Here is a 56,640-nt window from a genome sequence, read left to right as displayed (position 1 = left end):
GATCAAGCGGTCGAGACGACGTTCGGCAATCGAGCCGATTTCCGCCATGGCAATCGCCAGCAGGTCCGCAGCCAACGCCACCGACTGGCCGTGCGGGTTAGCCTGGGACATCACCCGGAAGTTGTCCGGAGTGCCCAGCAGCATCGGGTTATCGGTGACGGAATTAAGTTCGGTTTCGATCTGCCGGGTTGCATGCGCAAGTTGATCGCGGGCCGCGCCGTGAACCTGTGGAATCGAACGGATGCTCAGCGCGTCTTGCGTACGAATGCCCTTGCTACTGGCAATCACTTCACTGCCGTCTAACAGGCTGCGCAGGTTGATACCGACCTGCTGCATGCCCGGATGCGGCTTGAGCGCGATGATTTCGGCATCGAAAGCGGCGATCTGCCCCCGCTGGGCCTCGAAGCTCATCGCACCGATCACGTCGGCCCACTGCAGCAGTCGGCTGGCGTCGGCAATCGCCAGGCAGCTCAGGCCGGTCATGCACGGTGTGCCGTTAACCAGGCACAGACCGTCCTTGGCACCCAGTTGCACAGGTTTCAGACCTTCTTCGGCCAAGGCCTGCTGCGCGGATACGATCTGCCCGCGATAACTGACCTGGCCGACACCCAGCAGCGCGATGCCGATGTGGGCCATGTGGGTCAGGTAGCCCACCGAACCCTGGGACGGTACTTGCGGAGTAATGCCGCGGTTGAGCAAAGCCAGCAGCGCTTCGACCACTTGCCGGTGCACGCCGGATTTGCCGTGGCTGTAGTTGATGATCGCCGCGCACATGATCGCCCGTGTCTGCTCGTCGGCCAGTGGCGCGCCGACGCCACAGGCGTGGCTGAGCAAGGTGTTGCGCGACAATTGGCTCAGTTGCTCGCCTTGCAGGGACACGTTGCACAACGCCCCCAGCCCGGTGTTGACGCCATACGCACGCTCGCAGCTAGCGACGATGCGCTGGACGATGGCCTGAGCGTTGTTGATCCGCGCCCAGGTGGCAGGCGACAGCTCAAGCTCCGCGCCACCGCGTGCGACCGCAACCACATCCTGCCAACGCAACGGAGCATCGGTGATAACGATTTTTTCAGCCTGGGACATCTTCAACCTCATCCGTATAACCTGAATATTGATGCAGCTTCACTGACGCTATCGCGAGCAAGCTCGCTCCCACATTGAAACGCGTACCCCTGTGGGAGCGAGCTTGCTCCGGGCGGCGTTCCGACGATGAGGCCAGCCCAGTCACCACAAAATCTTCAAACCACCGCCGCACGCCGCTGAACGAAACGATCGACGTATTCGTCGGCTGGCGAATGCAGAATCTCTTTCGGCGTGCCGACCTGAATCAACCGGCCATCCTTGAGGATCGCGATGCGGTTGCCGATGCGCACGGCTTCATCGAGGTCATGGGTGATGAACACGATGGTCTTGTGCAAAGTCTTTTGCAGTTCGAGCAACTGGTCCTGCATCTCGGCACGGATCAATGGATCGAGGGCACTGAAGGCTTCGTCCATCAAAATAATGTCAGTGTCCGCCGCCAAGGCTCGGGCCAGGCCCACACGCTGACGCATACCGCCGGACAGCTGATGCGGGTATTTGTTTTCGTAGCCTTGAAGGCCCACGGTGTTGATCCAGTGCTGCGCGCGCTCGGTGCACACTTGCTTGGTTTCACCGCGCACTTTCAGGCCGTAGGCAACGTTATCCAGCACGCTTTTGTGTGGCAGCAGGCCGAAGCTCTGGAACACCATGCTGATCTTGTGCCGACGAAATTCGCGCAGGGCTTCCATGTCGTATTGCAGGATGTCCACGCCGTCCACCAGGATCGCGCCGCTGGTCGGGTCGATCAGGCGGTTGATGTGACGCACCAGTGTCGATTTGCCGGAACCCGACAAGCCCATGATCACGAAGATTTCGCCGGTAGCGATGCTCAACGATAGATCGTTCACGCCGACCACGCAGCCAGTCTCGGCCAATACCTGATCCTTGCTCATGTTCTGTCGGATCATGTTCAGCGCTTCGGCCGAACGGTCACCGAAAATCTTGAAAACGTTTTTGACTTCGATCTTGGCCGCGCTGGTCATTGGCTCACCTCATGCCGTGGACGACCGTAGGCCTGGGTAATGCGGTCAATGACCACCGCCAGAATCACGATTGCCAGACCGGCTTCAAGACCACGTCCAACGTTGAGGGTCTGAATACCCACCAGCACGTCCTCACCCAGACCACGGGCACCGATCATCGAGGCGATCACCACCATCGACAGGGCCATCATGGTGGTCTGGTTGATCCCGGCCATGATGCTCGGCAGGGCCAACGGCAGTTGCACGCCGAACAGTTGCTGCCAACGGTTGGCGCCGAAGGCGTTGATGGCTTCCATCACTTCGCGATCGACCTGGCGAATGCCCAGATCGGTCAGGCGAATCAGCGGCGGTACGGCGTAGATCACCGTGGCGAAAATCGCCGGGACCTTGCCAAGACCGAAGAGCATCAGCACTGGAATCAGGTACACGAAACTGGGCATGGTTTGCATGATGTCGAGCAGCGGCATCAGCACCGAACGCAGGCGGTTGCTGCGCGCCGAGAGAATGCCCAACGGAATGCCGATCAGCACCGAAATAATCGTCGCCACCAGCATCAGTGCCAACGTTTGCATGAGTTTGTCCCAGAGGCCGACAGCGCCCACCAGGAACAACAGACCCACAATCACCGCCGTCGTCACCCACTTACGGGTCGCGTGCCAGGCAACACCCGCCACGATTGCCAGCATCAGCCACCACGGCGCCGCACGCAGCAGGCCTTCGAGGTTGACGATGGCCCAGAGCAGGGTGTCGGAGATGTGCCGGAACACATCACCGTAGTTGGTCACCAGCGAATCGACCCAACCGTTGACCCAGTCGGCGATGGAAAAGGTAAAGCTTTCGGGAAACATAGGAGACTCTCAATCAAGTGGATGTGGTGAACGTCCCGGCCAGCCTCTCGGTTAGCCGGGAGGTATCTGCCTACAGTTCCGCGTTGATTTTCCTGGCAGCGTCGGTGGTGACCCACAACTGCCAGATCTCAGGATGTGCCTTCAGGAAGATCTTCGCCAGTTTCGTCCAATCAGATTGCTGCAACGCTATCCGCCCCACTTGTTTTCACTTTTACAGCCTCGCCCTGCTCTACCGGGAGTATCAGGCGATCAGGTACTGCGCTATGCCATTTCTTGGCGGCGAAGTAGTACATCGCCGCCGGCACCACCAGGCCGATGATCCACGAGATGTCGGTATCACCGAGGCTCGCGACCAGAGGGCCGGTGTAGAAGTGGGTGGAAATGAACGGCATTTGAATCAACACGCCGAACACGTAAATGCTGATGCCCATGATGTTCCAGCGACCGTAGCGACCCTCAGGGTTGGACAGTGCCGGAATGTCATAGCGCTCTTTGGTGATGCAGTAGAAGTCCACCAGGTTGATCGCGCTCCACGGCGTGAAGAACGCCAGCAGGAACAGGATGAACGCGGAGAATTCCTTGAGGAACGAGTCTTTGCCGAGCAATGCCAGTGCAGCGGCAAGCGACACCATGATGAAGATGTACAGCAGGCGCACGCCGCTTCCGATATGCCGGCTGCCACGGAAGCCGCTGATGATCGTCGCGATCGACATGAAGCTGCCGTAGGCGTTCAACGTGGTCACGGTGACTTTGCCGAAGGCCACGGCGAAGTACAGCAGCGCCGCGACAATCCCGGTACCGCCCAGGCTGACGATGAACGACACCTCGTGGTGAGCGAACTGCGAACCGGCCAGGGCTGCGGCGAACACGCCGAAAACCATCGACGCCTGTGCACCGATCACCGAACCCAGGCCGACGGCCCAGAAGGTTTTCGACGCAGAGGTGCTGCGCGGCAGGTAACGCGAATAGTCCGCCACATAAGGGCCGAACGCGATCTGCCAGGACGCCGACAGCGACACCGCCAACAGGAAACTCGCCACCGAGAAGTGCTTGTTGCCTAGCAATGCGCCGATGTCGTTACCGGCCAGCAGTTTGTAGAACAGGTAGATGAACGCCACCACGCCCAGCACACTGGCGACCCGGCCGATGCCGTGGATCACCCGATAGCCAAACATGGTGAAGACCATGATCGAGCCTGCGAACAGCGCGATGCCGACCCAGTCTTCGACGTGCAGCAACTGCGCGACCGCCTGCCCCGCCAGCAAGGATCCGCTGGCCGAGAAGCCGATGTACATCAGGCACACCAGCACCAGCGGAATCACCGCCCCATACACGCCAAACTGCACGCGGCTGGAGATCATTTGCGGCAAGCCGAGTTGCGGGCCCTGGGCGGCGTGCAGCGCCATGACGCCACCGCCGAGCAATTGGCCGATCAGCAAACCGATCAACGACCAGAACACATCCCCGCCCAGCACCACTGCCAAAGCACCCGTCACAATCGCGGTGATTTGCAGGTTGGCACCCAACCACAGGGTGAACTGACTCAATAGACGACCGTGTCTTTCCGCTTCCGGGATGTAGTCGATCGAACGTTTCTCGATCAACGGTTTACTGCGTGCACGATCATCATTAGCCATGGTTCAACCTCTGTGGATTGTTTTTCCGGATCATCCGTAGGAGCTGCCGCAGGCTGCGATCTTTTGATTTTCAGCGTCTGTCATGACGCTAAAAGATCGCAGCCTGCGGCAGCTCCTACGGGTTTTGCATCGGGCCACCCATACAGGCGGCCCATTCGTTTATTTACCGGTGATCATCGGCAGGTTCAGACCCTGCTCCTTGGCACAGTCGATGGCGATCTGGTAACCGGCGTCGGCGTGACGCATAACGCCGGTCGCCGGGTCGTTGTGCAGAACGCGAGCGATACGCTCGGCCGCTTCGTCAGTACCGTCGCAGACAATCACCATGCCCGAGTGCTGGGAGAAGCCCATGCCGACGCCGCCGCCGTGGTGCAGGGAAACCCAGGTCGCGCCGCTCGCGGTGTTGAGCAGTGCGTTGAGCAGTGGCCAGTCGGACACGGCATCGGAACCGTCCTGCATGGATTCGGTTTCGCGGTTAGGGCTGGCCACCGAACCGGAGTCCAGGTGGTCACGACCGATCACGATCGGTGCCGACAGCTCGCCGCTGCGGACCATTTCGTTGAACGCCAGACCCAGCTTGGCGCGCAGACCCAGACCCACCCAGCAGATACGTGCCGGCAGACCCTGGAAGCTGATGCGCTCGCGCGCCATGTCCAGCCAGTTGTGCAGGTGGGCGTCGTCCGGGATCAGTTCTTTGACCTTGGCGTCGGTTTTGTAGATATCTTCAGCGTTGCCCGACAGCGCAGCCCAACGGAATGGACCGATTCCACGGCAGAACAGCGGACGGATGTAGGCTGGTACGAAGCCTGGGAAGTCGAAGGCGTTTTCGACGCCTTCTTCTTGCGCCATCTGACGGATGTTGTTGCCGTAGTCGAAGGTCGGAATGCCCATTTTCTGGAAGTCGAGCATGGCTTTGACGTGCACGGCCATCGATTGCTTGGCGGCTTTGATCACAGCAGCCGGCTCGGTCTTGGCGCGAGCGCGGTACTCTTCCCAGGTCCAACCGGCTGGCAGGTAACCGTTGAGCGGATCGTGGGCGCTGGTCTGGTCGGTAACCATGTCCGGACGCACACCGCGACGGACCAACTCCGGCAGGATTTCTGCCGCGTTACCCAGCAGGGCGATGGAAATCGCTTTGCCTTCTTTGGTGTATTTGGCGATGCGCGCCAGCGCGTCGTCGAGGTCTTTGGCCTGCTCGTCGACATAACGGCTTTTCAGGCGGAAATCGATGCTCACTTGTTGGCATTCGATGTTCAGCGAGCACGCGCCGGCCAGGGTAGCGGCCAGTGGTTGAGCGCCGCCCATGCCGCCCAGACCTGCGGTCAGGACCCAGCGACCGGTGAGGTTGTCGTTGTAGTGTTGGCGACCGGCTTCAACGAAGGTTTCGTAGGTACCCTGAACGATGCCCTGGCTGCCGATGTAGATCCAGCTGCCGGCGGTCATCTGGCCGTACATGGCCAAGCCTTTGGCGTCCAGTTCGTTGAAGTGTTCCCAGCTCGCCCAGTGTGGCACCAGGTTGGAGTTGGCGATCAGCACGCGTGGCGCGTTGCTGTGAGTTTTGAATACGCCGACCGGCTTGCCGGATTGCACCAGCAGGGTTTCGTCGTCATTCAGGTTGGTCAGGCTCTCGACGATCTTGTCGTAGCATTCCCAGTTACGTGCCGCGCGACCGATACCACCGTAAACCACCAGTTCTTTAGGGTTCTCGGCAACTTCCGGGTCGAGGTTGTTCATCAACATGCGCAGCGGCGCTTCGGTCAGCCAGCTCTTGGCGGTCAGCTTGTTGCCGCGGGCAGCACGGATTTCAACGTCACGGTATTTCGTTGGTTTCTGGGTATTGTCAGTCACGAAAAAAACTCCTCAGCAATCAATCCAAACCAGCCCAGGCAGTGGGCGAGCAAGCCAATGTGCAAACGGTGCACACCGGCGAATCAGTGGACGATGGTCGAGTCTTCGTGACTCATACGCATACGTCTTTACTTGTACATACAAGCATATGCAATCAAGCGGCCAACTTTCTGGCTGGCGGTTCAATAAAGTGCTGAATCTGGCTGAAAAGCCCTTGGGTCAAGGGTTTGGCGGGGATCGTTTTTTTTGGGCGGGATTTTTTCGAAGAGTGACAATTGTTACCTGAGCACGGTTTTGCGCCACGCTGGGGCGTTCGGTAACAAATTGGTGCGCACAGGGAAACGGGTTTCGAAGGGACGAAAAGCAAAAGATCGCAGCCTGCGGCAGCTCCTACACAGGGATGACCCGTTCCGTAGGAGCTGCCGCAGGCTGCGATCTTTTTAGAGCTGCTGAATCAGAGCGCTGTCAGTTCAATCACACAGCACTGGCCGCTGACGGAAACATCCAGCAGCCCGGTGTTACCGTTCAGTTGCAGGCAATCATGACGACCCAGAGCATGGGCCGCATGGCCATCGATCCTGACTTCAAGTGCGTCAGCCATGCTGAAAACCAGCAGCGTTCCGGTCGAACTGAAAAACCGTTGCTCGCCCTTCAGCCACTGCAACCGTGCCTGGTATCGATTCGGCGCATAAATCAGGTTGAAGTCGCGAATCGCACCGCCGAGCAGCGTGCAGGAAACGTGGCTTTCGCCGCTGAACGCAAACGGGTCCAGCGGTAACAGTGGCCGCGTGTTCTGGCCGTCGACCGTCAAGGTCATGCCTTCGCCTTGCAGCACCGTGATGACCCGCTCATAGCCGGCAAAGGTGGAGAACCCGCCCGACTCACCAATATCGGCAATCGACAGGCGCCAGCCAAATCCATCCAGGCCAGTGCCTGTATCGCGAGTGATTTCTTCAGTGCTACCGCCGCCGTTTTTCCACGGCATGCGCGGATAATTCGCCGCGCGAAAAACGTTCAACTGACTCATTCATGCCTCTTATTATTTATGGCTCTTTATTTATGGAACCGCCCTTCCAGACGATGACGGGAACCGGGGTGGATCAGACGAGCAGCCGTCACTGGCTGACGCCCGGACCAGGTCCGACGGCGAATCAGCAGGCACGGCTCGCCTTTTTCGATTTGCAGCAATTTGCATTCAGAAGGCTCGGCAAGAATCGCTTCAACCACGTGCTCGCCTTCGGTCAACGGAGCGACCTGATTCAGATAGGCGTAAGGCGTTTGCAGGGTGAAATCCTGCTTGAGGTATTCCGGCGCGACCAGCGCATTGACGAAACGGTCCTCGATTTGCACGGGAATATCGTTCTCGAAATGCACGATCAGCGAATGGAAGACTTTCTGGCCTTCACGCATGTCCAGCGCCAGAGCGCGTTCGGAGCCGGCGGCCTCTTCTTCCAGAGTGATCACCTTGCACGTGTGGCGATGGCCACGGGAGGCGATTTCGTCAGCAATGTTATGCACTTCGAACAATGCGGACTGGCTTTTGGGTTCGGCGACGAAGGTGCCGACGCCCTGCATGCGCACCAACAGGCCGTCAGCCGTCATCTCGCGCAGGGCGCGGTTGATGGTCATACGGCTGAAACCCAGCTGGCTGACCAGTTCGCTTTCCGACGGCACACGGTAGTGCGGCGGCCAGTTACCACTGTCGATTTGCTGGGTGATCATCTGTTTGACGCGAGCGTACAAGGGCGCCGGACTGTCGCCCAGATTGGCACTCAGCGGGGAGACTGCAGGCGGAGTCGGCACAGGAAATCCTTGTTCGTTGATAGAAGTGACTAGCTTGCCGGAGTTTACCGAGCAGGCAAACGTCTGTATATGTATATACAAATAACACACGATGGGGTGCTGAACCATGTCCGCCTTCTTTGCCGAACGCGCGCTACTGCCTAGTGGATGGGCCAACAATGTACGTCTTGAGGTCAGCGCCGATGGCCTGCTGACCCACATCCAGGCCGATGCCAGCGCTGAAGGCGCCGAACGGTTGAACGGTCCACTGCTGCCGGGCATGCCGAATTTACATTCCCACGCCTTCCAGCGGGCGATGGCGGGATTGGCCGAAGTGGCGGGTAATCCGAACGACAGTTTCTGGACCTGGCGCGACCTGATGTATCGCCTCGTCGGAAAAATCAGCCCGGAACAACTCGGGATTATCGCCCGCCAGTTGTACATCGAAATGCTCAAGGCCGGTTACACCTCGGTCGCCGAATTCCATTACGTGCACCACGACCACAACGGCCACCCTTATGCGGACCCGGCCGAGCTGTCGTTGCAAATCAGCCAGGCGGCCAGCGCTTCAGGTATCGGCCTGACCTTGCTGCCCGTACTTTACAGCCACTCCGGTTTCGGTGGGCTGGCGCCTAATGAAGGCCAGCGACGCTTCATCAACAGCACTGAAAACTACCTGAAGCTACAAGCACGTTTGCAGCCACTGCTGGCGCAGCAACCGGCGCAACAACTGGGCCTGTGCTTCCACTCGTTGCGTGCGGTCACGCCGCAGCAAATCAGCGAAGTGCTGGCAGCCAGCGACAAACACTGCCCGGTGCACATCCACATCGCCGAACAGCAAAAAGAAGTCGACGACTGCCTGACCTGGAGCGGTCGCCGTCCGTTGCAATGGCTGTATGAAAATACCGACGTCGATCAGCGCTGGTGCCTGGTCCACGCGACCCACGCCAACCCGGAAGAAGTCAGCTTGATGGCCAAGAGTCGCGCTATCGCCGGTCTGTGCCTGACCACCGAAGCCAACCTGGGCGACGGGATTTTCCCGGCCGTGGACTTCCTCGCTCAAGGCGGGCGCATGGGCATTGGCTCCGATAGCCATGTGTCGCTGAGTGTGGTGGAAGAATTGCGTTGGCTGGAATACGGCCAGCGTCTGCGCGATCAGCGACGCAACCGCTTGTATGGCGCCGATCAGCCGATGGTCGGTCGCACCCTGTACGACGCCGCACTCGACGGTGGCGCACAGGCACTGGGCCAGCCGATTGGCGCACTGCAAGTCGGCAAACGCGCCGACTGGCTGGTGCTCGACGGCAACGACCCTTACCTGGCAACCGCCAATGGCGACGGGATTCTGAACCGTTGGTTATTTGCCGGTGGCGACCGCCAGGTGCGCGACGTGCTGGTCAACGGCAAGTGGGTGGTGCGCGACGGGCATCACGCGGGCGAAGAAGACAGTAACCGCGCGTTCACCAAGGTGCTGCGCGACCTGTTGGGCTGACCACCTGTCTTTTCTGTAATTATTTTTAGAGGGATAAGAGCCACATCATTCCCCTCAACAGCCCTGCAAAAGACTGGTCTGCGGTTACTACCGCAGGCCAGCCATGGCATACCACAGCCGCCCCACCATCGATTGACTAATGCAAACTCTCTTGACTGCCAATCTTGTCAGAACACACCCGAACTTAAAGTCTAACATACGTAAACACCTGCCTCTGCTCATCCACATATTCAAGCCCCTTCACCTGCGTTAAAAGATCTTTAACCGCACAAGCCAGCCACCACACAGCAACAAATATGAACAACATCTAGCTGGACTTCAGCCTGCCAAAGCAGCAACACTCTAAAGCCACAAAGTCAAACACCGAACGCGTTACTTTCACGTCATCACCCAGATTACTACACAAAACCCCAACTCAATCACAACATCAATAAAAGCCTGTCAAAATACTGACGACGCCTTGTTTATCGCCAAAGGAATGGAGCCACATGCTTATACTAAACAGACTAAGCAAGGCCACTTACAAAAAAGCACTGGAATTTTATAGCGACATCATTACCCAATCAGGAGCGAACTCAAATAAACCACGAGTGCTCCTTGTATGTCCGGGCTATGAATCAACATTCCCCATGATAGAAAGTATTGCCCGCCATTTCGACCTATGCGGAATAATCATTAAAAACTCAACTGAGAAGGCAAACATTTCGCTCAAGAGGCTATTGAAAGAAGAAGGTTATCCTGTTCTAGACATTTCCAAAAGCGAAATACAAAACGCCTCAAACAAAACCATACAAACAATAAGAGAGGCCATAGGCAAGAAAAGCTGCGTACTGCTGGATCATGGCGGGTACTTCGCACTAAATGCTCAGCTTCTAAAAATCCTTGATCCTCATATCATTTCAGGCGTTGCGGAGTATGCCTTGAATGGTGAGCGCAGATACGCTTCATTGGCGATAGATGACAGACCTGTTATCTCCATTGGCAAACTGAAGTTAAAACGGAAAAGTGATTTCGCATCGGCCGATAGCATATTACTAGCTGCTGAAATGTATTTGCAGAATGGCGGAGTCATGCTATTCGAAGAAAATATCAGGGTAGGCATCATCGGGCATGGCACTCTCGGCGGGCGAATCAGGTATAGACTTCAAACCAAAAACTCAAAAAACTTTCTGATCCATGATATGGACATCAAAAAATTAACCGAACTCCCTGAAAAAAACATTGCAAAAAATATCGAAGAAATTTACAAAACCTGCAATATTATATTTTGCGCCACTGGAAACCACGCGATAAAACCAATCGAATTCAAGAGCATTGAAGACGGCACAATTATATTTACTGTCACTTCCCCTGACGACGAACTAAATCTTGAACACCTGATAAACGAAGGCATTATTTCCCTTCAAAAAAGCAGTAAGCATAGCCAAACTTACATTTACACTGTCAGATCAACTGGTCACAAAATCATTCTCCCATTCAATGGAGAGTCCGCCAATACTTTGATCGACTTTGGTATCGCCGATCCGTCCATCCATCAACCGTGTGCCGCTCACATTATCGCAGGAAAAAGGTTAGCTCAAAAAAACACCCATTACAGTTGTGGGGTACAAAGTTTGAACACGGCAGATGAGGCACTTACTTTCAATATCTGGCAACATCATTATGACTCGCCTCTCAGTGCTGCACGGTAATGCGTGAGTCACCTTACGGGGCGTCGTTATAAGGTCGCCCACAAGAAAATAACAACGCCCCAAAAAAGGGGCGTTGGAAAATTTCATCCAAGATCAGCTTAGTTATTTCGAAGTCTGGGCCATTTTTGAGTCCGACACCCGCCAGATCAGGCGTGTGGTGTCATAACCCTGCTGACGCGCCCTGCTCAGCAGTTCCTCACGGGTATCGGCGTTGACTTCCGGCTTGCGTGACAGCAGCCACAGGTTGCGCCGATTGGGGCTACCGACGATCGCGGTCTGGTAGTCATCGCTGACATACAGCACCCAGTAATTACCCTTGCTCATGCCTGGCAACAGCCGGGTAAACCAGTTATCGAAGCTCACCCACAGTTTGTCGTTCTTGCCGGGGATCTGCGGTGTTGCCGTGCCCTTGGCCTCTTCCCATGTCCACTCAGGGGTCAGGCAACGGTTCAACACGTCCATGTCACCGTCGGCCTTGAGGGTGTAATGGGCTTCGGATTGCGCGCAGTTACGCTGGAAGTACATGGGCATGCGCGCCAACTCGTACCATTTACCCTGGTAACGCTTGAGGTTGACGCTATGGACCGTTTTCGGCGCCAGCGCATCGTCGCCAGAAGTGGCGCAGCCGGCCAACAACAGACCGGCCAAAAGAACTATTACTAACCGCATCATTATTTTTCTCCCGTGGGCGTTTGGCCCCGGTTTACTTCAGGCCTTGCCCGGAAAACATCAGCACTTTGTCACCGGCGTACTGCACGCTGATAAAGCTGTTCTTGTCGCCCCAGGTGCAGCTGGACATACCCAGTGCGCCAGCACAATCAGCCGGTTTACCCAGCAACGTTTCGACCTCGGCCTTGGGCATGCCTGTCGACAGTTTCGAATAGTTTTCCTGGTTGATCTTGCTGCACGCGGCCAACAGCACGCAAAACGACAGCAAGGCGATAGATCGCAGCGACATGGTGTAACTCCTGGAAAGAGGGGAAGGCATGGCTGCCAACCAGAAGCTTAGAAGAGAAAACCCCCTTCTGGTTCCCACCGGCACCGGGTATTTCTTGAATGGCAAAATCGGCAATTCGCCCCAAATTCAGGCATTTTTTTGCACTGATCGGTATTTCGTCGGTTTTTGTAAAAACTGCCTAATCTTTGGCGCTGGCCTGTCGACATAGAAGCAGCGCCAAGCCCTCTCCTGTGGCAATTTGACGCTCCTCGTTGATCAGTCCTCCCGCGGTAGCGCCTTTAATGACCAGAAACATGAAGTTCAGCCACAAGATCCTGCTCGCTGCTGCCCTTGTGGTCGCGGTAGCGTTCGCCTGTTTTATTCTGTTCAACGACTACCGTCAGCGCCAAACCCTGCGCAGCAGCACCGAATCCTCGATGCAGGAACTCGGCAGCCTGACCACCAGCAATATCCAGACCTGGCTGGAAAGCCGCATTCAGTTGCTGCAATCGCTGGCCCAGCAGGTGGCCGTCGACGGCCCTGCGTTGGACAGCCTGAAACGCGCCGTCGGCCTGCCGGCCTACACCAGCAACTTTCAGTTGAGCTATTTCGGCGGCGCCGACGGCGTAATGTTCTCGGTACCGGCCGGCAATCGCGCGGCGGACTACGACCCACGCGCCCGTGGCTGGTACAAAGCCGCCAATAGTGCGCAGCAGACCATCGTCACCGAACCCTACATCGCTGCGTCCTCGGGCAAGCTGGTGATCACCGTGGCCACCCCGGTGCAGCATCAGAACCAGATGATTGGTGTGGCCGGTGCAGACATCGACCTGAGCAGCGTCAGCGCCATCATCAACTCGCTGAACTTTGGCGGACACGGCCACGCGTTCATTGTCAGCAGCGAGGGCAAGATCCTGATTCACCCGGACAGCAAACTGGTGCTTAAAAGCCTCGCCGAGGCCTATCCCGCTGGCGCGCCGAAGGTCAGCCCCGGCATGAAGGAGGTCGAGGTGGACGGCAAGACGCAGTTCATCTCGTTCACCCACGTCAACGGCGTGCCGTCGGCTGACTGGTACGTGGCCCTGGTGCTCGACCAGGACACCGCGTTCTCGATGCTCAGCGAATTCCGCACCTCGGCGATCATCGCCATGGTGATTGCCGTGGTGATCATCATCGCACTGCTGGGCATGCTGATCCGCGTCTTGATGCAGCCATTGCTGACCATGGGCCGCGCCATGCATGACATCGCCGAAGGTGAAGGCGACCTGACCAAACGCCTGACCATTCACGGCCAGGACGAATTCGGGGCGCTGGGCACCTCGTTCAACCGCTTCGTCGAGCGTATTCACACCTCAATCCGCGAAGTGTCGTCGGCCACGGGTCAAGTCAACGAAGTCGCCCTGCGAGTCGTCAGCGCCTCCAACTCATCGATGTTCAATTCCGACCAGCAAGCCTCGCGCACCAGTAGCGTGGCCGCGGCGATCAACCAGCTCGGCGCCGCCGCCCAGGAAATCGCCCAGAACGCCGCCCTTGCCTCGCAACACTCCAGTGACGCCCGCAGCCTGGCCGAAGACGGTCAGCAAGTGGTGGATAAAACCATCGCGGCGATGCAGCAGTTATCGGCAAAAATCAGCGACTCGTGCGGCAACATCGAAACGCTGAACAGCAACACGGTGAACATCGGCCAGATCCTCGAAGTGATCACCAGCATCTCGCAACAGACCAACCTGCTGGCCCTCAACGCCGCGATCGAAGCCGCTCGCGCGGGCGAGGCCGGACGTGGTTTCGCGGTGGTTGCCGACGAAGTACGCAACCTCGCTCATCGCACCCAGGATTCGGCGCAGCAAGTGCAGAAGATGATCGAAGAGCTGCAAGTCGGCGCCCGTGAGGCCGTCGCCATCATGACCGACAGTCAGCGTCAGAGTGAAAGCAGCGTCGGCATTGCCAACCAGGCCGGCGAACGCCTGGGCAGCGTGACTCAGCGCATCGGCGAAATCGACGGCATGAACCAGTCGGTGGCCACCGCCACCGAGGAGCAAACCGCCGTGGTCGAATCGATCAACGTCGACATCACCGAGATCAACACACTGAACCAGGAAGGCGTTGAGAACCTGCAATCGACCCTGCGCGCGTGCGCCGATCTTGAGCAGCAAGCGGCGCGGTTGAAGCAGTTGGTGGGGAGTTTCAGGATCTGACGCGCCCTTGAAGGCCCCATCGCGAGCAAGCTCGCTCCCACATGGATCTTTGTCGCGCTGGAGATCTACTGTGGGAGCGAGCTTGCTCGCGATGGCGGAATCAGCAACAACGAATAGCTAGAACCGTGATCCAGGCCCAGAAAGAAACGCCAACTCTTCAGGCGTGCTCTCACGTCCAAGAATCTCGTTGCGATGGGGAAACCGTCCAAACAGGGCAATGATTTTCTGATGCCGTTCGGCGTAATCGAGGTTATCGGCAAACACCGCGCGATCAGCTTCGGATTGCTGATTCATCAGCTCTGTAAACCGCGAGATGGCTTCGTTTTGCACCGCCAGATTTTCGCAATGCTCGAACACCAGATAGATGAACGCGCGCTGGATGGGCAGCAACTGCCGATCGAAATCCGCAGCAATGCCTTGCGCCACCAGAGCCTGAGCTCTCAGGTCGCCTGCAAAGCATTTGGGGGTATCGCGAAAGATCATTCGCGGTAACTGATCGAGCAATAACACCAGGGCCAGCCAACCTTCGGGACATTGCGTCCACTCGGTCAATCCGCCGGCCAGTGCCTGTTCCACCAGATCCCCGAAACGCGTTCGCGCTTCGAGGTCCTGGCTGTCACGCTTACCGAACCACAACTTGCCCTGTCGCGCCGCCACTTCGTTCGGGTCGTCGGCTGAACCGAACCACCATTCGAGCAACGGCTGCCAGGGCGCGGTCATGGCTTATTCCTTGTGGTAAGCCGTAACGCGTTCAACTTCTTCTTTCGAGCCCAGGAACACCGCTACACGCTGGTGCAGGCCTTCAGACTTGATGTCGAGAATACGCTGGTGACCGTTGGTGGACGCGCCGCCAGCCTGTTCAACCAGGAACGACATCGGGTTGGCTTCGTACATCAAACGCAGTTTGCCCGGCTTGGACGGCTCGCGGCTGTCACGTGGGTACATGAACAGGCCACCACGGGTCAGGATGCGGTGCACGTCGGCCACCATCGCGGCGACCCAGCGCATGTTGTAGTTCTTTTTCAACGGGCCTTCTTCGCCAGCCAGCAATTCTCCGACGTAGCGTTGTACCGGCGCTTCCCAGTGACGCTGGTTGGACATGTTGATCGCGAATTCCTGAGTGGAGGACGGGATCTTGATGTCTTCATGGGTCAGCACGAAGCTGCCCATTTCACGGTCCAGGGTAAAGCCTTTCACGCCATCACCCAGAGTCAGCACCAGCATGGTTTGCGGGCCGTAGATGGCATAACCGGCGGCTACCTGTTCGGTGCCTGGCTGCAGGAAAGCCTTTTCGTTCAAGGGTTCGTTCTGGCTCAGGTATTCGTTCGGGCAACGCAGCACCGAGAAGATCGTACCAACCGGCGCATTGATATCGATGTTCGACGAACCGTCCAGTGGGTCGAATACCAGCAGGTACGCGCCTTTCGGGTATTTGCCCGGGATCTGGTAGGCATTGTCCATTTCTTCGGACGCCATGCCGGCCAGGTGACCGCCCCATTCGTTGGCTTCGAGCAGGATATCGTTAGACAGCACGTCGAGTTTCTTCTGGACTTCGCCTTGCACGTTTTCAGTGCCCATGCTGCCCAGAACACCACCCAGGGCGCCTTTGGAGACGGCGTGGCTGATTTCCTTGCAGGCACGCGCCACGACTTCGATCAGAAAGCGCAGATCGGCAGGCGTGTTGTTGCTACGGGTCTGCTCAATCAAATAGCGACTCAGGGTAACGCGGGACATGGAAGGCTCCGGAGGAATGGGGACTAAAAACCCGCGCAGTTTAACGCGAGTCGATGCGCAATTCCTCTTATCAGACGAGATTCACTCAATAGAGTTCGTGCGCGGGGTTGAGCGTAGTTGGAATCGGGAGGGTTGTGGCGTGAGGGACAGTGGCAGATTAAGAGTTTTTGGCGGCAAACAGGCCGCCATCGCGAGCAAGCTCGCTCCCACAAGAGCGCCTCTATACCTGTGGGAGCGAGCTTGCTCGCGATTGGGTGCAAAGCACCCACGCTCAATTCTCGGCAGGTGGCTTACGCAGCAAACTGAACGCCATACCCGCCAATCCCGCCACACCGAGCAAGAGCACCGCCCACAAACCGATCTTCTTCCAGTTCGTGCCGGTCGCAATCGGTGTCACCGCCGTGACAGGCGAAGTCACCACCGCGCCGCCATCGACCTTGGCCTGCCCCAAGGTCGCCAGACGCTTGGGACTGTAATCGGGAATCAGCGTCGACAGCGGCAAGCCCGCCGCTTTGACCGTCGCGCTGCCCAGCGCCAGTGTGTACGGCCCCGCCCCACGAGCGAGGAACACCACCTGCGTCGAGCGCACGGCAAAGCGCACTGCCGGAGCTTGTGCGCCCAAGCCACCGCCGCGCTCATCGACCGTCAGTTTCAACTGCTGCACCACGTGGCCAGGCAGCTGCAATTGGTTCTGCACCACGTCCTGACCATTTTGCGTCAGCCGGTAGAGCAAACCGCTGCTCAAGGTCTGCCATGGCAAGCTGCTTTCGCGCCGCCCCGACAGGGTCACCGGCGCCAGGCTGTTGGCCTGACTCAACTCGACCTGCAGCCGCTCGACGCTCAAGCCCATCGGCAACTGCCAGGTGTATTCACCCGCCTTGGTGCTGCTGCCGGCCAACGGTTCAGACCAGACCAACGGCTGCGGCAGATAGCTGGAACTGGCGCTTTGCAGTTGCGCCGAAGTCAGCACCGGCGCTGCCTGTGGGGTTTTCCACAACAAGCGCAGATAACGCGCGCTCTGCCCCGGCAAGTTGACTTCATGCTGCTCGACCCGCTCATCGGCAAACGACAGTCGCGCCACCTGGCCTTCGCCCCACGACTGCCAATGCTGCAAGTCGTCACTGGCCTCGATGCTGAAACGCTGGAAGCCGTCGCTTTCACTGGTCCAGTCGAGAATCAACTGCTGCAACGGCGCCTTGATCACGCTGGCGTCCAGTAACCAGCCGCGCAGCACTTCTTCGCCGGCTTCGAGCTGACTCGATGGCTGAACTTCCACCAGCGTGCCGTTGGCGTTCGACTGCACGCGCACGCTCGGCACCGCTTCGCGGGCAGAGGCCGAGTCGTAAAGCGGGAACCACTTGACGTCATTCACCACACGATTTTCGCGGCTCTGCGCCTGCTCTCGCGCCAGCGAATAGGCCTGCACCTCACCGGCAGCGTTGAACACCCGCACGTCGCTGAGATCGGTCTGGCGTGCATTCAATTGCACCGCCAGCGGCAATTCGAGGCGATACCACGGCCCCTCGCCGTTCAGACTCAGGGGCACCTGCGTGGTGAAGTCCGCCGGGGCTTCCTGGGCATTAGCCGACAACGCCACACAGAGTCCAACAGCGCCCAGCGACAACTTCAGATTCAAGACGACACTCCTTCAGATTCATTGGCCGGTTTTTCAGGCTCAAGTGCGGCTTCGGCACGTTTGGGTGGTAGCGGCGCGAAATAACCGACCACCAGCAGCAACACACCCACGCCGATAAACGACACGATCCGCGCCAGCCCGCCACGGTTGCTCAATTCGACAAAAATCAGTTTGGCGACCACCAGCGCGATCAGCGCCGCACCGACCAGCCAGACTTCCCGACGATGGCGCAAATGGCCGCCGATCATCAGGCTCAGGGCAATCAGGGTCCAGACGATCGACAAACCCGCCTGCACCCGCATCGACTCCAGCAAGGCATCCAGCTCAAACGGCACGCCGCCCCAATGGTGAGCGCTGCGCATCACCAGCGCGGTGAAGAAGGCGAACAGCGAAACCCCGGCCACCACTTGCGTGGCGCGCTCGGCGTAATCGGCGCGAACCGCCAGTTGGCTGACCGCACTGCGTGACCACACATAAACGCCGAACAAGGCAAACAGCAGGCCGATTTCCAGCGGGTTGAGCAACGGCAAGTAAGGCAGCGGTTCGGCGGTGCCGTCGCTGGCGATGTTCGCCAGCCAGAACCAGCCGAGCATCAGCGCGGCCAGCGGCAGTGCGGCGTACACGCGGTATTCGCGGACGTACGCCGAGATCGGCCACGGCCAAGCGCGGGGCGCAGCCATCAGCACCAGATACAGGCTCGGCAGGATCGCCCAACCCAACCAGCGCCAGGCGTTGTACTGCTCGGACAACACCAGCAAGCCGTAACGCAGCTCCAGCGCCAACACGCCGATCAACAGCCAGCAACCCAACACGTGAGCAGCACTCAATACTCGCACCGGGAGCATCGGCGCCAAGCGTCGCAGCGAGATGAAATGCACCCCAAACACCGCCGCCCACGCCAACCAACCGAGATTCGCCGCCGGGTGATAACGCGAATGCCAGGCCGCCACCGACACCAGCGCCGCTGCCGGAATCAGCAAGGTGCAGAGCACGCCCAGCGCCGGCCATTTCAGCCGCAAGGCCAGCAACGTCCACAACGCGACACTCAGCGCCGCGATGCCCAGCAGCAGCGGGGCTTGCAGGTTCAGCGGCGCAAACCGCAGCACTTCGCTGACCAACGCCAGCGCCCACCAGGCCGCGCCCCACACCAGCAACAACTCGGACAAACGCCGCAAGCTCAAGGCGTCGAACGCGCTGGCATGATGACCGAGCTGCAAGCGCCAGGCACCGACCATCGCCGCCAGCCCGAGCACCATGGGCGTCCAGAAACCGCTGTGGCCCAATGGCCGTAAACCTTCGCTGCCGAGCGGCCCAAGCAGTTCGGGACCGGCGATCAAGAACGCCGCGCCGCCGATCACCTGCAACAATAGTCCGAAGACAAAACTCACCCGCTGCTGCAAGTACAGGCTCAGCCAGATGATCAACAGGCCGCTGGCGGCCCACACCGCGCTCGCCGTTTGCCATGGCAAGACAAACAGCACCGCCAGATTGATCAGCACCAATCCCGCCAGCAACACCACCGACAACCCACGCAGCAACCGCACGTCACTGCGCATTATGTCGTCGCGGGCGGCGAACAGCATCCCGCCGATCAATGCCAGACCTATCAAGGACGCAGTGAGCAAACCACTCCAGCCAGCACTGAACACCGCCGTTGCCTCACCACTGGCGCCATGCAGCCGCAGCAGGAACAACACGCCGCCGAGCAGTTGCACCGCGAACGCAGTAAACAGGAAGGTCCGCGATTGCAGGCGCAGGCCGATAAACAACGTCGCCAAACCGGCTAACGCCCAGCTGATCGCGGTGCCGTGGGTGAAGAAGAACAACGGCGCCAGCAGATAGAGGAACGTCAGGCCAGCGCAGGCCAACATCGGTAAACCTTTACGCTCCCAGGCCGAGGTTTGCTCAGGGGAAGCGTTGCGCAAGTGGTAGAAACTGAACAGCAACGCCACCCCGAGCATCAGCGCCCCGAGCGGTGAACCCTCCAGCAGGCTGCTGTCGCCCAGGTTCAATTTGCTGAGGAATGCCAGCGCCGAACCCAGTTGCAGCAGCAAGGCAAACGCACGGGCCAATGGCCGATGTTGACGCAGACCGAGCCAGAAGATCCCCGCGCCCTCCACGGCCCAGGCAGCCGCCGTCCAGCGCGCATCCAGGCCTAAGGGAATCGCCAGGCTGGCGAAAATCACCCCCAGCGCCAGGCAGGTTTCCGCTAGCAGCAGGGCTCGACCGCCGCTGAGAAAACGCGCCAGGCCCATGTAAATAACGCCCAACGCCAGCGAGCTGAATGCCGCCGCGAACTCAAAATGATGGATCAGCGCAAACTGCAAGCCGAAGCCCACCAGCGGCGGACCGAACAGCATCGTGCCATCGACGTAGTCACCCTTGCGCGCCGACCAGCGCAGCAACGCCTCACGGCTGTCATCCTCCGGCGCGTCACTCATATCGAGCAATTTGCGCCGGGCGAACAACAAGCCGATCGCCAGGTACATCAGGAAGAACAGAATCAGGAACGGCTCGGTGCTCCACAGCAGTTCCGGCGTGTAGGAACGCAGGCCCCAGGCGAAACCGATGCCGAAGGTGCCGGCAAAGCCGATCAGGTTCAGCGGCCGCCAGGCCTTGAACCAGGCAATGGCGAGGATGCCGGCGTTGAGCAAGGCGAAGTAGCTGAACAGCGCGACATGGTTGCCGGCGCCGGTGGAGGTCAGGATCGGCGCGGCAAACCCGCCAAGCGCTGCAACGCAGGCCAGGGCCAGCGAGTCCTGAGTGATTGCCAGAATCGCCGAGAACACCGTCACAGCCACCAACAGGCTTAATGCCGCCGTCGGATCGAGCAACGGGTGCAGGCGCATGGCGGCGAACACCGTCAGGTACAACACGGCAATGCCGGTGCCCTGCAGGATCAACGCATAGCTGGTGTTGCGCAGCCGCAGCCACCAACCGAGCCCCAGCAATGCCAACGCCGCCACAGCGACCCCGGCGTAACGCAATTCAATCGGCACCACCATGCCTTCGGTGGCGTAACGCAGCAGGAACGCCAGACCAAAGAACAGCAGCACCACGCCGACCCGCAGCACGGTGTTGCCGCCAAACAGCCAGTTACGTGCGGCGGCGATGGCGCGCTCGATCAGATTCGGGCCACGAGGTTCGGCAGGTGGTTGCGGTTCGCTGGCTTGGGTCCAGAGATCTGTGGGCCCAGACGCGATGCTCGCTTGTGCCGGTTCGAAATCGGGCGGCAACTCCCAGACCAGTTCCTGTGCGGCCGGCAATGGCGCTTGATCAAAGACGACTTCAGGAGAGGGCGTTGGTTCGGGGGCCGTTGATAGCACGGGGGTCGGGGCGGCATTGATGCCATGGGTTTCCAGCAACGCCAGCCGCTGCTCGACCGCGCCGAGGGCAACCTGCGCCCGCTCCAGCTGACCACGCTGCTCGTGCGCTTGAGAACTCAGGCGCCTCAGCACCATCGCCTGGCCTGCACCCAGGCCAATCAATGCGCCGATCAGCGCATCGATGAAAGACTCATCGAGCACCCAGCCCAGCACCAGCCCAATCAGCATGAAAATCCATTGCATGGTCGATATCCCTAAGCCCGCTCAAAAAGATCGCAGCCTTCGGCAGCTCCTACAACGGCCGCGTTCACCTCAATGTTAGGTGAACACGAACCGTAGGAGCTGCCGAAGGCTGCGATCTTGTCAGGCCAACGAATAATTTACAAAATATTACTCCAGCGCTTTCCAGATATCCGTGGCGTACTCGCGAATGGTCCGGTCGGATGAGAACCAGCCCATGCGCGCACTGTTGAGCACCGCCGAGCGCCACCATTCCTTCGAGTCGTGCCAGTGCTCTTCAACCCGCGCCTGGGCATTCCAGTAGGCATCGAAGTCGGCGCAGACCAGGAAGCGGTCATATTCGATCAACGAATCGATCAACCCGGTATAACGCGACGGTTCATCGGGCGAGAACACCCCGCCACGAATCGCTTGCAGCACATCCCCCAGTCGACGGGAGGCGGCGATGTCCGGCGCGGCGTGGAACTCGTGATTCTGCTTGCGCGCCTCAACCTGCTGCGCAGTCAGACCGAAGATGAACATGTGTTCGACGCCAATGCGCTCACTCATTTCCACGTTGGCACCGTCCAGGGTGCCGATGGTCAGCGCGCCGTTGAGGCCGAACTTCATGTTGCTGGTACCGGAAGCCTCAAAACCGGCCGTAGAAATCTGCTCCGACAGGTCGGCTGCCGGAATGATGCTCTCCGCCAGGCTGACGTTGTAGTTAGGCAAAAACACCACTTTCAGCAAACCACGCACCGTCGGGTCGTTGTTGACCACTCGAGCGATGTCGTTAGTCAGTTTGATGATCAGCTTGGCCTGGTGATAACTGGCCGCCGCCTTGCCGGCGAAGATTTTCACCCGCGGCACCCAATCGACTTCCGGCTCGGCGCGGATCGCCTGATACAGCGCTACGGTGTGCATCAGGTTGAGCAACTGGCGTTTGTACTCGTGAATCCGTTTGACCTGCACGTCGAACATCGCCGCCGGGTTGACCGCGATCCCCAACCGTTCATGAATCAGATAGGCCAAAGCCTTTTTACTGTGCAGGCGCTGCTCGGCGAACTTGTTGCGGAACGCCGCTTTCTCGGCAAACGGCTCCAGGCCGATCAGTTTCTGTTCCGGGTTATCCAACAAGTCCGGGCCCAGCGCATCGACCATCATCGAGGTCAGTTCCGGGTTGGCCTGATAGAGCCAGCGGCGGAAGGTAATGCCGTTGGTCTTGTTGTTGATTCGCTCCGGGTACAGCTTGTGCAGCTCGGAAAACACCGTGCTGCGCATCAGTTGAGTGTGCAGGCCGGACACCCCGTTAACACTGTGGGAACCCAGAAACGCCAGATTACCCATGCGCACCCGGCGACCGTTGTCTTCCTCGATCAGCGACACCGCGCGCAGCACGTCGAAGTCGTGGATGCCTTTGGCCCGCAGCGAATCGATGTGCTGGGCGTTGATCAGGTAAATGATCTGCATGTGCCGCGGCAACATCCGCTCCATCAGGCCCACCGGCCAGGTTTCCAGCGCTTCCGGCAATAGTGTGTGGTTGGTGTAGGAAAGCGTATCGACCGTGATCTGCCAGGCCGCGTCCCACGCCACGTCGTACACATCGACCAGTTGACGCATCAACTCGGCCACGGCGATCGAGGGGTGAGTGTCGTTGAGCTGGATCGCCGCGTGATCGCCCAGGGTCAGCACCGAGGTGTGCATATTGCGGTGACGGCGCAGCAGGTCCTGCAAGGACGCGGCGACGAAGAAATATTCCTGGCGCAGCCGCAGTTCCTGACCGGCCTCGGTGCTGTCGGCCGGATAGAGCACGCGGGAGATGCTTTCAGCCCGGGCCACTTCAGCCACCGCGCCCAAGTGGTCACCGGCGTTGAAACGCTCCAGGTGCAAATCTTCCATCGCCCGCGCGCGCCACAGGCGCAAGGTGTTGACGCTAGCGCCCCGCCAGCCGACCACCGGCGTGTCATAGGCCACCGCCCGCACGGTTTCCGAAGGCGACCAGACCTGTTTGGACTTGCCGCTGGAATCGACCACGGTCTCGACGCTACCGCCGAAGCCGATCGGGTAGATCACTTCCGGCCGCTCGAACTCCCAGGGGTTGCCGAAATCCAGCCAGTGCTCGGTCTGCTCCTGCTGCCAGCCATCGACAATCGCCTGGCGGAACAAGCCGTGCTCATAACGAATACCGTAGCCATGGCCAGCAATGCCTAGCGTCGACATGCTTTCCATGAAACACGCCGCCAGGCGCCCGAGGCCACCGTTGCCCAGCGCGGCGTCCGGCTCCAGCAAACGGATGCGTTCAAGATCTACGCCCAACTCGGTCAACGCTTCGCGGGCCACGTCGAGCAGGCCGAGATTGCTCAGGCTGTCGTAGAGCAGGCGACCGATGAGGAATTCCAGCGAGAGGTAGTAAACGCGTTTCTGGCCTTTGCGGTAGATCTGCCGGGTGTGGTCCATCCAGTGTTCGACCATGTGATCACGTGCCGCCAGGGCAATGGCTTCAAACCAGTCATGGTCAAAGGCGTGATCCGGGTCCTTGCCCACTGCATAGGTAAGTTTGGTCAATACGGCGTCGCGAAATGCGGCCACCTCAGCTTCGCGAACAAGCGGTTCTTGAGTCATCGATAGGACCTCGGGCGAGCATGGAATTGACTGAGCCTAGTCGGTCTGACACGAGACAAATGCACTGGTTCGGCGATTTTTGCAATAGCCTGAATCAAGCCTCGGTCCTTGCCGTTACAGGTTGAAAAGATGCAGAAGCCATGCCGATCGTTCGAAAAAATCAGCGTAGCCATAAAAAACCGGCAAATGGTCGTTCAAAAAATCACCAGTCCCGGTATGATCGCGCGCCCTGATGCACGCTGGTAATTCCACATGATGAAGCCGAACCTGATCGCCGCCGCGGAGATCGACCGTCTCGATACCTGGGCCAAGTACTCTGCCCCGATGTGCGGCTCGTGCGTGTCCAGCTGCTGCACGCTGCCGGTCGAGGTGAAGATCAAGGATCTGATCCGCATCGGCATCGTCGACGAATTCGAACTCGGCGAACCACCAAAAAACATCGCCAAGCGCCTGCAAAAGGAAGGGATCGTCGAGCGCTACAATCAGAAGTCCGAGATCTTCACCCTCCAGCGCATGAGCAACAACGATTGCCTGTATCTGGATCGTAAGAGCCGTCTGTGCACTATTTATGAAAAGCGCCCGGATACTTGCCGTAATCACCCGAAAATCGGCCCACGGCCTGGGTATTGCGCGTACAAGCCTAAAGAAGTCGTGCGCGAGAGCAATCCGCGGACACTGGACAAGTTTTAATCAAGAATCTCGCTGCCTGACAGGGCCCTATTGCGAGCAAGCTCGCTCCCACAGGGTTTTGTACTGAATTCAAAATCTTCGGCCAATGGAGATCAACTGTGGGAGCGAGCTTGCTCGCGATGGCGTCAGCCCAGGCAACACCAAACTCCAGACATACAAAAACGCCCCCGACCTTGCGGTCGGGGGCGTTTTTTTGTCAGCTAACTAAATGACTTAGTTACCGGACTTCTTGGCAGCGCGGGTACGCTCGCTTTCGCCCAGGATCTTCTTGCGAAGACGGATGGACTTAGGAGTGACTTCACACAGTTCGTCTTCTTGTACGAACTCCAGAGCCTGCTCCAGGGTGAAGCGGATAGGCGGAACCAGTGCGATGGTTTCGTCTTTACCCGAAGCACGCATGTTGTCGAGCTTCTTGCCTTTGGTTGGGTTGACGCCCAGGTCGTTGTCGCGGCTGTTGATGCCGACGATTTGACCTTCGTACACGTCTTCACCGTGACCCAGGAACAGTTTGCCGCGAGCTTGCAGGGTTTCCAGCGAGTAAGTCAGAGCCTTACCGGTAGCCACCGACACCAGCACGCCGTTCTGACGGCCGGACATGTCGCCGGACTTCATCACGTCGTAACGGTCGAAGATCGAGGTCAGGATGCCTGCACCGGAGGTCAGGGTCAGGAACTCGTTACGGAAACCGATCAAGCCACGAGCCGGGATGTTGTACTCAAGGCGCACACGGCCCTTGCCATCCGGAACCATGTTGGTCAGGTCGCCTTTACGGATACCGATCTGTTCCATGATCGAGCCCTGGGACTCTTCCGGCAGGTCGATGGTCACGTTTTCGTACGGTTCGTGCTTGACGCCGTCAACCATACGGATAATCACTTCTGGACGACCAACACCCATTTCGAAGCCTTCGCGACGCATGGTTTCGATCAGTACCGAGAGGTGCAGCTCACCACGGCCGGAAACCTTGAACTTGTCAGCCGAGTCGCCTTCTTCAACGCGCAGTGCAACGTTGTACAGCAGCTCTTTGTCCAGACGTTCCTTGATGTTACGGCTGGTCACGAACTTGCCTTCTTTACCGCAGAAAGGCGAGTCGTTTACCTGGAAGGTCATGGAAACGGTTGGTTCGTCAACGGTCAGCGGCTTCATCGCTTCGACGTTCAGTGGGTCGCACAGAGTGTCGGAGATGAACAGCTGGTCGAAGCCGCTGATGCAGACGATGTCGCCGGCAGCTGCTTCTTCAACGTCGATGCGGTGCAGACCGTGGTGACCCATCAGCTTCAGGATACGACCGTTACGCTTCTTGCCGTCGGCGTCGATAGCCACAACCGGAGTGTTCGGCTTGATGCGACCACGAGCGATACGGCCAACACCGATAACACCCAGGAAGCTGTTGTAGTCCAGAGCGGAGATTTGCATCTGGAACGGGCCGTCACGGTCGACTTTCGGCGCAGGTACGTTGTCGACGATCGACTGGTACAGCGGGGTCATGTCTTCAGCCATGTCGGTGTGTTCCAGACCGGCAATACCGTTCAGGGCCGAGGCGTAGACGACTTTGAAGTCCAGCTGTTCTTCGGTAGCACCGAGGTTATCGAACAGGTCGAAGATCTGGTCCAGAACCCAGTCCGGACGCGCGCCTGGACGGTCAACCTTGTTGATTACCACGATTGGACGCAGGCCGGCTTCGAACGCCTTCTTGGTCACGAAACGGGTTTGCGGCATAGGGCCGTCTTGGGCGTCAACCAGCAGCAGAACGGAGTCAACCATCGACATTACACGTTCAACTTCGCCGCCGAAGTCGGCGTGGCCCGGGGTGTCCACGATGTTGATGTGGAAGCCGTTCCAGTTGATGGCGGTGTTTTTCGCCAGAATGGTAATACCGCGCTCTTTCTCCTGGTCGTTGGAGTCCATCACGCGCTCGTCGTTGAGCTCGTTGCGCTCCAGGGTGCCGGATTGACGCAAGAGTTTGTCTACCAGGGTGGTCTTACCATGGTCAACGTGAGCAATGATGGCGATGTTGCGTAGATTTTCGATCACTTGTGTATCTCGATCAGAGGATTCGGTGTGCTGACAAGTCTTGGCAGCGATTTACAGTAGAGTCAGGCCTTGCCGTTACAGCTTGACGGCGGCGTCGGGGGGCCGGTGACGCAGGCCACAGGCAAACAGCCCCGGGCTCTTAGCTCGGTCGATAAACGCGCACATTGGCATGCCCCTCACTGAGCAAATGGTGAGCATGCAGGCGACTCATCACGCCTTTGTCGCAATACAGCAGGTACTGGCGAGTAGGGTCCAGTTCCTTGAAACGAGCGTTCAGAGCATAAAACGGCATCGCTTGTACCTCGATGCCAGCAAGCTCGAGCGGGTCGTCTTCGGCGGCATCCGGGTGACGGATATCGATGATGATCTGACCAGCCAGCGCTTCACTGACTTCTTCAACCTGCACATCCTGGCCCAATTCGTCGATCACCCGATCGATCGGCACCAGTTTGGCGTTCTCGAGCGCACGCTCGAGCACTGCCATATCGAATTCTTTCTCTTCATGCTCCACACGCGGACGCTTGGCGTGGGTCTTGGGGTTCACCGAAATGACCCCGCAGTACTCTGGCATGTGCTTGGCGAAATCGGCGGTGCCGATTTCGTTTGCCAGGTCGATGATGTCCTGCTTGTGACTGGCGATCAGCGGGCGCAATACCAGCTTGTCGGTCACGCAGTCGATCACGGACAGGTTCGGCAGCGTCTGGCTGGAAACCTGGGAAATCGCCTCGCCGGTGACCAGCGCTTCGATGTCCAGCCGATCAGCGATCCGCGACGCAGCGCGCAACATCATACGCTTCAATACTACGCCCATATGACTGTTATCGACTTTGCCGAGAATTTCTCCCAGCACTTCCTCGAACGGCACACTGACAAATAACACGCGTTGGGAGCTGCCGTACTTCTTCCAGATGAAGTGCGCGACTTCCATCACGCCCAATTCGTGGGCACGCCCGCCGAGATTGAAGAAGCAGAAGTGCGCCATCAGCCCGCGGCGCATGATCTGGTAAGCCGCGACGGTAGAATCGAAACCGCCGGACATCAGCACCAGGGTCTGTTCCAGCGCGCCCAGCGGGTAACCGCCGATGCTGTTGTGCTGGCTGTGGATCACGAACAACCGTTTGTCGCGAATTTCGATGCGAACTTCGATTGCAGGTGTTTTCAGCGAGATTCCGGCGGCGCCGCACTGACGGCGCAGCTGGCTGCCGACGTATTTCTCGACATCCATCGAGCTGAATTCGTGCTTGCCGGCACGCTTGCAGCGCACCGAAAAAATCTTCCCGGCCAGCGACTCACCGAAGTGCTGCTTGCACTTGGCGACTATGTCGTCGAAGTCGCCCAACGGGTACTCGTCAACCTGCAGGAAGTGCGCGATGCCCGGCATGCAGCTCAGGCGCTCGGTCATGTCCTTCAAGGCTTTGGGGTCAGTGACGTGCGTTTCCAGCTCGAGGTTGTCCCACACGCCGTTCACCACCACGGCCGGGTCCAGATCGCGGAGCACGGCACGGATGTTTTTGGCCAATTGACGGATGAAACGCATCCGTACCGGGCGGCTCTTGATGGTGATCTCGGGGAAGACTTTTACGATTAGTTTCATGAAAACAGCGCGCGCAGGGCCAGCCGAAAAAGGGGGGCGCGGATTATAGCGGAAATTGCTCAAGGTTTAACCAGTTAATGTGCAGAAGGTTTTCAGCGCACCAAAACGGGTCATTTGTGGAATTGAGCGCTACATTAAGGGGCGAGATTTCCCGCTCTAAGGCGCTTTGCACCTTTATAAGCGTGATATTGGGGCAGAAAACCCAAGTCAGGGCACTGGCATGCAATTTGCTCCCTTGTGAGGCAGGTTGCCATGGCAGAGTATTCGCGCCGGCATCACCCACATTCTAAGGGCACTCCACTACCCGCCCGAAGCCACCCGGAGGACACTATGTCGAAGTCGGTTCAACTCATCAAAGATCATGACGTCAAGTGGATTGATCTGCGCTTCACTGATACCAAAGGCACTCAGCACCACGTGACCATGCCGGCCCGTGATGCGCTGGATGAAGCCTTCTTCGAAGAAGGCAAAATGTTCGACGGCTCCTCCATCGCTGGCTGGAAAGGCATCGAAGCTTCCGACATGATCCTGATGCCGGACGACACCACTGCCGTCCTCGACCCGTTCACCGAAGAGCCGACCCTGATCCTGGTTTGCGACGTGATCGAGCCTTCGACCATGCAAGGTTATGACCGTGACCCACGTGCCATCGCCAAGCGCGCCGAGGAATACCTGAAGTCCACCGGTATCGGCGACACCGTTTTCGTCGGTCCAGAGCCTGAGTTCTTCATCTTCGACGAAGTGAAGTTCAAGTCCGACATCTCCGGTTCGATGTTCAAGATCTACTCCGAACAAGGCTCGTGGATGTCCGACCAGGACGTGGAAGGCGGCAACAAAGGCCACCGTCCAGGCGTCAAAGGCGGCTACTTCCCGGTTCCGCCGTTCGACCACGACCACGAAATCCGTACCTCCATGTGCAACGCCATGGAAGAAATGGGCCTGGTCATCGAAGTTCACCACCACGAAGTGGCGACTGCCGGCCAAAACGAAATCGGTGTGAAGTTCAACACACTGGTCGCCAAGGCTGACGAAGTTCAGACCCTGAAGTACTGCGTGCACAACGTGGCTGATGCTTACGGCCGCACCGCGACCTTCATGCCTAAGCCACTGTACGGCGACAACGGTTCGGGGATGCACGTTCACCTGTCCATCGCCAAAGATGGCAAGAACACCTTCGCTGGCGAAGGTTATGCCGGCCTGTCCGACACCGCCCTGTACTTCATCGGCGGCATCATCAAGCACGGTAAGGCCCTGAACGGCTTCACCAACCCGTCGACCAACTCCTACAAGCGTCTGGTCCCAGGCTTCGAAGCTCCAGTCATGCTGGCCTACTCGGCTCGCAACCGTTCCGCTTCGATCCGTATTCCTTACGTGTCGAGCCCTCGCGCTCGCCGTATCGAAGCACGCTTCCCGGATCCAGCAGCCAACCCGTACCTGGGCTTCGCTGCACTGTTGATGGCTGGCCTGGACGGCATCCAGAACAAGATCCACCCTGGCGACGCCGCTGACAAAAACCTGTACGACCTGCCGCCTGAAGAGGCGAAAGAGATCCCACAAGTGTGCGGCAGCCTGAAAGAAGCCCTGGAAGAGCTGGACAAAGGTCGTGCGTTCCTGACCAAAGGCGGCGTTTTCAGCGACGACTTCATCGACGCTTACATCGCCCTGAAAAGCGAAGAAGAAATCAAAGTACGCACCTTCGTACACCCACTGGAATACGAGCTGTACTACAGCTGCTGATCCAGTAACGCCGCGGCACGCGGCGTAACGTGAAAAGGCCTCCTTCGGGAGGCCTTTTTTGTGGGCGAACACTTGTCATCGGGCCTACTGTTATAGACATCATGCCCCTCCACGGAATGAAGACGAGACACCCCATGCGCCTACGCCTGAGCCTTGCACTGTTCACCGCCCTGCTCGCCAACACCGCCTGCGCTGCCGCCCCGGCCCCAGCCCCGGCACCGGCCGCCCTCGCCCCGCTGCTCAGCACCATCCAGGAACGCCTGGCGATTGCCGACAAGGTCGCACTGAGCAAGTGGGACAGCGGCAAGCCTGTCGAGGATCGCCAACGGGAACGGGAAGTCATTGCCGGCGCCATCGCCGAGGCACCCGACTATAAATTGAACAATGAAGCCGTCGAGCAGTTCTTCTCGGCGCAGATCGAAGCCAACAAACTGGTGCAGTACGCGCACCTGTCCGACTGGCGCGCACAAGGCAAAGCGCCCAACGACCCTCGCCCTGATCTCGATGGCCTGATCCGCCCGCAACTCGACCTGTTACAAAAACGCCTGTTGCAACAACTGGCCGACTTCACCCCGTATCGTAACGACCCACACTGCCCGTTATGGCTGGCCAAGGCCAATAAAGCCGCGGCCCAAGTGCCGCTGCGTGAGCTTGCGCTGATACGCGCTACCGCAGAGTTGTGCAGCGCCCATCCGTAGGAGCTGGCGAAGCCTGCGATCTTTGCGGTTTTATCGCCTCTGAAGATCAAAAGATCGCAGCCTGCGGCAGCTCCTACGCGAGATTGATCGCTCTTTCGTGTCAGGGTGTTAGTGAATTGGGCCAACACGTAACCCTGACCTATGCTGCAACCCAACGCTTTTATTTATCGGTCGTTTTTATGGGTCGTGGTTTTCTGTTTATCTTGTTGCTGATCACCCTGCCCGCCACCGCGCAGATCTACCGGTACACCGACGCCAGCGGCAATACCGCCTACAGCAATCAGCCGCCCGATGACGTGAAGAACCAGGCCGTCGAGTTGCCGCCACTCAACAGTGTCGAACACCAACCGCCGATAGCGCCCGAACAACCGGCCCCGCCAGCGGACAAAATCTCTGCCTATTCGGTACTGGAACTGACCGGCCTGCCCAGCGATGGAGCCCTGCGCGCCAACAACGGCACCTTCACCGTCGGCGTGCAAATTCAGCCGCGCCTGCAAGGGCCGCATCTGTTTCGATTGCTGCTGGACGGTCAACCTTATGGCCAGCCAAGCAACGTGCCGCGCCTGCAACTGGTGAACATCGATCGCGGCGAACACAGTCTCGCGGTGCAGGTGCTCGCCGGAGAGAGCCTCGTGCAGCAGAGCCCCACGGTTACCTTCACCGTGCAGCGGGTTCACACCCCGTGAAGCGCTGGATGTTCGCCACGTGCCTGTGGCTGTTCGCTCTGCCGGCGCTGGCCGAGGTCTACACCTACGTCGATGCTCAGGGCAATCGGGTGTTCACCGACCAGCCGCGCGCCGGCAACACCAAGCGCGTGCCGCTGGTATCGGGCAATCGCATGCCGGCCAATCCCACCGACGCTGCACCGCAAGCAGCCACAAAGAAACCTGAGGAAAAACCATTGTTTCGCTACGACATGCTTCGCGTGCTCGTACCGGAGCCGGACGCTTCGGTGCGCAGCAGCGCAGGCGAGCTGATTGTCAGTGTCACCAACGAACCCACCCTGCAACGCGGTCATCACTACCGGTTGTTACTGGACGGCCAACCGACCGCCGATCCTGGCCCGAGCCCGGTGTTCGCCTTAAGCAATATTGATCGCGGCACCCATCAACTGGCGGTGGAAATCCTCGACGAACACGGGCGGATCGTCGAACGCACAGCTAATCAACCCTTCCACATGCTGCGTATCTCTCTGGCGCAGAAGCGTCAGGTCAAACCCTGCACCCTGACCGATTTCGGCCAACGCCCGGAATGTCCACTCGCGGACAAGCCTGAAGAAGAAAAAGTCGGGATTTTTTCTTTCTTCTAAACGCCGTTCAGGTTTGCGCACTATATTGGTGCAATGTACTGCACCCTACCCATATTCCAACCCATTTTGGTTCGAAAGTACCCGCGAACGCTGGCAGAACGCCGTGCAATCGAGCGTTAAACGCCTGTTTCAGGGCCTGAACGCTTCTTTTCGGAGCCTTGGTTTGGTTTTTGCATTTTCCTCCGCATCAGCGCTTTACCCGCGCGCGCAATCCGGGATCGGCCCTGAGTTGCCCCGCTCCAAAAGAGGTCCTAATGACCATCAGTGACGCACTGCACCGCTTGCTACTCGACAACCTGACCACCGCCACCATTCTGCTCGACGCCGATCTGCGCCTTGAGTACATGAATCCCGCGGCGGAAATGCTCCTGGCCATCAGCGGCCAGCGCAGCCATGGGCAATTCATCAGCGAGCTGTTTACCGAGTCGACCGAAGCCCTGAACTCCTTGCGCCAGGCCGTCGAGCAAGCGCACCCGTTCACCAAGCGCGAAGCGATGCTCACCGCCCTGACCGGCCAGACCCTGACCGTCGACTACGCGGTGACGCCGATCCTGAGCAATGGCAACACGATGCTGCTGCTCGAAGTGCACCCACGCGACCGCTTGCTGCGCATCACCAAAGAAGAAGCGCAGCTGTCCAAGCAGGAAACCAGCAAGATGCTGGTGCGCGGCCTCGCTCACGAAATCAAGAACCCGCTCGGCGGGATTCGCGGCGCCGCTCAGTTGCTGGCCCGCGAGCTGCCGGAAGAAAGCCTCAAGGACTACACCAACGTCATCATCGAGGAAGCGGATCGCCTGCGTAACCTTGTCGATCGCATGCTCGGCTCGAACAAGCTGCCGTCGCTTGTCCTGTGCAACGTCCACGAAGTGCTGGAGCGCGTCTGTCATCTGGTGGAAGCCGAAAGCCAAGGCTGCATCACTTTGGTGCGCGATTACGACCCAAGCATTCCCGATGTATTGATCGACCGCGAACAGATGATTCAGGCGGTGCTGAACATCGTGCGCAACGCGATGCAGGCCATCAGCAGCCAGAACGAACTGCGCCTGGGCCGCATCACGTTGCGTTCGCGCGCCATGCGCCAGTTCACCATCGGCCACGTGCGCCATCGCCTGGTGACCAAACTCGAAATCATCGACAACGGCCCGGGGATTCCTGCGGACCTGCAAGAAACCATCTTCTTCCCCATGGTCAGCGGCCGCCCGGACGGTACCGGGCTCGGCCTGGCCATTACCCAGAACATCATCAGCCAGCACCAGGGCCTGATCGAATGTGACAGCCATCCAGGCCACACCACGTTCTCGATCTTTCTGCCACTGGAACAAGGAGCCACATCGACATGAGCCGTAGTGAAACCGTGTGGATCGTCGATGACGACCGTTCTATCCGTTGGGTCCTGGAAAAAGCCTTGCAACAGGAAGGCATGACCACACAAAGCTTCGACAGCGCCGATGGCGTGATGAGCCGCCTGGCGCGCCAGCAGCCGGACGTGATCATCTCCGACATCCGCATGCCCGGCACCAGCGGTCTGGACCTGCTGGCACGGATTCGCGAGCAACACCCTCGGCTGCCAGTCATCATCATGACCGCGCACTCCGATCTGGACAGCGCTGTCGCGTCCTATCAGGGCGGCGCGTTCGAGTATCTGCCCAAGCCATTCGACGTCGATGAAGCGGTATCGCTGGTCAAACGCGCCAACCAGCACGCCCAGGAACAGCAAGGTCTGGAGGTCGCACCCACCCTGACCCGCACCCCGGAAATCATCGGTGAAGCGCCGGCGATGCAAGAAGTGTTTCGCGCCATCGGCCGCTTGAGCCACTCCAACATCACCGTGCTGATCAACGGCGAATCGGGTACCGGTAAAGAACTGGTAGCCCACGCCCTGCACCGCCACAGCCCGCGAGCGGCCTCGCCGTTCATCGCGCTGAACATGGCGGCGATCCCCAAGGACCTGATGGAGTCCGAGCTGTTCGGTCATGAGAAAGGCGCGTTCACCGGCGCGGCCAACCTGCGGCGCGGACGGTTTGAACAGGCTGACGGCGGCACACTGTTCCTCGATGAAATCGGCGACATGCCGGCCGACACTCAAACACGCTTGCTGCGGGTATTGGCCGATGGCGAGTTTTATCGCGTCGGCGGTCATGTGCCGGTCAAGGTCGATGTGCGAATCATCGCCGCGACTCACCAGAACCTGGAAACCCTGGTGCACGCCGGGAAATTCCGTGAAGACCTGTTCCACCGTCTGAACGTGATCCGCATCCACATTCCGCGCCTGTCGGACCGTCGCGAAGACATTCCGACCCTGGCCAAGCACTTCCTCGCCCGCGCCGCGCAAGAACTGGCGGTGGAGCCGAAGCTGCTGAAAAGCGAAACCGAGGAATACCTGAAGAACCTGCCGTGGCCAGGCAACGTGCGTCAGCTGGAAAACACCTGCCGCTGGATCACGGTGATGGCTTCGGGTCGCGAAGTGCACATCAGCGACCTGCCGCCAGAGCTACTGAGCCTGCCGCAAGACTCCGCACCAGTGACCAACTGGGAGCAAGCGCTGCGCCAGTGGGCCGACCAGGCACTGGCGCGCGGTCAGTCGAGCCTGCTCGACAGCGCGGTGCCGAGCTTCGAGCGGATCATGATCGAAACCGCCCTCAAGCACACTGCCGGCCGCCGCCGCGACGCCGCCGTGCTGCTGGGCTGGGGCCGCAACACCTTGACCCGCAAGATCAAGGAATTGGGGATGAAGGTCGATGGCGGGGATGATGATGAAGGGGAAGAGGGTTAAGCAGCCTTTAGCTCTTCACTGATCTCCAGATCCAATCGCGAGCAAGCTCGCTCCCACAGTGGATTTTCAGTGTTTCACTATCGTGTGAACACCATTGAACCCTTGTGGGAGCGAGCTTGCTCCGGACGGCGATCCGACGATGCTTTTAGGGTCAGCATGCACCGCGCCAATGCACCGTGACCCGCAATCGCGCACGGCAATTGACCCGAAATCCCGCCAGCAACCGCAATAAAACTCAAACCACAGAAACACAAAAGCCCCGAATCACGGGGCTTTCAGCGCTGCACGCGGGCTTTTCGTTTCAACTTATTAAAACCTGGCACGCCCCCTGCAATAGTCCAATCACTACCCAGTTTCGGGGACCTTGGTACAGGCAGGCCGGGGATTCCCCTCTTTACATCCGGGGTTCATCACGCAGACCGCGACGAACCCCTTCCCGTTTTGGGGTCCCTGGTACAGGCAGGCCGGGGATTCCCTCTTTACACCGGGGCTTGCGACGCAACGCGCAACCCCCTCCCGTTTTGGGAACCCTGGTACAGGCAGGCCGGGAATTCCCTCTTTTATTGCTCGTGGAGATGGATCTCCAACCGCCAGCGGTCATTGACCTCGCTGCCGGCCCACTCACCCCTCAGGGGCCGGGCCGCCACCAGCGTCAGCAACAACCCCTTATCACTCAAACGCACCCGCCAGTTCACGTCTTTGTCGTTGAGCTTCAACTGGCCCTTCTGCGCCTTGCCTTCGGCCTCGAACAGCAACGCGACACTGCCGTCGATGAATTCACCGTGAGTCTTGGGTTCGTTGTTGAACCACACCACCAAACCATCCGGTTCGACCTCAATCTGCTGCAACTCGGTGGGGTCGGGCGTGGTCAATCGACCGATCATCATCCCGACCATGACACCGACGATCGCCAATGAGGCCATCACCCGAGGGAATAGCTTCGGTCGCGGGTCCACTTCAGGCGTAGAATGCCGCCCATCTTTACCTTCGGAGCCGTGCATGTTTCACGTCATCCTTTTTCAACCAGAAATTCCGCCGAATACCGGCAACGTTATCAGGCTGTGCGCCAACAGTGGCTGCCACCTGCATTTGATCGAGCCGCTGGGTTTCGAGATGGACGACAAGCGCCTGCGCCGGGCGGGCCTCGACTATCATGAGTATGCCACTCTGCAGCGCCATGCCGACCTTGCCAGCTGTCTGGAAAGCCTTGGTCATCCGCGGTTGTTCGCCTTCACCACCAAGGGCTCGCGGCCGTTCCACGACGCCAGCTTTGCCGAGGGTGATGCCTTCCTGTTCGGTCCGGAAAGCCGTGGCCTGCCAGCCGAGGTGCTGGACGCCTTGCCCGCCGAACAGCGCCTGCGCCTGCCGATGCGCGAAGGCTGCCGCAGCCTGAACCTGTCCAACACCGTGGCGGTGGCCGTGTACGAAGGCTGGCGCCAGCTCGGCTTCAAGTAGTCCGACAATACCGACACCCGACGTAGGAGCTGCCGAAGGCTGCGATCTTTTGATCTTGAAAAACGAAAAGATCGCAGCCTTCGGCAGCTCCTACGGGGGTAGGTTTCCAGCCCCATGAAAAAAGCGCCGTTGAAGGCGCTTTTTTCGTTGCTGCATCGAACGCTTACTGAACGGTCTGTACGCCGTCTTGCTGCATGCGTTGCACTTCTTGCGCATACAGGGCGTCGAAGTTCACCGGAGCCAGCATCAGGGCCGGGAACGAACCGCGGGTCACCAGGCTGTCCAACGCTTCACGAGCGTACGGGAACAGGATGTTCGGGCAGAACGCACCGAGGGTGTGGCTCATCGAGGCTTCGTCGAGGTTCTTGATCAGGAAGATACCGGCCTGCTGAACTTCAGCGATGAACGCCACTTCGTCGCCGTTCTTCACGGTCACCGACAGGGTCAGCACGACTTCGTGGAAGTCACTTTCCAGTGCTTTCTGGCGGGTGTTCAGATCCAGACCAACGCTCGGCTCCCACTGCTGGCGGAAGATCGCCGGGCTTTTCGGGGCTTCGAAGGACAGGTCACGCACGTAAATGCGCTGCAAGGAGAATTGCGGTGCAGTTTCTTCTTCGTTCGCAGCAGTGTTCTGTTCGTCAGTCATCTCAGATCCTTTCTGATCTTGGGGTCTTGTAGGGTTTGCTGATCTTAAGGGTTTAGTCAGGCCGTGAGCAGCGCGTCGAGCTTGCCGGCGCGGTCCAGGGCAAACAAATCATCACAACCACCGACGTGGGTGCTGCCGATCCAGATCTGCGGCACGGACGTACGCCCGGCCTTCTGGGCCATTTCGGCACGCACCTGCGGCTTGCCATCGACCTTGATCTCTTCGAAGGCTACGCCCTTGTTCTCGAGCAGGTACTTGGCTCGCGAGCAGTAGGGGCAGTAATCGCTGGAATAGACGACGACGTTTTTCATATCACTTCACCAGCGGCAAATTGTCGGCTTTCCAGCTGGAGATCCCGCCGGACAGCTTGGCTGCAGTAAAGCCGGACTTCAGCAGCTCGCGAGCGTGAGTGCCGGAGTGCTGGCCCAGGGCATCGACCAGGATGATGGTCTTGGCCTTGTGCTTTTCCAGTTCGCCAACGCGAGCGGTCAGTTTGTCCTGCGGAATGTTCAGCGCGCCAACGATGTGACCGGCGGCGAAATCCTTGGTGGTACGGATATCGACGACTACGCCCTCGTCCTTGTTGACCAGTGCGGTCAGCTCAGCGGTGCTGAGGCTGCGGCCGCCGCGGCTCATCTCGCGGGCGATCAACAACGCCAGCAATACGACGAAGATACCGACGAGCAGATAGTGGTTAGTGGCAAATTCAATCAGGTGAGCAACCATCAAGGAGGTTCCAGGGCGTTAAAATGTCGGCCAGTATACACAGCCACTATGGTGGGCCAAACCCCGTCCGGCGGTGACGCGGTCGGAACTTCGCTTTAAACTGCCACTCCCTTTTTCCATCGCCCCTTTAACTTAAGCCAGAGTGGAATCCATGACTACCACGCCTAAACCTTTGGTCCTGATTATTCTCGACGGCTTCGGTCACAGTGAAAGCCAGGAATCCAACGCCGTGTTCGCGGCCAAAAAGCCGGTCCTCGACCGTTTGTACGCCACCGTACCGAACGGCCTGATCTCGGGCTCGGGCATGGACGTCGGCCTGCCGGACGGGCAAATGGGCAACTCGGAAGTCGGCCACATGAACCTCGGCGCCGGCCGCGTGGTGTATCAAGACTTCACCCGCGTGACCAAAGCGATCCGCGATGGCGAGTTCTTCGAGAACCCGACGATCTGCGCCGCGGTAGATAAAGCCGTTGCTGCCGGTAAAGCCGTGCACTTCATGGGCCTGCTGTCCGAAGGCGGCGTGCACAGCCACCAGGATCACCTGATCGCCATGGCCGAACTGGCCTTCAAGCGCGGCGCCGAGAAGATCTACCTGCACGCCTTCCTCGACGGCCGCGACACGCCGCCAAAAAGCGCACAGTCGTCGATTGAATTGCTGGATGAAGCCTTCAAGACGCTGGGCAAAGGCCGGATCGCCAGCATCATTGGCCGCTACTTCGCCATGGACCGCGATAACCGCTGGGATCGCGTGTCCCAGGCTTACAACCTGATCGTCGACGGTAACGGCGAATTCAACGCCGCCACCGCCCAGCAAGGCCTGCAAGCGGCTTACGAGCGTGGCGAGAGCGACGAATTCGTCAAAGCCACCACCATTGGCGAGCCAGTCAAAGTCGAAGACGGCGACGCCGTGGTGTTCATGAATTTCCGCGCCGACCGAGCCCGCGAGCTGACTCGGGTATTCGTTGAAGACGACTTCAAGGACTTCGAGCGCGCTCGCCAGCCGAAACTGGCCGGTTTTGTCATGCTGACCCAATATGCGGGCAGCATTCCTGCACCGTCGGCCTTTGCGCCGGGCAGCCTGGAAAACGTGCTGGGCGACTATTTGGCGAAAAACGGCAAAACCCAACTGCGCATCGCCGAAACCGAAAAATACGCCCACGTGACCTTTTTCTTCTCCGGTGGTCGCGAAGAACCGTTCCCGGGCGAAGAACGCATCCTGATCCCGTCGCCGCATGTTGCAACGTACGACCTGCAGCCAGAAATGAGCGCACCGCAAGTCACCGACAAGATCGTCGACGCTATCGAAAACCAGCGCTATGACGTGATCGTGGTCAACTACGCCAACGGCGACATGGTCGGCCACAGCGGCGTGTTCGATGCCGCGGTGAAAGCCGTTGAGTGCCTGGACCTGTGCGTCGGCCGCATCGTTGGCGCACTGGAAAAAGTCGGTGGCGAAGCACTGATCACTGCCGACCATGGCAACGTCGAGCAAATGTCCGACGAATCCACCGGTCAGGCGCACACCGCCCACACCACTGAACCCGTACCGTTCATCTACTTCGGTAAACGCGACCTCAAGGTTCGTGAAGGCGGTGTACTGGCAGACGTGGCACCGACCATGCTCAAGCTGCTGGGGCTGGAGAAGCCTGCGGAAATGACGGGTACATCGATCCTGGTTTGATCGTTCCGACCCAGCTAAACCCTGTGGGAGCGAGCTTGCTCGCGATGGCAATCTGACAGTCAACATCCAGGTTGAATGTGCTGACGCCATCGCGAGCAAGCTCGCTCCCACAATGGTTTTGCAGTGTTCTGACTGCTGGCGCCACTCCAGTTATCACACAGCCCGAAATGGACGTTTTTTTTGCAGCCTTGGCCGGGCATACTAGGCTGTCTTTTTTCCCCTGGTGTCGCCCGCCTCTATGCTCCGCGCCCTGATTGCCCTTGCCCTGACCTGCCTGCTCCATCCGGCGTTTGCCGACGAGCGCGCGCAAACCCAACAACAGTTGGACGCCACGCGTCAGGATATTGCCGAGCTGAAAAAGCTGCTGGGCAAGTTGCAGGAAGAAAAGTCCGGTGTACAAAAGGAGCTCAAAGGCACCGAGACCGAGATGGGCAAGCTCGAGAAGCAGGTCGATGCACTGCAAAAAGAGCTGAAGAAAAGCGAATCCGAGATACAGCGGCTCGATGGTGAGAAAAAAAAACTCCAGAGCGCGCGCATTGAACAGCAACGACTGATCGCCATTCAGGCCCGCGCGGCCTATCAGAACGGCCGTCAGGAGTACCTCAAGCTGCTGCTCAACCAGCAGAACCCGGAAAAATTCGCCCGCACCCTCACCTATTACGACTACCTGAGCCAGGCACGCCTGGAGCAGTTAAAGAACTTCAACGAAACCCTGCGCCAGCTAGCCAACGTCGAGCAGGACATCGCCCTGCAACAAGCCCAGTTGCTGGTACAGAAAAGCAGCCTCGACAGCCAGCGCGACGAACTCGACAACGTCCGCAAGGAGCGTCAGCAAGTCCTGGCCAAGCTCAACGACGACGTGAAAGCCCGCGACCAGAAGCTGCAAGCCCGCGAGCAGGATCAGGCCGACCTGTCTAAAGTACTCAAAACCATCGAAGAAACCCTGGCCCGCCAGGCACGTGAGGCGGAAGAAGCGCGACAAAAAGCGCTGATCGCCCAGCAGGAAGCCGAAAAAAAGCGTTTACGTGAGGCTCAGGCCCAGGCTGAAGCCACTGACGCCCCACGCAAACCCGCCAAATCGATACCCGGCGCACTGGTTTCAAGTGCAGGCGAGTCCTTCGGCGGTCCCTTTGCTTCAGCCCGCGGAAAACTTCCGTGGCCGGTTGATGGTCGATTGCTTGCGCGTTTTGGTGAAACCCGTGGTGACGATGCTCGAACCAAATGGGACGGCGTGATGATCAGCGCTTCCGCTGGCAGCCAGGTACATGCTGTACACGGCGGTCGCGTGGTGTTCGCCGACTGGTTGCGTGGCGCCGGTTTGCTGGTGATCCTCGACCATGGCAATGGTTTTTTGAGTTTGTACGGCCACAACCAGACGCTGCTTAAAGCGGCCGGTGACGTGGTCAAGGCCGGTGAGTCCATCTCCACTGTCGGTAACAGTGGTGGTCAGGACACACCTGCGCTGTATTTCGCTATTCGTCAGCAGGGTCACCCGAGTGATCCCGCACAATGGTGCCGCGCGCAAGGATAGGCGTTGAGTCACCTACATTAGGAGTTCGTTCGACATGCTGCATTTGTCCCGCCTCAATTCGCTGGCCCTGACGATCGCGCTGGTGATCGGCGCGCCGTTGGCGTTTGCCGCTGAACCGGCCCCGCTGGCCCCGGCCGCGACCACCAAGGCGCCATTGCCGCTGGAAGAGTTGCGCACCTTTGCCGAGGTCATGGACCGGATCAAGGCAGCCTATGTCGAACCGGTTGACGACAAGACCCTGCTGGAAAATGCCATCAAGGGCATGCTCAGCAACCTCGACCCACACTCCGCCTACCTGGGGCCGGAAGACTTTGCCGAGTTGCAGGAAAGCACCAGCGGCGAGTTCGGCGGCCTGGGCATCGAAGTCGGTGCCGAAGACGGTTTCATCAAAGTCGTTTCGCCGATCGATGACACGCCAGCCTCCAAGGCCGGCATCCAGGCCGGCGACTTCATCGTCAAGATCAACGGCCAGCCAACCCGCGGCCAGAGCATGACCGAAGCCGTGGACAAGATGCGCGGCAAGATCGGCGAGAAGATTACCCTGACGCTGGTGCGCGATGGCGGCGCACCGTTCGACGTGACGCTGACCCGCGCGACCATCCAGGTCAAGAGCGTGAAGAGCCAGTTGCTGGATTCGGGCTACGCTTATATCCGCATCACCCAGTTCCAGGTCAAGACCGGCGAAGAGGTCTCCAAGGCCCTGGCCAAGTTGCGCAAGGACAACGGCAAGAAGCTCAGCGGCATCGTGCTTGATCTGCGTAACAACCCTGGCGGCGTGCTGCAAGCGGCGGTAGAAGTGGTCGATCACTTCATCACCAAAGGCCTGATCGTTTACACCAAGGGCCGTATCGCCAACTCCGAACTGCGCTTCTCTGCCACCGGCAAGGACCAAAGCGAAGCGGTGCCAATGGTCGTGCTGATCAACGGCGGCAGCGCCTCGGCTTCGGAAATTGTCGCCGGCGCCCTGCAGGATCAAAAACGCGCAGTGGTCATGGGCACCACCAGTTTCGGTAAAGGCTCGGTGCAAACCGTGCTGCCACTGAACAACGACCGCGCACTGAAAATCACCACCGCGCTGTACTTCACGCCGAACGGGCGCTCGATCCAGGCCCAGGGCATCGTGCCGGACATCGAAGTGCGCAAGGCCAAGATCACCAACGAGCAAGACGGCGAATACTTCAAGGAAGCCGACCTTCAAGGTCACCTGGGCAATGGCAACGGCGGCGCCGACAAGCCAACCAAGTCCAGTGGCAAAGCCAAACCGATGCCACAGGACGACGACTACCAGTTGGCCCAGGCCCTGAGCCTGCTCAAAGGTCTGAGCATTACCCGCGGCCACTGAGATGCGCTTGCGGTTGATCCTCAGTCTGCTGTGCTGTCTGACGGGCGCTGCTCACGCGGCGTCCGCCGAGACGGCAGCACCCTCACACAAGGCTTACCTGAGCCTGATCATCGATGACCTGGGACAAAACCTGCCACGCGACCGCCGCGTGCTGGCGCTGCCCGGGCCGGTGACCACGGCAATCATGCCCGATACTCCCCACGCCGCCGAATTTGCCCGCGAGGCCCACCGCGCCGGCAAGATCGTCATGCTGCACATGCCCATGGACCCGGCCACCGGCCCGTTCGCCTGGCATCCCGAGCTTCCCATCGAAGAACTGCAAAAGCGCCTGGATGCGGCGTTCAAGGCCGTGCCCTATACCAGCGGCATCAACAACCACATGGGCAGCCGCATGACCGCCCAGCAACCGGCCATGGCCTGGTTGATGGGCGAGTTGCAGCGTCGACACAAGTTTTTCGTCGACAGCCGTACCAGCGCTCAGACAGTCGCCGCTGCCGAGGCGCAAAAGATTGGTCTGGCCAGCGTCTCGCGGGATGTGTTTCTCGATGATGAGCGCACCGAGGCGGCGATCTTCACTCAGCTACAGACGGCGATTAGCCTGGCACGCAAACAGGGTTCGGCAGTGATGATCGGTCACCCTTACCCGCAAACCCTGGCGGTACTGGAGCACGAGCTGCCCAAGCTCAAGGCTCAGGGCATTGAGTGGATCGATATCAAGTTGATGATCAGCATTCGCAGCAACAAGGCGATGGTTGGGCACGGGAAGGATGGGGTGTACCGCTGACCGCAAAACACCATAAATATAATGTGGGAGCGAGCTTGCTCGCGATGAGGCCATCACAGTCAACGCTTTTGTTGACTATCGGACCGCTATCGCGAGCAAGCTCGCTCCCACATTTTTTTGTGTATGTCACAGGATCCAGTGCCGGCCTTTAGAGATACCGCGCCATGATGTCGTCCACCACGCCTTCCTTGCGCAACTGATCCAGCGCGGCCTGAAGCTTGGCGACGATTTCGTCGGACACGTCTTTGTTCAGCGCCAGGTACAACTGAGCACTGTTGAAACGCAGCACGGTCTTGAGGCCAGTCACACCATCCTGCCGAGCGAGGTAACGGCCGGCAGGATCACCCGTCGCCCAAAGGTCGATCTGGCCGTTGACCAGTTTCTTCGCGTTGTCCTGATCGCGCAGCACCACGATGGGCTTGAGCCCCTGTTTGGCCAGTGTCTCGGCAATCGCATCACCTTTGTAGGCGCCGATCTTGTATTTGCGCGCCTGCTGCAACGACTCCAGGGTGATCTTGCTGTCAGCCTTGGCCAGCATGATCCAGTCATCCGGGCCGATGGGGCCGACCCATTTGAAGAGTTTTTCCCGATCCGGCAGTCGCGCCATGACGAACACGCCGTAACCGGGTTTTTCCAGGGCGAGTTTGTAGATTCGCTCCCAAGGGAAACGCAGCGTCAGGCTGTAGGTGATTTCGGCACGCTTGAACATCTCGCGGACGATGTCCACGGCGATCCCGTTGATGTTGTCTTCTTGAGCGAAATTCTTGCCATTCTTCGCCATGTTGTAAGGCGGGAAGTTTTCCGTCAGCAGCACCAGATCGGGGTCGGTTTTTTCTGCAGCACCCACAGCGCCAGCCAGTAATAACGAGGTGCTGGCGAGTACGAGAAGACGACGCTTGAACATGACGGTCTACCGGAATCCATGGCGTGCCCAAGCTTGCCCTGAGCCCGCCATGCTGTCCACTGGCCTTTATCGGACGCAGATACCGCGATGCGCCATGTAAGCCTTGGCTTCCGGCACGGTGTATTCGCCGAAGTGGAAAATACTCGCCGCCAGCACCGCGCTGGCGTGGCCTTCGATAATACCGTCAGCCAGATGCTGCAAATTGCCGACACCGCCAGAGGCGATCACCGGAATCCCCAATGCATCGCTAATGGCCCGGGTGACACCCAGGTCGAAGCCGTTTTTCATGCCGTCCTGGTCCATGCTGGTCAGCAGGATTTCGCCGGCCCCCAGACCTTCCATCTTCTTCGCCCACTCCACCGCATCCAGCCCGGTAGGTTTGCGACCGCCGTGGGTGAAGATCTCCCAACGCGGGGTTTCGCCCGGCAGTGAAACCTTCTTGGCATCGATGGCGACAACGATGCATTGCGAGCCGAAATGCTGCGCCGCTTCGCCGACGAACTCAGGGTTGAACACCGCAGCGGTGTTGATCGAGACCTTGTCCGCACCGGCATTGAGCAAGTTGCGGATGTCTTGCACGGTACGCACGCCACCACCGACGGTCAGCGGGATGAACACCTGGCTGGCCATGCGCTCGACGGTATGCAGCGTGGTATCGCGGCCATCGACGCTGGCAGTGATGTCGAGAAAGGTAATCTCGTCGGCACCTTGCTCGTCGTAGCGACGGGCGATTTCCACCGGGTCGCCGGCGTCACGGATGTTCTCGAACTTCACACCTTTGACGACCCGGCCGTTATCCACGTCCAGACAAGGAATGATGCGTTTGGCCAGTGCCATGGTGAGTCCTCAGCCTTTGTACGAATCGCAGAAAGCTTGCGCTTCAGCGACGTCGAGGGTGCCTTCGTAAATCGCCCGGCCGGTGATGGCGCCGATGATCCCCGGCGCCTTGGCGTCGAGCAGCGACTTGATGTCACCCAGGTTGTGAATGCCGCCGGACGCAATCACCGGAATCCGCGTGGCGGCGGCCAGTGCTGCGGTGTACGACACGTTGCAGCCCTGCATCATGCCGTCTTTGGCGATGTCGGTATAAACAATGGCAGATACGCCGTCGGCTTCAAACTGCTTGGCCAGGTCGATGACCTGAACGGTGCTGATTTCAGCCCAGCCGTCGGTGGCGACGAAGCCGTCTTTGGCGTCCAGACCAACGATCACCTTGCCCGGGAAGGCGCGGCAAGCCTCGGCAACGAACGCCGGATCTTTCACAGCTTTGGTGCCGATGATCACGTAGCTCACGCCCGCTTTCACGTAGTGTTCAATGGTTTCCAGCGAACGGATACCGCCGCCGATCTGAATCGGCAGGTTCGGGTAGCGCTTGGCGATCGCGGTGACCACTTCGCCGTTGACTGGCTGGCCTTCGAAGGCGCCGTTCAGGTCGACCAGATGCAGACGACGGCAACCGCCCTCCACCCACTTGGCAGCCATGCTCACCGGGTCATCGGAGAACACTGTGGAATCTTCCATGCGGCCCTGGCGCAGACGTACACAGGCACCGTCTTTAAGATCGATAGCGGGAATAATCAGCATCTGGCAAACCTTTGAATTCGATTTTTCAGCGTTGCTCGGAAATCAGTTTTTCTCGAGCGCCCACAAGTCGCTTTCGATACTTTCGAACCTCTCTTTGAGGTGCGTCTGCACATCGAAAATCGCCCTGTTGTAATAGTGCGGAGCAATTTCGCGGGTAAACAGCTCAAGAATTTCAGCCGCCTCGAACGAGCCGAGGTCGAGTTCGAAGCGGTCTTCCATGAAGCGCTTGATCTTGCTGTTGGCCTCGTTCTCTTGCTCGGGTGTGAGCGTCAAGATTGGCGGCTTCTTCTTGGCCATTACCAGCGACCGTCCCACGCAGCGAAGTTCTGCAGCAATTGCAGGCCATGGGTATGGCTCTTCTCCGGGTGGAACTGCACGGCGAAACGCGAGCCTTCGGCCAGCGCTGCGGCGAAGTCGACGCCGTAGTGACCGCCGCCCACCACCTGACGCGGGTTACCGGCGGCGATGTAGTAGCTGTGCACGAAGTAGAAACGCGCCAGGTCCGGAATGTTGTGCCACAGCGGGTGATCCACCGTCTGCTTCACTTCGTTCCAGCCCATGTGCGGGACTTTCAGGTGTTCGCCGTCCTCAACCAGACCTTTGCCGAAGAACTTCACCTGGCCTGGAAACAGACCAATGCAATCGACGCCGTCATTTTCTTCACTGCGTTCAAGCAAGGCTTGCATGCCCACGCAGATGCCGAGGAATGGACGGTCCTGACTGACTTCACGCACCAGCGAGTCGAAACCGAGGCGACGGATCTCCGCCATGCAATCGCGAATCGCGCCCACACCGGGAAAAACCACCCGGTCGGCTTCGCGAATCACATCGGCATCGCTGGTGATCAGCACCTTGCCGGCACCGACGTGCTCGAGGGCCTTGGCCACCGAGTGCAGGTTGCCCATGCCGTAATCGATAACCGCGACCGTCTGCATTACAGAACGCCCTTGGTCGAAGGCATTTGCCCGGCCATGCGCTCATCCAGCTCGACAGCCATGCGCAATGCGCGGCCGAAGGCCTTGAACACGGTTTCGATCTGGTGGTGGGTGTTGTGCCCACGCAGATTGTCGATGTGCAAGCTGACGTTGGCGTGGTTGACGAAGCCCTGGAAGAACTCCTGGAACAAGTCGACATCGAAGCCGCCAACGGTGGCGCGGGTATAGGGAACGTGCATCTGCAGGCCTGGGCGGCCGGAGAAGTCGATGACCACACGCGACAGCGCTTCATCGAGCGGCACATAGGCGTGGCCGTAACGACGGATGCCTTTTTTGTCGCCGATCGCTTTGGTGAAGGCTTGACCCAGCGTGATACCGACGTCTTCCACCGTGTGGTGGTCGTCGATATGCAGGTCACCCTTGCACTCGATATCCAGGTCGATCAGCCCGTGACGGGCGATCTGGTCCAGCATGTGCTCAAGGAAGGGAACACCGATATTGAATCGGGCCTTTCCGGTGCCATCCAGGTTGATCGAGGCTTTGATCTGGGTTTCCAGAGTGTCGCGCTCGACAGACGCCTTACGTTCGGCCATCACCAGCTCCGCAAAATCATTGGGCGAAAAAGGCAACCATTATAGGGGCGCGGACGCCAAACAGAAACACACGAGGTGATATCCCTGACGGGCTGAACCCAATGCCGCCGGGGATATACATGTCAGTACAAGCCAGAATTCGTTGCGAAGCATGGCTGTTGACCTCCTGTGGGAGCGAGCTTGCTCGCGATAGCGGACTGACATTCAACATCAATGTTGAATGTGAAGTCGTCATCGCGAGCAAGCTCGCTCCCACAGGAGTAATGCGTTTATTAGTGGAAGAGGACAGCAGTCTTCTGCAACGTCACCCAAACACCCCACGCCAGCGGAATACCCACCACCAGCCATGCAGCAATGGCCAATGGCACGCTGCCCGAGGAGGCTTTCCACTCCAGCACGGTGGTGCTGTTCGCGCCTTTGTCGTGACCCAGCGCCTGTTCGGTGGCCAGTTCGGCATCGGTCATGAAGTATTTGTCCGCCACCGGACGCACCAGCAGGTTGCAGAGGAAACCCAGCACCAGCAGGCCAGCGAGGATGTACAGGGTGATGTCATACGCAGCAGCGCGCTCGACGCCGATGCTCAACTGATATTCACGCAAGTAGTTGACCAACACCGGACCGAGCACGCCAGCCGCAGCCCAGGCAGTCAGCAGACGACCGTGGATCGCACCGACCATCTGCGTACCGAACAGGTCCGCCAGGTACGCCGGAACCGTCGCGAAACCACCGCCGTACATCGACAGAATGATGCAGAACGCCGCAACGAATAGTGCGATGTTGCCTAAATGGCCGAGGTTCGGGATCAACGCATACAGGGAAAAACCCAGGGCGAAGAACACGAAGTAGGTGTTTTTGCGGCCCAGGTAGTCGGAGAACGATGCCCAGAAAAACCGGCCACCGATGTTGAACAGGCTCAGCAAACCGGTGAAACCCGCTGCGATTGCCGCGATCGACGCCAATTGCGAAGCATCCAGCTGACCGAAGGTCAGATCGTTGCCGAGCAATTTACCGGCGAATACTTCCTGCAACAGCGGCGACGCCATACCGAGAATGCCAATACCCGCCGACACGTTCAGGCACAGTACCAGCCACACCAGACGGAACTGCGGAGTTTTCCACGCAACGTTCACGTGCACGTGACGGTGAGTGATCATCGCGTTCGCGGCTTTTTTCGCCGGGGCGGTCCAGCCTTCAGGCTTCCAGCCGGTCGGCGGAACGCGGTACGACAGCGCACCACCGATCATGAACACGAAGTAGATCGCGGCCATCACCAGGAAGCTCTGCCACACGCCCACGCCGGTCGGCGAAGCGAAATGGCCCATCAACGCAGCGGCCAGCGGAGCACCGACCATCGCGCCACCGCCGAAGCCCATGATCGCCATGCCGGTGGCCATGCCGCGCTTGTCCGGGAACCACTTGATCAGGGTCGAAACCGGCGAGATATAACCCAACCCCAGGCCAATACCGCCAATGACCCCAGAGCCAATCCACATCAGCCAGATCTGGTGGGTATAAACCCCCAACGCGGAAATCAGCAGACCGCCGCACCAGCACAGTGCCGAAACGACACCGGCCTTGCGTGGCCCGGCATGTTCCAGCCAGCCGCCCCAGATCGCTGCCGAGCAGCCGAGGAAAATGAAAAACAGCGTGTAAATCCAGCCGAGCATAGAGATCGGCCAGTCACACTGGGACGAGAAAATCTGTGCGATGAAGCTCATGCCTGGCGCGCAAGCCACCGGCGCGGTCACGCCCAGGGCTTTGGACAGCGGCAACCAAAACACCGAAAAGCCGTAGGCCATGCCAATGCACAGGTGGATGGCCAACGCGGCCGGTGGAACCAGCCAGCGGTTGAAACCGGGCCTGGCGATGATCCGCTCCTTGGACAGGAACGCTGACTGGGCGGGAATAATGCCCGCCTCGGTACTCGTGCTCATTTGTGTTTCCCCCAATTATTAGTATGGTTCGCCAGACACTCTTCACTCACGGCCTTGTTGCACGCAGGCATGACCGTTTTATTGAGTAGAGCGTCGTATTGGCGCGACATCAGGTCGCAGAAGAACCGACGAACGGGCAAAGGTTACCATTTGCCTGTGACAGAAAAACCAGACTGACATCACCTTTTATGTGACATCTGTTCCGATCACGCACTAAAAAAGCCGTTTCACCCGTTGCCGGGTAATGCCCGGACAACCCTTTCACAGGAAACCTTATGCCCATCGTTGTCGAATCGCTGAACGAACCCAGCTATCAGGATCAGCAGGACCTGCAGAAGATCTACCACGACGCCCCACAGTGGCTGCTTGCTCCGTTCAACGATGAGCTGCAACTGATTGAAAACAGCCTGCGCGACGGCTCGCTGATCGCCGGACGCTTCAATGACCGACTGCTCGGTGCGGCACGCTTGCATCGGCAACAGGACATCTGGCAGTTGTCCCATTTGTGCGTGCGAAAAATTACCCGCCGCCGTGGTGTGGCCGAGCGTCTGGTCAGCGAAGCGAAAAAAATGGCTGGACTCGCGGGAGCAACGTTGCACCTGCTGGCCCCGGCCGGACACCTCGAAGCCCAGGCACTGGCCGCCAAGCTCAAATTGCCGCTGGACGCGCTCTAGCGCGATCACCGACCAGTCGTCGGTTTCGGGGCGCTATACTCCCTGGCTAAATTTCGACATTGACTCACTACAAGGACTCGCCCATGAAAGCGTTCGGCAAAATCCTGGGTCTGGTGCTTCTCGGGCTGTTGCTGATCATTGTGGCGCTGGGCTTTGCCCTGACCCACTTCTTCGATCCCAACGACTACAAAGACGAGATTCGCCAAATTGCCCGCGACAAGGCCCACATCGAGCTGACGCTCAATGGCGATATCGGCTGGAGCCTGTTCCCTTGGCTCGGCCTTGAACTGCACGAAGCCAGCGTCGCGACCCTGGCCAATCCGACCCAGCCGTTTGCCGACCTGCAAATGCTTGGCCTGTCCGTGCGGGTGCTACCGTTGCTGCGCCGTGAAGTGCAGATGAGCGATGTCCGTGTCGAAGGCCTGAACCTGCGCCTCAACCGCGACAAGGATGGCCACGGCAACTGGGAAGACATCGGCAAGGTCCCACCTGTCGCCGCCAAGGCTGGTGTGCCGGCCAGCGGCACCAGCGAACCGACCGCCGAAACACCCGCCACCCCGGAAAAACCGGCCCAACCGATTCGCCTCGACATCGACAGCCTGACCGTGAACAACGCTCGGGTTGAATACAACGATGAGCGCACCGGCAAGCAGTTCAGCGCCGAAAGCATCCAGCTGAGCACCGGCCCGGTGCACGACGCGACCAATATTCAGGTCAAGTTGACGGCGTTCCTGGCCAGCAACCAGCCGGACGTGCGGGTGCGCAGCGAACTCAATGGCGAGCTGCGTTTCGAACGCGCCCTCCAGCGCTACCAGTTCGAAGACATGAAGCTTTCCGGCGAAATCACCGGTGAACCGCTGCAAGGCAAGGCCGTCACCTTTGCCGCACAAGGCCAGCTGCTGCTGGATAAAGCGGCGAATGTCGCCGAGTGGACCGGAATCAAGATCTCCGCCAACCAGTTGCGCGCCTTGGGCGAACTGAAGGTCAATGACCTGGACAAAACCCCGCAGATCAGCGGCGGCGTGTCGATTGCCCAATTCGATCTGGCGAAGTTTGTCGACAGCATCGGCCAGAAACTCCCGGCCATGGCCGAGGGCAGCCTGAGCAAGGTAGAACTGGTCAGCCGTCTCGCGGGCACCCCGACCAGCGTGACGCTGGACAATATCAACCTGAAAGTCGACGACAGCAGCTTCAGCGGGCGTATCGCCGTCGAGGATTTCGCCAAGCAATCGTTGCGCTTGCAGCTCAAGGGCGACACCTTCGACGCAGATCGCTACCTGCCGCCAACATCCGCCGAAGCCAACAGCGCCGCAGTGGCACGTCAGTCTGAAGTCAGCAGCACCGAGGCCGACGCGTTGGCCGGTGCCGGCAGCACGCCGCTACCAAACGCCCCCACCAAAGGCGCCTGGAGCAGCGACAAACTGATTCCAACAGAACGCCTGAGCAAACTGGATCTGAATGCCGACCTGACCTTCGGCCAACTGACCCTCGACAAGCTGCCGATCCAGAATGCCGCGCTGAAGGCCACAGGCCAGGGTGGCCTGCTGACGCTGGAAAACCTGCGTGGCGATCTCTACAACGGCAACTTCGACGCCAAGGGCACACTGGATGTACGTCAACCCGTGCCGTTGCTGAGCCTGCAAACGCAGATCAGCAAAGTCCCGGCGGAAAAGATTCTCGAAAGCCAAGGGAAAACCCCGCCGGTCAAAGGCCTGGTCACGCTCAACAGCAACCTGACCGCCAGCGGCAATAGCCAGAAAGCGCTGATCGACAGCCTCAACGGCACGGCCAGTTTCGCGATCAATAATGGCGTGCTGCTCAACGCCAACCTTGAGCAACAACTGTGCAAAGGCATCGCCACCCTGAACCACAAAACCCTCAGCGGCGAACCGCGTGGCAAGGACACGCCATTCCAGGAGTTCAAGGGCAACCTGACGTTCCGTAACGGCGTGGCCAGTAATCCGGACCTGAAAGTGCGCATCCCGGGCATGACCGTCAACGGTAGCGGTGACGTCGACCTGCGCGTACTGGGCATGGACTACCGCGTCGGCATCATCGTCGAAGGTGACAAGAGCGACATGCCGGACCCGGCCTGCCAGGTCAACGAGCGCTATGCCGGCATTGAGTGGCCATTGCGCTGCCGTGGTCCGCTGGAGCTCGGTGCCAAGGCCTGTCGTCTGGACAATGAGCGTCTCGGTCAGGTCGCGGGGAAGCTGGCCGGCGACAAGCTCGGTGAAAAAATCGATGAGAAACTCGGCGACAAAGTCAGTCCAGAACTGAGAAACGCCCTCAAGGGGCTGTTCAAACGATGAAAGCCGAGCAATTTTCAACCGCGGTGCTTGACTGGTACGACGTCCATGGCCGCCACGATTTGCCCTGGCAACAGGGCATCACCCCGTATCGGGTGTGGGTCTCGGAAATCATGTTGCAGCAGACCCAGGTCAGCACCGTGCTGAACTACTTCGACCGGTTCATGGCGTCGTTGCCAACAGTCGAAGCCCTGGCCGCCGCGCCGGAAGATGAAGTGCTGCACCTGTGGACCGGACTGGGTTACTACACCCGCGCGCGCAACTTGCAAAAAACCGCGAAGATCGTCGTTGCCGAGTACGGTGGGGAGTTCCCGCGGGATGTGGAAAAGCTCACCGACTTGCCGGGCATCGGCCTGTCCACTGCAGGCGCCATCGCCAGCCTGAGCATGGGCCTGCGCGCCCCGATTCTCGACGGCAACGTCAAACGGGTGCTGGCACGCTTTACCGCGCAAGAGGGCTACCCCGGCGAACCGAAGGTTGCCAAACAGCTGTGGGCCAACGCTGAGCGCTTCACGCCTTACGATCGGGTCAACGCCTACACCCAGGCGATGATGGACCTGGGCGCTACGCTCTGCACCCGCAGCAAGCCAAGTTGCCTGCTGTGTCCACTGGAAAAGGGCTGCGAAGCGCACATGCTCGGTTTGGAGACGCGCTACCCGATCCCCAAACCGCGCAAAACCGTGCCACAGAAGCGCACGCTGATGCCGATGCTCGCCAACCGCGACGGCGCCATTCTGCTTTACCGACGCCCTTCCACGGGCTTGTGGGGCGGTTTGTGGAGCCTGCCGGAACTCGACGACCTCGGCGATCTGGAACATCTGGCATTGCAACACTCGCTGGAACTGGGCAAGCACGTTGAACTGCCGAGCCTGGTGCACACCTTCAGCCATTTCCAACTGGCTATCGAACCCTGGCTGGTCCAGGTCCAGGAGTCTGGCCATCACGTGGCCGAGGCCGACTGGCTCTGGTATAACCTCGCCACCCCGCCGCGCCTGGGCCTTGCCGCCCCGGTGAAAAAACTGCTGAAGCGCGCGGCCGACGTATTGAACGCAGGAGAGTCGTCATGACCCGCACCATCATGTGCCGCAAGTACAAAGAACAATTGCCCGCCCTGGAGCGCGCTCCATTCCCGGGCGCCAAAGGTCAGGACATTTTTGACCACGTCTCGGCCAAGGCCTGGGCCGACTGGCAAAAACACCAGACCCTGCTGATCAACGAAAAACGCCTGAACATGATGAACGCCGAAGACCGCAAATATCTTCAGGGCGAGATGGACAAGTACTTCTCCGGCGAGGAATACGCCAAGGCCGAAGGCTACGTTCCACCTGCCGAGTAATCCCGTAAAAACGGGGGTTGGATCGTAAGCGACGGTAATAATTAAATATTTTTTGAAAACTTGCTTGACGACCCCCTGAAAAACCCGTTTAATGCGCCCCGTTGCCCAGATAGCTCAGTCGGTAGAGCAGGGGATTGAAAATCCCCGTGTCGGCGGTTCGATTCCGTCTCTGGGCACCAAATACCGAAAACCCTGAATCGCAAGATTCAGGGTTTTTTTATGCCCGCGATTTGATGACGCCGCGCAAAAGCCGTCATCCCTAACTATTGCTATTAGCCTTCCAGTGGAAGACCAGATTGCGTGCAGCACCTTTGCCGACGTCGGCGGTATCACGCAGCACTTCACCATTACGCGTTGCGACAACGGTGTACTTGCCAGCGGGTAGCTGAACGTAAACCAGAGGACCAGCCTGGGTCAGGGTCAGCACGGTTTGCCCTTGGGCTTTCTGAATGACCAGATCTACGTCGGGAACATATTTATTCTCCGCCCCGGTGGAGAAGGTCATGTGCAGGTTGTAGCCCTTGGTTTGCTGAATGGCCTTTGACTCATCCTCGCCGATACCGCCAGACAGGTAGGTGATCCCGTTTTGCTCTTGCTGCTGGACCTGCACGGCTGAACTGTCGATCGGCTCAAGGCTGGCGGCCCGCAACATGACTGGAGACACCAGTAAGCCGACAGCGGCGAGGGGCAGTATGAATGAATGGACGTACCTCATGATGACGACTCCCGGGTTCCACAGAACCCTATCTGCTACACCATTTTTGATTGCTGATCGAGGATCAGGGTTTTAGATCGATTCGAACTTGAGCTCAGTGCGAATCGGAGCAAACACTGAGTACACCCGAATCAGATCCTCCAGTAAGTGACGCATTGCATCGCGCGACCGCCAATTCCAAACCGTTGCACAACGCTAACGTTGAAGTTCATTCTTGGGCTCGTCATCGCCAGGGCTCAGCCCCATGAATCTACAAAGCGTACCCTCCACGCTCAGGCCAGAATCGTCAGCCGCACAAACGCAAAGCGTGCCCTTCAAGGAACCTGCCGCCGACGGCTTCACCCTTGGCGGCTTCACCTGGCGACACGCCCTCGCGAACGCAATGCGCCCGGTCGTCATCATCAACGCCGCCACCTCAGTCCGCTGCCGGCACTACTCGCGCTTCGCCGATTACCTGTTCGCCAACGGCTTCGACGTCATCACCTATGACTACCGCGGCATCGGCGAGTCTCGGCCGACATCGCTGAAAGGGCTACAGGCTTCATGGACCGACTGGGGCGCGCTGGATTTCGAAGCCATACTCAAACGCGCTCAGCGGGAGTTTCCCGGCCAACCCATCGACGTGGTCGGCCACAGCTTCGGCGGCTGTGCGGCGGGATTGGGCGCTTCAGGGCACGTGATCCGGCGCCTGGTGACCGTCGGCGCGCAGTTCGCCTACTGGCGCGACTATGCGCCTGCCCATCGCTGGCGGATGTTCGGCAAGTGGCACCTGCTGATGCCGTTGATGACGCTGGTGTGCGGCTACTTCCCCGGCAAACGCCTCGGCTGGCTGGAAGACACGCCCGCCGGTGTGGTTCGCGATTGGAGCACGCCCACTGCCCGCTACGAGAAGCGTCCCAGCGGTCGCGCCATCCACGCCAGGAGCGGCCGACTGCCCTTCGCCAATGTCACCGCACAAACCCTGGCCATCAGCCTCAGCGATGACCCCTACGGCACCATTGCGGCCATCGAACGCTTGCTCGACTACTTCACCGGCAGTACAAACACCCACTTGCGAATCGCCCCGGAAGACATCGGTGAAGAAGAAGTCGGACATTTCGCCTTTTTTCGCAGCCCATACCAAGCCACACTATGGCCCATTGCATTGTCATGGCTGCAAAACGGCGAGCTGACACCCGACACCCCCGGGCGGCGAGTGCCACGCAGCTGAGTGGCCTGCCCTCTCAACGAAATACGGAACGACGCCCATGGCATCCGCGAACAAACAGCACAAACGCGCTACCCGCGCTAAAGCGAAAGCCAAGCAGAACCGCACTCAACGGGCCGCCGCGCCGGTCGAGCTGGACCCGAACGACGATCGCATCGACTTCGAATCGGTGGACCTGACCGAACTGTTCAAAAAAATGATCGACGCCGAAAAAACCAGTCAGCAAGCGATGTGCGCGGCCTTCCTGGAAGACCCGCTGCTGGAGCTGGTGTACGAACAGGAAGGCGAGGAAGGCGCGATGGACTTCATCCTCGCCGCGCTGATCGAGTATCGCCAATGGTCCACCGAGGTGGACGAAGCCGGCGCCCTGGCGTGGATTGAATCACCGGCCTTCCAGACTGACTACGTGGCGGCGTCCGACGCCATCGCGGCCCAAACCCAACAGAAACCGAACTGAGTTCCCATGGCATCCCTGAACAAGCAACAGAAACGCGCCAAACGCGCCAAGATCAAAGCCAGGCAAATCAATATTCACGGCAGAAAACCCGCCGCGCTGGACGATGACCTGGGCGAAATCGGCGAGCCGATCCCGGAATACACCCTGGCGATGTTCAGCAAAATGCGCGACGCCGAAGCCATCGGCCGCAACGACATGCTGCTGACCCTGCTGGCAAACCTCAGCGAGATCATCAGCGACCATCCAGAGCTGCTGGACATGGAAAACGCCGAGAACGAGGCCATGGCCGCCACTCACCTGGCCGCCGACATGCTGATCGACTACCGCATGTGGACCGATGGCGTGGACCGTGAGGTCGCCCAGGCCTGGCTGACAGAGCCGCAGTTCATCACCGACTTCGGGATTGCGCTGGACAGTTATCGCGAGTCGCTGGAAGAGCCTGAGGCAAAAGCCGAATAACCTGCCGCTGAAGCTTACGAAAACAAAAACGGCCGCTTGTCATCCCTGACAGCGGCCGTTTCTTTTACGAGTTATCGCTGCGTCGACAATCTGGCTCCACCCTTCATCAGCTCAACGTATATCCCATTGACATATCCCTCTCACAACCTATCCTTTGAGCTCTAAGCGCACCCGATACGGAGGACACTCCAATGGAACAGACCACCCTTTTCATGAGCAATCGAAGCCAGGCCGTCCGCTTGCCCAAGGCAGTGGCAATGCCTGAAGACGTGAAACGCGTCAATGTTGTAGCCATTGGCCGCACTCGTATCATCACGCCGGCAGGTGAAGCCTGGGATAGCTGGTTCGATGGCGATAACGTCACTGCCGATTTTATGGCCGACCGTGAGCAACCGGCCGATCAGGAGCGCGAGTCGTTCTGATGATCAGCCCTTTCAAGGTCTTCGTTTAAAATCCCCCAAAACTCCAGTCAAGGTGACTAAAGCGATGTGGGCAGAGGTTCT

The 56,640-nt window shown here is 59.1% G+C and carries 51 protein-coding genes, 1 tRNA gene and 1 pseudogene (1 of these 53 only partly in view); 25 read left to right on the top strand and 28 right to left on the bottom strand.

Annotated elements, in window-relative coordinates; translation table 11 throughout:
- The 7 genes from hutH to hutC form a co-directional block, all read right to left on the bottom strand.
- Positions 1-1,083, bottom strand: the 5' portion of a protein-coding gene (hutH, locus tag AC1RPZ_RS23355; RefSeq protein WP_493139774.1) for a histidine ammonia-lyase. 441 nt of this gene lie to the left of the window's left edge; 1,083 of the gene's 1,524 nt are visible here — the first part of the coding sequence; its start codon is at positions 1,081-1,083; its stop codon lies off the left edge, out of view.
- Between the two features lie 155 nt (positions 1,084-1,238).
- The gene (locus AC1RPZ_RS23350) at positions 1,239-2,063 is read right to left on the bottom strand and encodes a quaternary amine ABC transporter ATP-binding protein (RefSeq protein ID WP_493139772.1); all 825 of its coding nucleotides are present in this window, start codon (positions 2,061-2,063) and stop codon (positions 1,239-1,241) included.
- Entirely contained in the window at positions 2,060-2,911 is an 852-nt protein-coding gene (locus AC1RPZ_RS23345; protein ID WP_493139770.1) for an ABC transporter permease, read from the bottom strand. The genes AC1RPZ_RS23350 and AC1RPZ_RS23345 overlap by 4 nt, the downstream gene beginning before the upstream one ends.
- Before the next feature lie 170 nt (positions 2,912-3,081).
- Positions 3,082-4,548 carry a purine-cytosine permease family protein gene (locus AC1RPZ_RS23340; protein ID WP_493139768.1) on the bottom strand — a complete coding sequence of 489 codons (1,467 nt, stop codon included), beginning with the start codon at positions 4,546-4,548 and terminating at the stop codon, positions 3,082-3,084.
- 159 nt (positions 4,549-4,707) lie between these two features.
- Positions 4,708-6,396, bottom strand: a complete 1,689-nt coding sequence (hutU, locus tag AC1RPZ_RS23335; protein ID WP_493139767.1) for a urocanate hydratase — start codon at positions 6,394-6,396, stop codon at positions 4,708-4,710.
- A 454-nt stretch (positions 6,397-6,850) separates the two neighbouring features.
- Complete coding sequence (locus AC1RPZ_RS23330; protein ID WP_493139765.1) at positions 6,851-7,423, bottom strand: HutD/Ves family protein; 573 nt, start codon at positions 7,421-7,423, stop codon at positions 6,851-6,853.
- 26 nt (positions 7,424-7,449) lie between these two features.
- Positions 7,450-8,118, bottom strand: coding sequence for a histidine utilization transcriptional repressor HutC (gene hutC / locus AC1RPZ_RS23325; protein ID WP_232252242.1), 669 nt, complete (start codon positions 8,116-8,118; stop codon positions 7,450-7,452).
- Positions 8,119-8,305: 187 nt separating this feature from the next.
- Between hutC and AC1RPZ_RS23320 the strand changes: the two genes are divergently transcribed.
- Positions 8,306-9,670, top strand: coding sequence for a formimidoylglutamate deiminase (locus AC1RPZ_RS23320; protein WP_493139763.1), 1,365 nt, complete (start codon positions 8,306-8,308; stop codon positions 9,668-9,670).
- A 488-nt stretch (positions 9,671-10,158) separates the two neighbouring features.
- Positions 10,159-11,361 (top strand): Rossmann-fold NAD(P)-binding domain-containing protein, encoded by a 1,203-nt coding sequence (locus tag AC1RPZ_RS23315; RefSeq protein WP_493139761.1) that lies wholly within the window; start codon positions 10,159-10,161, stop codon positions 11,359-11,361.
- 102 nt (positions 11,362-11,463) lie between these two features.
- Here AC1RPZ_RS23315 and AC1RPZ_RS23310 read toward each other — a convergent pair whose 3' ends face one another.
- Both AC1RPZ_RS23310 and AC1RPZ_RS23305 read right to left on the bottom strand, forming a co-directional pair.
- Positions 11,464-12,033, bottom strand: a complete 570-nt coding sequence (locus tag AC1RPZ_RS23310; protein ID WP_493139759.1) for a lipocalin family protein — start codon at positions 12,031-12,033, stop codon at positions 11,464-11,466.
- 31 nt (positions 12,034-12,064) lie between these two features.
- Positions 12,065-12,319: a hypothetical protein gene (locus tag AC1RPZ_RS23305; RefSeq protein WP_493139757.1), complete on the bottom strand. Its 255-nt coding sequence runs from the start codon at positions 12,317-12,319 to the stop codon at positions 12,065-12,067.
- Between the two features lie 281 nt (positions 12,320-12,600).
- Here AC1RPZ_RS23305 and AC1RPZ_RS23300 point away from each other — a divergent pair.
- Together AC1RPZ_RS23300 and AC1RPZ_RS23295 are read left to right on the top strand one after the other, a co-directional pair.
- Positions 12,601-13,635, top strand: a pseudogene (locus AC1RPZ_RS23300) (HAMP domain-containing protein); the annotation flags it as partial.
- A 93-nt stretch (positions 13,636-13,728) separates the two neighbouring features.
- Positions 13,729-14,493 carry a methyl-accepting chemotaxis protein gene (locus AC1RPZ_RS23295; RefSeq protein ID WP_371917725.1) on the top strand — a complete coding sequence of 255 codons (765 nt, stop codon included), beginning with the start codon at positions 13,729-13,731 and terminating at the stop codon, positions 14,491-14,493.
- Between the two features lie 117 nt (positions 14,494-14,610).
- Here the strand turns inward: AC1RPZ_RS23295 and AC1RPZ_RS23290 are convergent, their stop codons facing one another.
- The 5 genes from AC1RPZ_RS23290 to AC1RPZ_RS23270 form a co-directional block, all read right to left on the bottom strand.
- Positions 14,611-15,213 carry a DUF924 family protein gene (locus AC1RPZ_RS23290; protein WP_493139756.1) on the bottom strand — a complete coding sequence of 201 codons (603 nt, stop codon included), beginning with the start codon at positions 15,211-15,213 and terminating at the stop codon, positions 14,611-14,613.
- A 3-nt stretch (positions 15,214-15,216) separates the two neighbouring features.
- Complete coding sequence (locus AC1RPZ_RS23285; RefSeq protein WP_493139754.1) at positions 15,217-16,227, bottom strand: class 1 fructose-bisphosphatase; 1,011 nt, start codon at positions 16,225-16,227, stop codon at positions 15,217-15,219.
- 271 nt (positions 16,228-16,498) lie between these two features.
- Positions 16,499-17,863 (bottom strand): DUF3999 domain-containing protein, encoded by a 1,365-nt coding sequence (locus AC1RPZ_RS23280; RefSeq protein ID WP_493139752.1) that lies wholly within the window; start codon positions 17,861-17,863, stop codon positions 16,499-16,501.
- Positions 17,860-21,432 carry a DUF2339 domain-containing protein gene (locus tag AC1RPZ_RS23275; RefSeq protein WP_493139751.1) on the bottom strand — a complete coding sequence of 1,191 codons (3,573 nt, stop codon included), beginning with the start codon at positions 21,430-21,432 and terminating at the stop codon, positions 17,860-17,862. The genes AC1RPZ_RS23280 and AC1RPZ_RS23275 overlap by 4 nt, the downstream gene beginning before the upstream one ends.
- Before the next feature lie 147 nt (positions 21,433-21,579).
- Positions 21,580-24,030, bottom strand: a complete 2,451-nt coding sequence (locus tag AC1RPZ_RS23270) for a glycogen/starch/alpha-glucan phosphorylase (RefSeq protein ID WP_493139749.1) — start codon at positions 24,028-24,030, stop codon at positions 21,580-21,582.
- Between the two features lie 252 nt (positions 24,031-24,282).
- Here AC1RPZ_RS23270 and AC1RPZ_RS23265 point away from each other — a divergent pair, with 252 nt between their 5' ends.
- Complete coding sequence (locus AC1RPZ_RS23265; protein WP_123423993.1) at positions 24,283-24,720, top strand: YkgJ family cysteine cluster protein; 438 nt, start codon at positions 24,283-24,285, stop codon at positions 24,718-24,720.
- A 213-nt stretch (positions 24,721-24,933) separates the two neighbouring features.
- Here AC1RPZ_RS23265 and typA read toward each other — a convergent pair whose 3' ends face one another.
- Together typA and thiI are read right to left on the bottom strand one after the other, a co-directional pair.
- Positions 24,934-26,754, bottom strand: coding sequence for a translational GTPase TypA (typA, locus tag AC1RPZ_RS23260; RefSeq protein WP_150712542.1), 1,821 nt, complete (start codon positions 26,752-26,754; stop codon positions 24,934-24,936).
- Between the two features lie 139 nt (positions 26,755-26,893).
- On the bottom strand, positions 26,894-28,348 hold the full coding sequence (thiI, locus tag AC1RPZ_RS23255; protein WP_493139747.1) for a tRNA uracil 4-sulfurtransferase ThiI: 1,455 nt from the start codon (positions 28,346-28,348) through the stop codon (positions 26,894-26,896).
- Between the two features lie 330 nt (positions 28,349-28,678).
- Here thiI and glnA point away from each other — a divergent pair, with 330 nt between their 5' ends.
- From glnA to ntrC, 6 genes are all read left to right on the top strand, one after another.
- Positions 28,679-30,085 (top strand): glutamate--ammonia ligase, encoded by a 1,407-nt coding sequence (gene glnA / locus AC1RPZ_RS23250; protein WP_019691316.1) that lies wholly within the window; start codon positions 28,679-28,681, stop codon positions 30,083-30,085.
- Positions 30,086-30,219: 134 nt separating this feature from the next.
- Positions 30,220-30,783 carry a chorismate mutase gene (locus AC1RPZ_RS23245; protein ID WP_493139746.1) on the top strand — a complete coding sequence of 188 codons (564 nt, stop codon included), beginning with the start codon at positions 30,220-30,222 and terminating at the stop codon, positions 30,781-30,783.
- A 179-nt stretch (positions 30,784-30,962) separates the two neighbouring features.
- A complete protein-coding gene (locus AC1RPZ_RS23240; RefSeq protein ID WP_493139745.1) occupies positions 30,963-31,469 on the top strand; it encodes a DUF4124 domain-containing protein in 507 nt (168 codons plus the stop codon).
- An 8-nt stretch (positions 31,470-31,477) separates the two neighbouring features.
- The gene (locus AC1RPZ_RS23235) at positions 31,478-32,092 is read left to right on the top strand and encodes a DUF4124 domain-containing protein (protein ID WP_493139839.1); all 615 of its coding nucleotides are present in this window, start codon (positions 31,478-31,480) and stop codon (positions 32,090-32,092) included.
- A gap of 254 nt (positions 32,093-32,346) precedes the next feature.
- Positions 32,347-33,432, top strand: coding sequence for a nitrogen regulation protein NR(II) (gene glnL / locus AC1RPZ_RS23230; protein ID WP_493139744.1), 1,086 nt, complete (start codon positions 32,347-32,349; stop codon positions 33,430-33,432).
- A complete protein-coding gene (gene ntrC / locus AC1RPZ_RS23225) occupies positions 33,429-34,865 on the top strand; it encodes a nitrogen regulation protein NR(I) (protein WP_493139742.1) in 1,437 nt (478 codons plus the stop codon). The genes glnL and ntrC overlap by 4 nt, the downstream gene beginning before the upstream one ends.
- A gap of 560 nt (positions 34,866-35,425) precedes the next feature.
- Here the strand turns inward: ntrC and AC1RPZ_RS23220 are convergent.
- A complete protein-coding gene (locus AC1RPZ_RS23220) occupies positions 35,426-35,866 on the bottom strand; it encodes a hypothetical protein (protein WP_493139741.1) in 441 nt (146 codons plus the stop codon).
- On the opposite strand from AC1RPZ_RS23220, the gene AC1RPZ_RS23215 reads away from it, so the two are divergent.
- Entirely contained in the window at positions 35,865-36,320 is a 456-nt protein-coding gene (locus AC1RPZ_RS23215) for a tRNA (cytidine(34)-2'-O)-methyltransferase (protein ID WP_019691309.1), read from the top strand. The two genes, AC1RPZ_RS23220 and AC1RPZ_RS23215, sit on opposite strands and share 2 nt — an antisense overlap.
- A 163-nt stretch (positions 36,321-36,483) precedes the next feature.
- Here AC1RPZ_RS23215 and secB read toward each other — a convergent pair whose 3' ends face one another.
- From secB to AC1RPZ_RS23200, 3 genes are read right to left on the bottom strand one after another with little or no spacing between them, the layout of a single operon-like run.
- Positions 36,484-36,966, bottom strand: coding sequence for a protein-export chaperone SecB (secB, locus tag AC1RPZ_RS23210; protein ID WP_493139739.1), 483 nt, complete (start codon positions 36,964-36,966; stop codon positions 36,484-36,486).
- Positions 36,967-37,022: 56 nt separating this feature from the next.
- Positions 37,023-37,277 (bottom strand): glutaredoxin 3, encoded by a 255-nt coding sequence (gene grxC, locus AC1RPZ_RS23205; RefSeq protein ID WP_019691307.1) that lies wholly within the window; start codon positions 37,275-37,277, stop codon positions 37,023-37,025.
- Between the two features lies 1 nt (position 37,278).
- Positions 37,279-37,692 carry a rhodanese-like domain-containing protein gene (locus AC1RPZ_RS23200; RefSeq protein ID WP_123424005.1) on the bottom strand — a complete coding sequence of 138 codons (414 nt, stop codon included), beginning with the start codon at positions 37,690-37,692 and terminating at the stop codon, positions 37,279-37,281.
- A 151-nt stretch (positions 37,693-37,843) separates the two neighbouring features.
- Between AC1RPZ_RS23200 and gpmI the strand changes: the two genes are divergently transcribed.
- From gpmI to AC1RPZ_RS23180, 4 genes are all read left to right on the top strand, one after another.
- Positions 37,844-39,373 carry a 2,3-bisphosphoglycerate-independent phosphoglycerate mutase gene (gene gpmI, locus AC1RPZ_RS23195; protein WP_493139738.1) on the top strand — a complete coding sequence of 510 codons (1,530 nt, stop codon included), beginning with the start codon at positions 37,844-37,846 and terminating at the stop codon, positions 39,371-39,373.
- 238 nt (positions 39,374-39,611) lie between these two features.
- Positions 39,612-40,904, top strand: a complete 1,293-nt coding sequence (locus AC1RPZ_RS23190; RefSeq protein WP_493139736.1) for a murein hydrolase activator EnvC family protein — start codon at positions 39,612-39,614, stop codon at positions 40,902-40,904.
- Between the two features lie 34 nt (positions 40,905-40,938).
- Complete coding sequence (locus tag AC1RPZ_RS23185) at positions 40,939-42,246, top strand: S41 family peptidase (protein ID WP_493139735.1); 1,308 nt, start codon at positions 40,939-40,941, stop codon at positions 42,244-42,246.
- 1 nt (position 42,247) lies between these two features.
- Positions 42,248-43,030, top strand: a complete 783-nt coding sequence (locus tag AC1RPZ_RS23180; RefSeq protein ID WP_493139733.1) for a divergent polysaccharide deacetylase family protein — start codon at positions 42,248-42,250, stop codon at positions 43,028-43,030.
- A gap of 148 nt (positions 43,031-43,178) precedes the next feature.
- On the opposite strand, the gene AC1RPZ_RS23175 is transcribed toward AC1RPZ_RS23180, so the two are convergent.
- From AC1RPZ_RS23175 to AC1RPZ_RS23145, 7 genes are all read right to left on the bottom strand, one after another.
- Positions 43,179-43,934, bottom strand: coding sequence for a substrate-binding periplasmic protein (locus AC1RPZ_RS23175; protein WP_493139732.1), 756 nt, complete (start codon positions 43,932-43,934; stop codon positions 43,179-43,181).
- A 66-nt stretch (positions 43,935-44,000) separates the two neighbouring features.
- Positions 44,001-44,771, bottom strand: coding sequence for an imidazole glycerol phosphate synthase subunit HisF (gene hisF, locus AC1RPZ_RS23170; protein ID WP_493139730.1), 771 nt, complete (start codon positions 44,769-44,771; stop codon positions 44,001-44,003).
- Positions 44,772-44,780: 9 nt separating this feature from the next.
- A complete protein-coding gene (hisA, locus tag AC1RPZ_RS23165; RefSeq protein ID WP_054595157.1) occupies positions 44,781-45,518 on the bottom strand; it encodes a 1-(5-phosphoribosyl)-5-[(5-phosphoribosylamino)methylideneamino]imidazole-4-carboxamide isomerase in 738 nt (245 codons plus the stop codon).
- A gap of 42 nt (positions 45,519-45,560) precedes the next feature.
- Positions 45,561-45,815 (bottom strand): DUF2164 domain-containing protein, encoded by a 255-nt coding sequence (locus AC1RPZ_RS23160; protein ID WP_123424014.1) that lies wholly within the window; start codon positions 45,813-45,815, stop codon positions 45,561-45,563.
- On the bottom strand, positions 45,815-46,453 hold the full coding sequence (gene hisH / locus AC1RPZ_RS23155) for an imidazole glycerol phosphate synthase subunit HisH (protein ID WP_493139728.1): 639 nt from the start codon (positions 46,451-46,453) through the stop codon (positions 45,815-45,817). Before hisH ends, AC1RPZ_RS23160 begins: the two co-directional genes overlap by 1 nt.
- On the bottom strand, positions 46,453-47,046 hold the full coding sequence (gene hisB / locus AC1RPZ_RS23150; RefSeq protein WP_019691294.1) for an imidazoleglycerol-phosphate dehydratase HisB: 594 nt from the start codon (positions 47,044-47,046) through the stop codon (positions 46,453-46,455). The genes hisH and hisB overlap by 1 nt, the downstream gene beginning before the upstream one ends.
- A gap of 272 nt (positions 47,047-47,318) precedes the next feature.
- The gene (locus tag AC1RPZ_RS23145; RefSeq protein ID WP_493139727.1) at positions 47,319-48,980 is read right to left on the bottom strand and encodes an OFA family MFS transporter; all 1,662 of its coding nucleotides are present in this window, start codon (positions 48,978-48,980) and stop codon (positions 47,319-47,321) included.
- Between the two features lie 275 nt (positions 48,981-49,255).
- On the opposite strand from AC1RPZ_RS23145, the gene AC1RPZ_RS23140 reads away from it, so the two are divergent.
- The 5 genes from AC1RPZ_RS23140 (at position 49,256) to AC1RPZ_RS23120 (ending at position 53,478) form a co-directional block, all read left to right on the top strand.
- Entirely contained in the window at positions 49,256-49,654 is a 399-nt protein-coding gene (locus AC1RPZ_RS23140) for an acetyl-CoA sensor PanZ family protein (RefSeq protein WP_493139726.1), read from the top strand.
- 83 nt (positions 49,655-49,737) lie between these two features.
- A complete protein-coding gene (locus AC1RPZ_RS23135; protein WP_493139725.1) occupies positions 49,738-51,966 on the top strand; it encodes an AsmA family protein in 2,229 nt (742 codons plus the stop codon).
- On the top strand, positions 51,963-53,030 hold the full coding sequence (mutY, locus tag AC1RPZ_RS23130) for an A/G-specific adenine glycosylase (protein WP_493139723.1): 1,068 nt from the start codon (positions 51,963-51,965) through the stop codon (positions 53,028-53,030). Before AC1RPZ_RS23135 ends, mutY begins: the two co-directional genes overlap by 4 nt.
- On the top strand, positions 53,027-53,299 hold the full coding sequence (locus AC1RPZ_RS23125) for an oxidative damage protection protein (protein ID WP_083367290.1): 273 nt from the start codon (positions 53,027-53,029) through the stop codon (positions 53,297-53,299). Before mutY ends, AC1RPZ_RS23125 begins: the two co-directional genes overlap by 4 nt.
- A 103-nt stretch (positions 53,300-53,402) precedes the next feature.
- A tRNA-Phe gene (locus AC1RPZ_RS23120) sits at positions 53,403-53,478 on the top strand.
- An 80-nt stretch (positions 53,479-53,558) separates the two neighbouring features.
- On the opposite strand, the gene AC1RPZ_RS23115 is transcribed toward AC1RPZ_RS23120, so the two are convergent.
- Entirely contained in the window at positions 53,559-54,014 is a 456-nt protein-coding gene (locus AC1RPZ_RS23115; protein ID WP_493139722.1) for a carboxypeptidase regulatory-like domain-containing protein, read from the bottom strand.
- Between the two features lie 244 nt (positions 54,015-54,258).
- Between AC1RPZ_RS23115 and AC1RPZ_RS23110 the strand changes: the two genes are divergently transcribed.
- The 4 genes from AC1RPZ_RS23110 to vapB all read left to right on the top strand — a co-directional run bounded on the left by AC1RPZ_RS23110 (position 54,259) and on the right by vapB (position 56,559).
- A complete protein-coding gene (locus AC1RPZ_RS23110; RefSeq protein ID WP_493139720.1) occupies positions 54,259-55,224 on the top strand; it encodes an alpha/beta hydrolase family protein in 966 nt (321 codons plus the stop codon).
- Between the two features lie 37 nt (positions 55,225-55,261).
- Positions 55,262-55,678, top strand: a complete 417-nt coding sequence (locus AC1RPZ_RS23105; protein ID WP_493139718.1) for a hypothetical protein — start codon at positions 55,262-55,264, stop codon at positions 55,676-55,678.
- Between the two features lie 6 nt (positions 55,679-55,684).
- Positions 55,685-56,137, top strand: coding sequence for a hypothetical protein (locus AC1RPZ_RS23100; protein WP_493139716.1), 453 nt, complete (start codon positions 55,685-55,687; stop codon positions 56,135-56,137).
- 191 nt (positions 56,138-56,328) lie between these two features.
- Positions 56,329-56,559 carry a type II toxin-antitoxin system VapB family antitoxin gene (gene vapB / locus AC1RPZ_RS23095; RefSeq protein ID WP_493139715.1) on the top strand — a complete coding sequence of 77 codons (231 nt, stop codon included), beginning with the start codon at positions 56,329-56,331 and terminating at the stop codon, positions 56,557-56,559.
- The last annotated feature ends 81 nt before the right edge of the window (positions 56,560-56,640 follow it).

This window comes from Pseudomonas sp. GW822-FHT02D10, from assembly GCF_058802345.1.
The sequence above is the reverse complement of the archived record's forward strand: the minus strand, read 5'-3'. Positions and strand labels throughout refer to the sequence as shown.

What these genes read in the sequence shown, in the direction of transcription:
- AC1RPZ_RS23350 (WP_493139772.1), bottom strand. Translation starts at nt 2,063, where the DNA reads ATGACCAGCGCGGCCAAGATCGAAGTCAAAAACGTTTTCAAGATTTTC.
- AC1RPZ_RS23345 (WP_493139770.1), bottom strand. Translation starts at nt 2,911, where the DNA reads ATGTTTCCCGAAAGCTTTACCTTTTCCATCGCCGACTGGGTCAACGGT.
- AC1RPZ_RS23340 (WP_493139768.1), bottom strand. Translation starts at nt 4,548, where the DNA reads ATGGCTAATGATGATCGTGCACGCAGTAAACCGTTGATCGAGAAACGT.
- AC1RPZ_RS23330 (WP_493139765.1), bottom strand. Translation starts at nt 7,423, where the DNA reads ATGAGTCAGTTGAACGTTTTTCGCGCGGCGAATTATCCGCGCATGCCG.
- hutC (WP_232252242.1), bottom strand. Translation starts at nt 8,118, where the DNA reads ATGATCACCCAGCAAATCGACAGTGGTAACTGGCCGCCGCACTACCGT.
- AC1RPZ_RS23320 (WP_493139763.1), top strand. Translation starts at nt 8,306, where the DNA reads ATGTCCGCCTTCTTTGCCGAACGCGCGCTACTGCCTAGTGGATGGGCC.
- AC1RPZ_RS23315 (WP_493139761.1), top strand. Translation starts at nt 10,159, where the DNA reads ATGCTTATACTAAACAGACTAAGCAAGGCCACTTACAAAAAAGCACTG.
- AC1RPZ_RS23310 (WP_493139759.1), bottom strand. Translation starts at nt 12,033, where the DNA reads ATGATGCGGTTAGTAATAGTTCTTTTGGCCGGTCTGTTGTTGGCCGGC.
- AC1RPZ_RS23305 (WP_493139757.1), bottom strand. Translation starts at nt 12,319, where the DNA reads ATGTCGCTGCGATCTATCGCCTTGCTGTCGTTTTGCGTGCTGTTGGCC.
- AC1RPZ_RS23295 (WP_371917725.1), top strand. Translation starts at nt 13,729, where the DNA reads ATGTTCAATTCCGACCAGCAAGCCTCGCGCACCAGTAGCGTGGCCGCG.
- AC1RPZ_RS23290 (WP_493139756.1), bottom strand. Translation starts at nt 15,213, where the DNA reads ATGACCGCGCCCTGGCAGCCGTTGCTCGAATGGTGGTTCGGTTCAGCC.
- AC1RPZ_RS23285 (WP_493139754.1), bottom strand. Translation starts at nt 16,227, where the DNA reads ATGTCCCGCGTTACCCTGAGTCGCTATTTGATTGAGCAGACCCGTAGC.
- AC1RPZ_RS23275 (WP_493139751.1), bottom strand. Translation starts at nt 21,432, where the DNA reads ATGCAATGGATTTTCATGCTGATTGGGCTGGTGCTGGGCTGGGTGCTC.
- AC1RPZ_RS23270 (WP_493139749.1), bottom strand. Translation starts at nt 24,030, where the DNA reads ATGACTCAAGAACCGCTTGTTCGCGAAGCTGAGGTGGCCGCATTTCGC.
- AC1RPZ_RS23265 (WP_123423993.1), top strand. Translation starts at nt 24,283, where the DNA reads ATGATGAAGCCGAACCTGATCGCCGCCGCGGAGATCGACCGTCTCGAT.
- thiI (WP_493139747.1), bottom strand. Translation starts at nt 28,348, where the DNA reads ATGAAACTAATCGTAAAAGTCTTCCCCGAGATCACCATCAAGAGCCGC.
- glnA (WP_019691316.1), top strand. Translation starts at nt 28,679, where the DNA reads ATGTCGAAGTCGGTTCAACTCATCAAAGATCATGACGTCAAGTGGATT.
- AC1RPZ_RS23245 (WP_493139746.1), top strand. Translation starts at nt 30,220, where the DNA reads ATGCGCCTACGCCTGAGCCTTGCACTGTTCACCGCCCTGCTCGCCAAC.
- AC1RPZ_RS23240 (WP_493139745.1), top strand. Translation starts at nt 30,963, where the DNA reads ATGGGTCGTGGTTTTCTGTTTATCTTGTTGCTGATCACCCTGCCCGCC.
- AC1RPZ_RS23235 (WP_493139839.1), top strand. Translation starts at nt 31,478, where the DNA reads ATGTTCGCCACGTGCCTGTGGCTGTTCGCTCTGCCGGCGCTGGCCGAG.
- glnL (WP_493139744.1), top strand. Translation starts at nt 32,347, where the DNA reads ATGACCATCAGTGACGCACTGCACCGCTTGCTACTCGACAACCTGACC.
- ntrC (WP_493139742.1), top strand. Translation starts at nt 33,429, where the DNA reads ATGAGCCGTAGTGAAACCGTGTGGATCGTCGATGACGACCGTTCTATC.
- AC1RPZ_RS23215 (WP_019691309.1), top strand. Translation starts at nt 35,865, where the DNA reads ATGTTTCACGTCATCCTTTTTCAACCAGAAATTCCGCCGAATACCGGC.
- AC1RPZ_RS23220 (WP_493139741.1), bottom strand. Translation starts at nt 35,866, where the DNA reads ATGCACGGCTCCGAAGGTAAAGATGGGCGGCATTCTACGCCTGAAGTG.
- secB (WP_493139739.1), bottom strand. Translation starts at nt 36,966, where the DNA reads ATGACTGACGAACAGAACACTGCTGCGAACGAAGAAGAAACTGCACCG.
- grxC (WP_019691307.1), bottom strand. Translation starts at nt 37,277, where the DNA reads ATGAAAAACGTCGTCGTCTATTCCAGCGATTACTGCCCCTACTGCTCG.
- AC1RPZ_RS23200 (WP_123424005.1), bottom strand. Translation starts at nt 37,692, where the DNA reads ATGGTTGCTCACCTGATTGAATTTGCCACTAACCACTATCTGCTCGTC.
- gpmI (WP_493139738.1), top strand. Translation starts at nt 37,844, where the DNA reads ATGACTACCACGCCTAAACCTTTGGTCCTGATTATTCTCGACGGCTTC.
- AC1RPZ_RS23190 (WP_493139736.1), top strand. Translation starts at nt 39,612, where the DNA reads ATGCTCCGCGCCCTGATTGCCCTTGCCCTGACCTGCCTGCTCCATCCG.
- AC1RPZ_RS23185 (WP_493139735.1), top strand. Translation starts at nt 40,939, where the DNA reads ATGCTGCATTTGTCCCGCCTCAATTCGCTGGCCCTGACGATCGCGCTG.
- AC1RPZ_RS23180 (WP_493139733.1), top strand. Translation starts at nt 42,248, where the DNA reads ATGCGCTTGCGGTTGATCCTCAGTCTGCTGTGCTGTCTGACGGGCGCT.
- AC1RPZ_RS23175 (WP_493139732.1), bottom strand. Translation starts at nt 43,934, where the DNA reads ATGTTCAAGCGTCGTCTTCTCGTACTCGCCAGCACCTCGTTATTACTG.
- hisF (WP_493139730.1), bottom strand. Translation starts at nt 44,771, where the DNA reads ATGGCACTGGCCAAACGCATCATTCCTTGTCTGGACGTGGATAACGGC.
- hisA (WP_054595157.1), bottom strand. Translation starts at nt 45,518, where the DNA reads ATGCTGATTATTCCCGCTATCGATCTTAAAGACGGTGCCTGTGTACGT.
- AC1RPZ_RS23160 (WP_123424014.1), bottom strand. Translation starts at nt 45,815, where the DNA reads ATGGCCAAGAAGAAGCCGCCAATCTTGACGCTCACACCCGAGCAAGAG.
- hisH (WP_493139728.1), bottom strand. Translation starts at nt 46,453, where the DNA reads ATGCAGACGGTCGCGGTTATCGATTACGGCATGGGCAACCTGCACTCG.
- hisB (WP_019691294.1), bottom strand. Translation starts at nt 47,046, where the DNA reads ATGGCCGAACGTAAGGCGTCTGTCGAGCGCGACACTCTGGAAACCCAG.
- AC1RPZ_RS23145 (WP_493139727.1), bottom strand. Translation starts at nt 48,980, where the DNA reads ATGAGCACGAGTACCGAGGCGGGCATTATTCCCGCCCAGTCAGCGTTC.
- AC1RPZ_RS23140 (WP_493139726.1), top strand. Translation starts at nt 49,256, where the DNA reads ATGCCCATCGTTGTCGAATCGCTGAACGAACCCAGCTATCAGGATCAG.
- AC1RPZ_RS23135 (WP_493139725.1), top strand. Translation starts at nt 49,738, where the DNA reads ATGAAAGCGTTCGGCAAAATCCTGGGTCTGGTGCTTCTCGGGCTGTTG.
- mutY (WP_493139723.1), top strand. Translation starts at nt 51,963, where the DNA reads ATGAAAGCCGAGCAATTTTCAACCGCGGTGCTTGACTGGTACGACGTC.
- AC1RPZ_RS23125 (WP_083367290.1), top strand. Translation starts at nt 53,027, where the DNA reads ATGACCCGCACCATCATGTGCCGCAAGTACAAAGAACAATTGCCCGCC.
- AC1RPZ_RS23115 (WP_493139722.1), bottom strand. Translation starts at nt 54,014, where the DNA reads ATGAGGTACGTCCATTCATTCATACTGCCCCTCGCCGCTGTCGGCTTA.
- AC1RPZ_RS23110 (WP_493139720.1), top strand. Translation starts at nt 54,259, where the DNA reads ATGAATCTACAAAGCGTACCCTCCACGCTCAGGCCAGAATCGTCAGCC.
- AC1RPZ_RS23105 (WP_493139718.1), top strand. Translation starts at nt 55,262, where the DNA reads ATGGCATCCGCGAACAAACAGCACAAACGCGCTACCCGCGCTAAAGCG.
- AC1RPZ_RS23100 (WP_493139716.1), top strand. Translation starts at nt 55,685, where the DNA reads ATGGCATCCCTGAACAAGCAACAGAAACGCGCCAAACGCGCCAAGATC.
- vapB (WP_493139715.1), top strand. Translation starts at nt 56,329, where the DNA reads ATGGAACAGACCACCCTTTTCATGAGCAATCGAAGCCAGGCCGTCCGC.